Consider the following 56,139-nt stretch of genomic DNA (forward strand, 5'->3'; position numbering starts at 1 on the left):
GCATACCGTTCCAGCCACTTGTCGATGGTTGGACGACTGACGCCATACCGCCGGCTTAATTGGCTTTTGGTGTAGCTGCCGCTGAGCCAATCGCTAATTAACTTCACTCGTTGATCCATTGGGGACTTTTGTTTCCAGGGCATGGTCAGCACCTCCTGACCATGATTGATACCTGTAAACCATGTCCCCGGTCTCAAACGTAAAGGATGTACCCGGTCTTTACCCACCCCAGCCCTCTCCCCCAAGGGGGCGAGGGGGAAAGGGAGCCGATCGGGGGCTTTTCAGAATCTGAGTTCGACTGGATATTTCAAGTCGGTGCAACTTGAGAGAACAACTCGGTCAGTCCCCTCTCCCTCCGGGAGAGGGTTAGGGTGAGGGGCTTTTCAGACCGGCAAATAAATCCCGAAGGTATTCATCCCCCGATCACTGCGCACAAACACATCGCCGCCATGCATCAGCGCAATCGCCTTGACGATCGCCAGCCCCAAGCCATGGTTATTGCCACTGTTACTGCGCGACGCATCGACCCGATAAAAGCGCTCGAACAGCCGTGGCAAATGCTCACTGGCAATCGGCGAACCGGGGTTGGCCACGCCGATACTCACCTGATGCTCTTTAACCTCGATGTGCACCTCGATCACCTGACCCGCGCCGGTGTGCTGCACCGCGTTGCTGAGCAAATTGATCAACGCCCGGCGCAAATGCGCGACCTCGATCTGCACCAGTGCATCACCGCTGACCTGCACTTCAACCTGCGCATCTTCAAGGATGAAATCCAGATACTCCAGCGTCGTCGCCACCTCATCGGCCAGCGACGTCGAGGTCAGTTTGGTCGCCTTGTTGCCCTGATCGGCACTGGCCAGAAACAGCATGTCATTGATGATCGAACGCAGCCGCTCCAACTCTTCCAGATTGGATTGCAGCACTTCGAAATAATGTTCGGCAGAACGCCCACGGGTCAGCGCCACCTGAGTCTGACCAATCAGATTGGTCAGCGGCGAACGCAGCTCATGAGCGACGTCGGCGTTGAACGATTCCAGCCGCGAGTAGGCCTGTTCAACCCGTTCCAGCGTCGAGTTGAAGGAGTCGACAAACTGCTCAAGTTCCGGTGGCAGCGGCGACAGACGCAAGCGCCCGGCCCGTAGCGGAGGCGCCAGTCGTTGAGCTTCATGGGACAGTTTGATCAGCGGTTTGAGACCAATCCGCGCGACCCAATAGCCCAGCGCCGAAGCCATCAGCACACCGACAATCGCCAGCCCGATCAAGGCAATCAGCAGGTTGTGCTGCGTCTCATGAAAGGTCTCGGTATCGATGCCGATCATGAACCGTAGCGGCGGACGCTGATCCTTGGCCGGCAACTCGGTCAGCAGCACTTTCAGTGGATAAGGCTGGCCGGGCAACTGCAAGTCATGCATGCCCAACGGGCCTTTGGCAAAAGTACGGATCGCCGCATCGGGCTGACCGTATTCGTAACCCGGATCACCGCTCACCACCCAGAAACGAATGCGTTTGTCCTCTTCACCCAGCAGCTTCAACTTGGCGTTGATCTTCACCCAATGCTCGGGTGTGCCGAAGCGATTGAGCGCTGATTCGAGCACGCTGTAACGCGCATCCAGCTCGGCTTCCGGCAGTAATCCCAAGCCTTTGTCGACCTGTTGATACAGCGCGCCGCCGATCAACAGAAACACCAGCAGCGCCACCAGCGTGAACATGCCGCTCAGGCGCAGGGCAATCGAGTTACTGGACACCACGGCTCTCCAGCACATAACCCATGCCACGAATGGTGTGCAGCAGTTTCTCGTCGAACGGCCCGTCGAGCTTGGCGCGCAGGCGTTTGATCGCGACTTCGACAACGTTGGCATCGCTGTCGAAATTGATGTCCCAGACCATCTCGGCGATGGCGGTTTTCGAAAGGATTTCACCTTGCCGGCGGGCGAGGACGCTCAACAGGGAGAACTCTTTGGCGGTCAGATCCAGTCGCGTGCCGGCGCGGGTAGCCTTGCGGCTGATCAAATCTATCCACAGGTCGGCGATGCTCACCTGCACCGGTTCATGCCCGCCGCTGCGCCGGGTCAGCGCTTGCAGGCGCGCGACCAGCTCAAGGAAGGAAAACGGTTTGCCGAGGTAATCGTCGGCACCGTCGCGCAGGCCTTTGATGCGGTCTTCGACGCGCTCGCGGGCGGTGAGCATGATCACCGGGGTTTGCTTGCGCGCACGCAACGCGCGCAGCACGCCGAAGCCATCGAGGCCCGGCAACATGACGTCGAGGACGATCACCGCGTAGTCGCTTTCCAGCGCCAGATGCAGCCCCTCGACGCCGTCGCGGGCCAGATCCACGGTGTAACCCTGTTCCGTCAGACCGCGGTGCAGATAGTCCGCGGTTTTTTCCTCGTCTTCGATAATCAGAACGCGCATGACCCGCCTCAGTCTGTGGTCGCCAGCGCCGCTACGGGCGCAGGTTTGGGCCTGTGGAACAGCCGCTCAAGCCACAAGTATATGACCGGAGTGGTAAACAACGTCAGCATCTGGCTGACCAGCAAACCGCCGACCACCGCGATCCCCAGCGGCTGACGCAGTTCGGCGCCGGTGCCGTAACCGAGCATCAGCGGCAGGGCGCCGAGCAGGGCGGCGAGTGTGGTCATGATGATCGGCCGGAACCGCGTGATGCATGCTTCGAAAATCGCATCCTGCGGCGACAGGCCTCGGTGGCGCTGCGCTTCGAGCGCGAAGTCGATCATCAGAATGCCGTTCTTCTTGACGATACCGATCAGCAACACCAGGCCGATCAGCGCCATGATCGAAAAGTCCTGGCCGCAGATCCACAGCATGATCACCGCGCCCAAACCTGCCGCCGGCAACGTCGAAATGATTGTTAGCGGGTGCACGAAACTCTCATAGAGCACACCGAGAATGATGTACACCGCCACCAGCGCCGCGAGAATCAGCCATGGCTGACTGGCCAGCGAACTCTGGAACGCCTGCGCCGCGCCCTGGAAATTGCCGCTGATCGCGGTCGGCATGCCGATCTCGGCCTTGGCCTGATTGAGCAGAATCACTGCGTCACCCAACGCCACGCCGGGCGCGAGGTTGAACGACAGGTTGGCCGCCGGGAACATCCCGTCGTGGGCAATCGACAACGGGCCAATGGTTGGCGCATCGAATTTTGCCAGCGCCGACAGCGGCACCATCTCGCCACTCAGCGGTGAGCGCAGGTAGAAATAGTTGAGGCTTTCGGCCTTGCCGCGTTGTTTGGTGTCCAGTTCCAGAATCACGTTGTACTGGTTGACCTGGGTCTGGAATTCGTTGATCTGCCGTTGGCCGAAGGCGTCGTACAGCGCCTCGTCGACATCGCTGGCAGTGAGGCCGAAACGTGCGGCGGCGCTGCGGTCGATGCTGATGTGGGTGATGCTGCCGCCCAATTGCAGGTCGTTGGAAATGTCGCGGAATGCCGGGTTGCTGCGCAGTTTTTCCGTGAGGCGTTGCGTCCATGTCGCGAGGGTCGCGCCGTCGTTACTCTTCAGCACGTATTGATACTGCGCGCGGCTCGGACCGGAGCTGAGGTTGATGTCTTGGCCGGCGCGCAGATAGAGGACGATGCCAGGGACTTTCATCAGTTGCGGACGGATACGGTCGATGAACTGGCTGGCGCTGACGTCACGGTCGCCGCGTTTCTTCAACGCGATCCAGAAGCGGCCGTTGGCGATGGTCTGGTTGCTGCCGGAGACACCCACCGAGTGGGAGAACGCTTGTACGGCCGGATCGGCAGCGACGATTTCGGCCATGGCCAAGTGTTTTTTCACCATGTCGCCGTAGGAAATATCCGCAGCGGCTTCGGTGGTGCCAAGGACGAAACCGGTGTCCTGCACCGGGAAGAAACCTTTCGGGATAAAGATGTAACCGCCGATGGCCAGCGCCAGCGACAGGCCGAACACGCCGATCATCAATTTCTGATGGGCGAGGGCGCGACGCAGGCCTTTCTCGTACCCGCCGAGCAAGCGTTCGCTGAAGCCCGGTTTTTCGTGGGCGTGGTGCACCGGTTTACGCATGAACAACGCCGCCAGCGTCGGCGCCAAAGTCAGCGATACCACCACGGAAATCATGATGGTCGAGGTCGCGGTCAGGGCGAATTCCTTGAACAGGCGTCCGACCACACCGCCCATGAACAGCAGCGGAATAAACGCCGCCACCAGCGAGAAACTGATCGAGACCACGGTGAAGCCGATCTCGCCCGCGCCTTTGATCGCGGCTTCGCGCATATCATCGCCGGCCTCTAGGTGTCGGTGGATGTTTTCCACCACCACGATGGCATCGTCGACGACGAAGCCCACCGCGACGACGATTGCTACCAATGTCAGGTTGTTCAGGCTGAAACCGAGTAGGTACATCAAAGCGAAACTGGCGATCAGCGACACGCCGAGCACCGCCGAAACAATCAGGGTCGCCGACAACTGACGCAGGAACAGCGCCATCACCGCGACCACCAGCAGGATCGCGATCAACAGGGTGATTTCGACTTCATGCAGGGAGGCGCGAATGGTCTGGGTGCGGTCGATCAGGGTTTTTACTTGCACCGAGGCCGGCAGCATGGCTTCGAGGCCGGGCAGGGCGGCTTGAATGCGGTCAACGGTTTCAACGATGTTCGCGCCGGGTTGGCGCGAGATCACCAGGTTCACGCCAGGTTGATCTCCGGCCCAGGCTTGCACGTAGGCATCTTCCGAACCGTTGACGACTTTGGCGACATCACGCAGGTGAACTGGGGCGCCATCCTTGTAGGAAACGATGAGTTGGCTGTAGTCCTCGGGGTGGAACAACTGGTCGTTGGTCGACAGCGTCGAGATGCTTGATTCGCCGTACAGCGCCCCTTTGGCCAGGTTGAGGCTGGTCTGCTGGATTGCCAGTCGGATGTCGGCAAGGGTCAGGCCGATCGCCGCCAGTTTGTCTGCCGAGGCTTGTACGCGAATCGCCGGACGTTGCTGACCGGTGATGTTGATTTGTCCCACGCCGTCGATCTGACTGATCTGACGCGAGAGCAGGGTTTCCACCAGGTCGCTGAGTTCGGTGCCGGGCATTTGTGTCGAGCTGACGCTGAGGATCAGCACTGGGCTGTCGGCCGGGTTGACCTTCTTCCAGGTCGGTAGCGTCGGCATGTCCTTGGGCAGTTTACCGGCGGCGGTGTTGATCGCGGCTTGGACTTCCTGGGCGGCGGTATCGATGCTTTTATCGAGGGTGAATTGCAGGGTCAGCAGACTCGAGCCCAGCGCACTGCTCGACGTCATCTGGGTCATGCCGGGGATGGCGCTGAATTGCACCTCCAGCGGCGTGGCCACGGACGAGGCCATGGTGTCGGGGCTGGCGCCGGGCAACTGCGCGGACACCTGGATCGTAGGAAATTCCGCTTCCGGCAGTGGGGCAATCGGCAAGCGCGGGAAGGCAATCAACCCAACCAGCACCAGCGCGATGGTCAGCAGGATTGTCGCGACCGGGTGATCGATGCACCACGTAGAGACGCCTTTGTGCGCCTTCATGGTTTTGGCTCCGCTTGCACCACCTGCGGCGGCTCGCTCATGACTTGCACGGTCGAACCGGGTTTGAGCCGCGACTGGCCGTCGGTCACCAGTACATCACCGGCCTTCACGCCTTTGATGATGTCCTGGCCGCTGCCTTGATAAACCATCTGCACTTGCACGGCTTCGACCTTGTCACCGTTGACCCGATAAACGAAGTGTTGGTCGAGGCCGCGTTGTACGACGGTGGGCGGGACGACCAGCGCATCTTTGTCGAGGGCTGTCTGAATTTTTACCGTGACCAGCAGGCCGGGCCAGAGCTTCTGGCTGGCGTTGTCGAATTCGGCCTTGGCGCGAATGGTGCCGGTGTTGGCGTTGATCTGGTTGTCGATCAGGGTCAGGTGACCTTCGCCGAGCAGGTTGCCGGTTTCGCCATCGGTGTCGGCGCCTATGTAGGCCTTGACCTGCGCGCGTTGCGGGTCGTTGATCAAGCCTTGCAGGGTCGGCAGCATTTGCTGGGGCAGGGAGAATTCGACGGCGATCGGGTCGATCTGGGTGACGGTGAACAGGCCGGCGGTGTCGGTCATGCGCAGGAAGTTGCCTTCGTCGACGGTGCGAATACCGACGCGGCCGGTGACCGGGGAGCGGATCTGTGTGTAGGAAAGTTGTACTTGTGCGGAATCGATGGAGGCCTGGTTGCCTTGGGCGGTGGCCTTCAGTTGGTTGACCAGGGCTTGTTGCTGGTCGTAGGTCTGCTTGGAGATGCCGTCGTCGACGGTGAGCAGTTTGTAGCGTTTGAGGTTGACCAGCGCGACTTGCAGTTGCGCCTGGCTTTCGCCCAGTTGCGCGCGGGCCTGGTCGAGGCTGGCGCGAATGGAGCGGTCGTCGATGGTGGCCAGCAGGTCGCCTGCTTTGACGAGTTGGCCTTCCTTGACGAGGATTTTGGTGAGGATGCCGTCGATCTGGGGGCGTACGACGACGCTGTGCAGGGAGAGGACGGAGCCGATGCCGCTGGTGTAGCGGGGGACGTCTTTTTCGCTGACCGCTATGACTCGCACGGGGATGGCGGTGGGGGTGGCGAGTTTGGTCGGGGCGGGTTTCAGGGCGTACCACAGACCTGCGCCTGCGAAGACGATCAATAGGGTGGCGAGCAGGGCTTTGTTCTTTTGGATTCGCATGCGGGGTGGGCGCCGGAGGTTTGGAGTTTGGGCAGGTTGGGTAGTTATAAACTTGTTTGGGGGTCAGGAGGGTGACGGCTAGCTGTCGGCGCTGTCAGTTTCACTGGGTACATATCCGTTGTTGCGGGTGTTGCTGATTACGGTTCCGCCCTTACGGCGGGTCACCTTTTCCAAACGCCGAAAAGGTAACCCAAAAGGCTTGCTCCTGCGTGCGGCCCGCTCGCTGGGGCTCGGGGTTCCTTCGCTGCGGGATCGATCCGGGCGCAGCGTCTCCGGTTTGCTTCGCTGCACCTACTCCCGCTGTGTTTGGCTGCGCCAAACGGTCGCTGCGCTCCCACGCCCGGATCAATCCCTCCACTCAGCCTTCCGACGTCGCCCGTGGATCAAGATCAAAAGCAGGCGAGCTGACACTCGGCCTATTGAGTGGTGAGGAGCGGGTGTTCGGCTTTGGATTTGTGGTGGATTTGCCCCTCATCGGAACGCCGCCCGCCCAGCCCTCTCCCGAGGGAGAGGGAACCGATTTCGAGCGTTTCAAAACCTGAGTTCAACGCGGTATTGCACGTCGGTGTACCTCTCCCAAACACCTCGGTCAGTCCCCTCTCCCTCTGGGAGAGGGCTAGGGTGAGGGGCTTTTGATCTGTTTCAAAACCTGAGTTCAACACGGTATCGCACGTCGGTGTAGCTCTCCCAAACACCACGGTCAGTCCCCTCTCCCTCCGGGAGAGGGCTAGGGTGAGGGTTGGCTTTTGGCTGTTTAAATTTGTGTCAAATAACCAGAACCTTCCCACAAGGTTTTCAGGTTGTCCGTCGGACGTGCGCTCTCTAGTCTTGGGTTGTCGCCGAAAACTCGGCGATCGGGTGTGAGAGCCCGTAGGAACTGTTAATCCAACACCAGTACCACCATAATTGCCTCCGGCTATTTGCTGCCCTGCAATTTTTATGGCGGCTGTGTGCGGGCGAACTTCGGTTCGGCCGGGCTTGTTCCTACCGGTTTCTCACTCCGCACATAGCTGCCACCACTCCGCCGCGTGAGAAACGGCACGTGTTGGCTTTTGACTAGGAACATTTCCATGACTAAGCCCGTACCCGATCCCCCCATCGAAACAACCCCACTCGAAGACGCCATCCGCGCCGACGACCAGCTCAAAACCCGCGAAGCCATCAAACGCGCGCTCGATTTCTACCTTTGCCCCGAACCGGTCAAACCGCGTCAGCCCAGTACGATGTTCCTCATCCACCCGAACATCGACACCGAAAGCCTGCTCGCCCACGCCTGCGAATCGCTGGCTTCAGCCAATGTCATGGCCGGTGATCTGGCCGATCAGCTCAGTCGCCCGCAGCGCAGTACGGCGCTGGCGATCCAGCAGATCGTCATGCTTGCCGAGCTTGCGGTAAACCGGGCGCTGGATCGGGTTGATCCGCAGGGTTGAGCACCGCGTCATCGTTCATCGCCAGCAGGCTGGCTCCCACAGTTAAAACCCATTCCAATTGTAGGAGTGAGCCTGCTCGCGATGGCGGTATAACGGTCCCAAAAAGGGACCGATCAGTCCCTATTCGGAACCCATTTGCCAACTATGCTTCTCAAGATTCGTCCCAGCACGCGGATAACATTGTGTAGCCCGGGTTCTCTGGGCCGCTCACCCCCGGGAGTGTCTTGAAATGAAGCTGAAAACCGCTCTGCCGTATGTGCTTCTCTTGCTTCCACTCACAGCATCCGCCGCGCCGGCCAGTCAATCCGGTGAGATCCGCTTCACCGGGCAAATCGTTGATTCGGGCTGTCAGATCGGACCGGCCGGGGCGTTTGCTGCTCGTGAGTCTCGCCAGATTGAAATCAAGCCCGGCGTGAAAGTCGATGTCGACACTGAGCGCAACGCCTGTAGCCATCAGTCGATGCCGATTTCCATGCGCTATGAAGCGCTGAAGACCTCGACCGACAAAGGCATCGTCACCATCACCTACCTGTAAACCGTTCGGCGTGCGCTGCAAATCTTCAGGTGCCGAGCCATGGCGCACAGGTATACTGCGCGCCTTCGCGGCTCACTGATCGGGCCCGACTTTTTGCTTTCCGGAGCTTTTATGACTTCCCCGACCCTGCCGCCGGTTGACGACGCTGTGAGCGATGTCTCGGCTGAACTGGCCGATACCAGCGAAACCAAAGCCGATATCCCGGCGTTCAAATTTCCGTTCAAGCCGGGCGAGCTGGCTTCTGCCAAAGGCTCGAACCAGCCGTGGTACAAGAACGGCGCCAAGAACGGCCACACCAAGACCCCGGGCATGGCGCCGCCGGGCACCCGTCGTTCGATGGGCAAGCGCTGAGTTTTAATCCCGCCTGCGGCCATCGCTGTGATTTTCAGTCACAGTGATGGCTAAGTGCTCAGTTCCTGAGCCAGATCAACGTTTAACCATTTGGTGCGCTTAGAGTCAGCAGCCCTGCCGACTCTTTCCAATAAAACGAGCGCGCTATCCCATGAAGATCAATCTCCCGGTGACCGGTCGCAATGTCGATGTGGCGCTGGACGCGAACATTCTCTCGACCACCGATCTGACCAGCGCGATCACCTACGCCAACGACGACTTCATCAAGATCAGCGGTTATAGCCGCGACGAGTTGCTCGGTACGCCGCACCACCTGCTGCGTCATCCGGACATGCCGACACAGGCGTTTGCCCATATGTGGCAGACGCTCAAGCGCGGGCGATCGTGGATGGGGCTGGTGAAGAATCGTTGCAAAAACGGTGATCATTACTGGGTCAGTGCCTATGTCACACCGGTGACGCAGAACGGCGTGGCGGTGGAGTATCAGTCGGTGCGCACGCGGCCGGATGCGCGGTTGGTCACGGCGGCGGAGCGGGCTTATGCACAGTTGCGTGGTGAGCGACGGGCGCGGTGGCCGGGGCCAAACATCAGTGTGCGAGCGAAGATCACAGCATTGGCCAGTGCGTTGCTGGGGATCGTATTGGGCGCCGAGGCCTGGGTGCGTCCGGAATCGGCTTGGCTGGACGGTGTGGCATTTGTCGTCGGCACTGGGTTCTGTGCATTGGGCGTGCGCTGGATCCTTCAACCGCTGGAACAACTGGCCGAGCGTGCTCGTCAGATCGCGGACAACCCTTTGAGCCAAGCCATCTATACCGGACGGCGCGACGAGTTCGGGCAGATCGAGTTTGCCTTGCAGATGCTTGAAGCGCAGGTCGGCGCGGTCGTCGGGCGCATCGGCGATGCCTCGCAACAATTGGCCGGGCATGCCGCGCAACTGGTTGATCATCTGCACAGCAGTCACACCAGTTCACTGGCGCAGCAGGCGGAAACCGATCAGGTCGCGGCGGCGATTCATCAGATGGCGGCCAGTGTTGCGCAGGTTGCCAGCCATGCCCAGCAGGCTTCGGTGGCGGCGGACATGGCCGGCACGGAAACCCGCGAAGGGCATTTGCTGGTCGGCGAAAGTCGCAGTGCGGTGTTGCGTCTGGCTGAGGAGTTGCACCGGGCGACTGAAGTAATCCATCAGCTTGAAGGCCACAGCAGCGAAATTTCCGGCGTGCTCGAGGTGATCCGCAGCATCGCCGAGCAGACCAATCTGCTGGCGCTCAATGCGGCGATTGAAGCCGCAAGAGCTGGCGATGCCGGGCGCGGTTTTGCGGTGGTAGCGGATGAAGTGCGCGGACTGGCACAGCGCACTCAGCAATCGACCAACGAGATTCAGCGCATGATCAGCACCCTGCAAAACGGTGCACGCGATGCGGTGATGGTGATGCAGCAAAGCAGCGAGCATGTGGATAACAGCGTCGAGCAGGCGCAACGCGCGGCGCGGGCGCTGAGCGGAATCAGTGAGCGGGTCGAGCAGATCACCGAGATGAGCCTGCAGATTGCCGCAGCGGTGGAGCAACAGAGTGCGGTCAGCGAGGACATCAATCGCAACATCGTCAGCATCCGCACAGCCTGCGAGGTGACGGTGGATGAAGGGCGGCAGAGTCAGCGCAATTCCGAGGATGTGGCGGGGCTGGCGGGGGATTTGCGCTTGTTGGCACGGGAGTTCTGGGGGCGGCGGCAGGTTCGGGATTGAGGGTGTGCTCACTTGCGCTATCGCGAGCAGGCTCACTCCTACAAGGGAATGCATTTCAAATGTAGGAGTGAGCCTGCTCGCGATGAGGTCCGGGCGGACGCAAAAGAATCTGGATCACGCCGCCCGCAGCGAGATAAACGCATACGTCTGCGCCGGTTCAGTCACCACCTGCGCCCCGGCCGCCAACACTTGCCCGGCCACATCATCCCCGGACAAATGAAACACCCACTCACTCGGCGCAGTCGTCAGCGGTTGCGCGGTCACCTGATCAATCACCGAAGCAAACGCCTCCATATTCGGCAGATACGCAGTAAACCCGTCACCCTTCAGCGCTGTGGTGCGAATCCCGAGCATCGCGCAAATCGCGTCCTTGATGCCGATGTCATCCCGATCGGCCTGGCGCGAGCGCTGAATCAACTCCACCAGTTCCTGATCCACCAACTCACCACCGGCAATCAACACCGGCCCCTGTTGCCACGACTCCGGCGGACAATCCTTGGCGGCAGGGTTGAGCGGGATATGCGGATTGATTTCTGCCGGATAAATGCGGCACACCAACGGCCGTCGCTCGTAGATCCGGCACAATTTGTCTTCGTCAAGATTCCGGCAAGGGCCGACGTTGTACGCGGCGAAAGTGATCGCCACATGGGCGTCTGCCGCGCCGCTGCGAACGAGCGCTGAGCGCCGTTCGGCATGTTCCCGCTGGTGCGCCGGCAAACCCAGGCCATTACCGAGAAATGCCTCCACCAGCACGATCACCTGACCGCCATCCGCCGCCCACATGCGGGCTTCGGTCAGGGTCAGCGGGACATGGTGATCGGTGCAGCATTTGCCGCAGCCTATGCAGGAAAACGTCGTATTCATTGAGCGATCTGTCTTCAATCAGGGTGTGAAACGGTGGCGGAAAACCACCGCACAGAACTGGATCGAAGCAAGTTATGCGCCATTCACTTGGTTTTAACGGGCGGGCGGATCGAATCCCACTCGCTGACGAAGGCGGTTTTCGACTGTTTGTTGTACAGACACAGTTCGGTGCCTTGCTGACCTTTCATGTGTTTTTGCGGGTATTGGCCTTGCAGCAGAACGGCGGTGTAGCCGACGCGGTCATCGAATTGTGCGGGGGTGCCGACGGGTTTGGCGTTTTTCAGGCCGCTGGCCTTGGTGCAACTGGCGAGTACGGTTTTGTCGTAGGCGGCCCAGGCGTCGGGGCTGGAGGCGTGCGCCTGGGAGGCGAGGGCTGTGAGGCAGAGCAGGCTTGCAGTGAGGGTTTTCATGGTGGGCGTCCTTGGTCGTGGGTGGCCAAGGTTGGAGTGTGCCTAAAGAGTTTTGTTGCCTGGGACACCGCTAAAAGATCGCAGCCTTCGGCAGCTCCTACATGGATATGCGGTTCCCTGTAGGAGCTGCCGAAGGCTGCGATCTTTTGACTTTAATCAGTCCGGCACCAGCTCGCGGCGGACCACATACATCCCGGCACTTTCATACAAGCGCTGCGCCCGCTGGTTGTCCTCCAGCACTTTCAGATCAACAAACCCTTCACGGCGCTGCTGAAACACCTTGAATGCATTGAACAGCAACGCCCGGCCTAATCCTTGGCCCTGCATGCGCGGATGCACCACCAGATTCTTGATATACGAACTGGTCCAGCATTGCGCCACGCCGACCACGCCTTCGCCATCACGGGCAATCAAACATAGGCTCGGATCGTATTCAGGATCGGTTTCGAACTGCTGCTGCCAAACGTCCAGCGCCGGCACTCGGCCGCCGCCTTCGCGGTAGCCGAGTTGCATCAAGTCATGCACGTCCGCCGCCAGTTCGACGGAGTACGTACACAATTCAATGCCTTGAGGCCAAAGCGCATCCGGCGCGTCCTTGCCCAGATCGCGCCGCATCAAAAAACAATACCTCTGGGCCAAGACTCAGTGCCCGTGGGCGGCGACGTGTTTGGCCGCTTCGATCAGGCAGTGGGTCAGTTCCGGTGAGGAGAACTTGGTCAGCACACCGTTCGCCCCGGCCAGCCGCGCTTTTTCGCTGTTCATCGCGCTGTCGAGCGAGGTGTGCAGCAGCACGTACAAATGGGCGAAGTCCGGGGTCTCGCGCAGGGTACGGGTGAAGGCGTAGCCGTCCATCTCGGACATTTCGATGTCGGAGACGATCAGGTTGATCTGCTGCGCCGTGCCTTGCAGGTCGAGCAGGCAGTCGATGGCTTCCTTGGCGCTGCGTGCGGTGTGGCATTGCAGGCCGAGGTTGCGCAGGGTGTGCACCGATTGCTGCAGCGCCACCTGGCTGTCGTCGACCACCAGGATGCGTGCGTTGCCGAGCACCTCGGCGTCTTCCATGGTCAGGTCGGTCGGAGCCATTTCGATCTGCGCCGGGGCGATGCTGTGGATAACCTTTTCGATATCCAGCACCTGCACCAGCGTGCCGTCCACCGAGGTCACGCCGGTGATGTAGGCACGCGAGCCGCCGGAACCGAACGGCGGCGGCTTGATGTCGGTGGTCAGACAGTGGACGATTTTGCTCACCGCTTGCACATGCAGGCCCTGCTTGGAGCGGCTCACGTCGGTGACGATCAGGCAGCCGCCGTTCGGGTCTTCCAGCGGGCGTTCGCCGATGGCGCGGCTGAGGTCGATCACCGACAGCGAAGCACCGCGCAGGGTGGCGATGCCTTTCACGTGCGGGTGCGACTCCGGCAGCTTGGTCAGCGGCGGGCAGGGGATGATTTCACTGACTTTCAGCAGGTTGATCGCCATCAGCTTGCCGCTGCGCAAAGTAAACAGCAGAAGCGAAAGTGAGTCTGCGCGGGCTTTGGTGGAGGACATATGAACCTTCTGTGGAAAGGTGGTGGGCGAGGGTGCAAATCGCCAGAAACTATTGATGCCGGGTTATCGGCGTTAAAGGGGTGGGCTTTAGGTTAGTTGTCGGATGGCATTTCGATCAAAAGCCAAAGCCCCTCACCCCAGCCCTCTCCCGGAGGTAGAGGGGGCCGATCGGGGAATATTGTAGTAATTCACCGACCTGAACCTGCTCTGCCGAATCCATAATCGACTCGATATTTCAGGTCGGCGTATGGCGAAAGACACCTCGGTCGGTCCCCTCTCCCTCTGGGAGAGGGCTAGGGTGAGGGTGTGCTTTTAGCTCTTCATGCCCAACCGCTTGGCCATCCGCCCAAGATTCGCCCGATCCAGCCCCAACTCCCGCGCCGCACTCGCCCAGTTATCCTGATTACGCTCCAGCGCCGCACTGATCAACCGTCGCTGATATTGCTCGGTGGCACTGCGCAGATCCCCGCTGACCAGCGGCATCTCGGCCACAACTCCGGCAACCGCTTCAACCGAGTTATCCACAACCTCGCGCGGTAAATCCAGATCGGCCGCGCTCAAACTGAGAATCTTCGGTCGGACCTTGCAATTACCCAGCGCCTTCAATGCACTGCGCCCGATCAGGTGTTCCAATTCACGCACATTGCCCGGCCACGTGTAGGTGAGCAACGCCTCCTGGGCATCGCTGCTCAGGCGCAGGCTGTTGAGGCCCATGCGTGAACGGTTCTGCTCAAGAAAGAAGCCGCTGAGCAACAACACATCGCGACCGCGATCGCGCAGCGCCGGTACGCGCAGCGGGTACACACTCAGGCGATGGTAGAAGTCGGCGCGATAGCGACCGCTGCGCACCTCTTCGGCGAGATCGCGGTTGGTCGCGGCAATCAGGCGCACATCGACCTGATGCTCCTTGTCTGAACCCAAACGCTGTAACTGGCCGCTCTGCAAGACGCGGAGCAATTTCGCCTGCACGGTCAGCGACAACTCACCCACCTCATCAAGAAACAGCGTGCCGCCATTGGCCAGTTCAAACTTGCCGCGACGGTCACTGGTGGCGCCGGTGAAGGCGCCGCGCACGTGGCCGAACAGTTCGCTTTCTACCAGCGTGTCGGGCAGGGCGGCGCAGTTGAGGCTGATGATTGGTTTTTCGGCGCGGGGAGAGGCGGCGTGAATCGCCTGGGCGACCAGTTCTTTGCCGACGCCAGTTTCGCCGGTGATCAATACGGTCAGATCGCTGCCGCCGACCAGATTGATTTCCTCCACCAGTTTTTTCAGCACCTTGCTCTGGCCGATCATTTCGCGGTTCTGCTGACCGCTGGCCTGGCGATAGACCTCGGCGCGCTGGTGCTCGTCTTCAGCGCGATTGGCCAGGCGTTGGATACGTTCGGCGGCGTTGACCGTGGCCGAGGCGAGGCTGGCGAAGGCTTGCAGGGCGTCGAGTTCGATCGGTTCGAAACGCTCGGGGTCGAGAGCATCAAGGGTGATCAGGCCCCAGAGTTTTTCATCGACAAATAATGGGCAGCCGAGGCAATCGTGAACCTCCAGATGCTCGTCGAGTCCGTCGACGAGACCGTCATAAGGATCGGGCAAGTCGCTGTCGGCGGCGAAGCGCGTGGGGCCGGCTCCGCTGAGGAGAATTTCGAAGCGCGGGTGTTCGCTGACCTTGAAGCGCCGACCGAGGGTGTCGGTGCTCAAACCGTCCACCGCCAGCGGCACCAGCGATTCGCCGTCAAGGCGCAACAATGCGGCGGCATCACACGGCAGTAGCGCGCGCATGGCTTCGAGCAAGCGCCGATAACGCTCACCCTCAGGCAGTTCGCGGGACAGGTCGGACACTAGAGGCAGCAGCGCGGTGAGCAGGGATTTGGCGGTCATGGTCTTGTAGTCAAAGAGACAAGATGTAGTCGGGATGACTATAAGGTGCCTTGAGTCTTTATGACTACTTAAATCTCAAGCTATTGATTTATATGGATAAAAAAGTTGGCACGAATACTGATAACCCAAAGGTAACTTTTCCAAGAAGCTCAGGAGTCACCTTATGCTTAGCGTCCAGGATCGTGCCATCGTCAAATCCACCGTGCCTCTGCTGGAAAGCGGCGGTGAAGCGCTGATCACGCACTTCTACCGCATGATGCTCTCTGAATACCCTGAAGTCCGCCCGCTGTTCAACCAGGCGCACCAGGCCAGCGGTGACCAGCCGCGCGCTTTGGCCAACGGTGTGTTGATGTATGCGCGGCACATCGATCAGCTCGACCAGTTGGGCGATCTGGTGGCGAAGATCATCAACAAGCACGTCGCCCTGCAGATCCTTCCAGAGCACTACCCGATCGTCGGCGCGTGCCTGCTGCGCGCCATCTCCGAAGTGCTCGGCGAAGAGATCGCCACACCGGAAGTGATGAGCGCCTGGGGCGCGGCGTATGGGCAACTGGCGGACATTCTGATCGGCGCTGAAACCGCGATCTACGACCAGAAAGAACAAGCCGTTGGCGGCTGGCGCGGGGCACGTGAGTTCATCGTCGCGGCCAGGGTCGAGGAGAGTGCGGAAATCGTTTCGTTCTACTTTGAGCCGGCAGACAAAGGCCCGATTCTCGCCGCCGAACCGGGCCAGTACATTGGCATGAAGCTGATCCTCGATGGCGAAGAAATCCGCCGCAATTACTCGCTGTCAGCGTTGGCGAACAACGGTCAGTACCGCATCAGCGTCAAGCGCGAACCGGGCGGCCGTGCGTCCAATCACTTGCACGATCAACTGCAGGTCGGCGCGAGCATTCAGCTGTTCCCGCCATCGGGTGAGTTCACCTTGGCTGCGAGTGACAAGCCATTGGTGCTGATCAGTGGCGGCGTGGGCATTACGCCGACTCTGGCGATGCTTGAAGCGGCGCTGGAAACCGAGCGGCCGGTGCACTTTATCCACTGCGCGCGCAATGGCCGCGTGCACGCGTTCCGCGACTGGATTGATGAGCTGGCTGAGCGTCATCCGCAACTGAAACGTTTTTACTGCTATGCCGAAGATGACGGCGTGAGCCCGGCGGCGGACAAGGTCGGGATGCTGGATCAGGCGCTGCTGGGCGAGTGGTTGCCGCAGCAGCGTGATGTCGACGCTTACTTCCTTGGGCCGAAAGGATTCATGGGCGCGGTCAAGCGCCATCTGAAAGCCTTGGGTGTGCCTGAGAAGCAGAGCCGTTATGAGTTCTTCGGGCCGGCTGCGGCTTTGGAGTGATCTGAAACCGGATTGCCTTCATTCGCGAGCAAGCTCGCTCCAACAGGGGATTTGTGTTCGACGCAGATCCAATGTGGGAGCGAGCTTGCTCGCGAAGGCCGTTACGCGGTGCTGATTCTTAAAAAGTGTTTAAAGGTTAATCGTTTCTTAACCGGTTTATCGTTTATTCCCCGATGCTGATGATAGGCGCTCGTTCGTTTACATGATCAGGATCGCCCCCATGTCGCACTTCACCTTCGCCCGTCGTTTCAGTTTGGCTGCCATCGGTCTTTCGGCCGCGTTGCTGGCCAGCCCGTTTGTCTTTGCCGAATCTGCCCTGATAAAACCGCAGACCCTGATCGTCGATCAGAGCCTGCCCAAGGCGCAGGTTGAAGCCATGCAACTGGCTGCGCGGCGTTATGGCAGTTTCTGGAATTCCGGTGAAGAGGCGTTGGCCATAGCGGCGTTGTCGCCGCAGTTTGTCGACCAGACGCCGCCCGAAGGCCGGGTGCAGGGGCCGACCGGGCCGTTGCTGGCGTCGAAGTTCTTTCGCTTGGCTGTGCCGGACTTGAGTTGCGACATCGAGCAAATGATCATCGCCGGTGATCGCGTGGTGGTGCATCTGCACTTTCGCGGGCACTTCAGCGGTACGTTCAAGGCTCTCAAAGGGCAGGGCCAGCGTGTAGACTTCCGGGCAACCGATATCTATCAGATCGACAACGGTCGCATCGCGGCCAATTGGCATATCGAAGACAACATCAGCTTGATGGCGCAACTGCAGGCGCAGCCGCCGTCCAGCTGAACCATGGACTTACAAGGGAAACGCGATGAGCGAGGAAACGATTCGACTGGGACGTGAGCGGCGCTTTCTGGTGCTGCTGGGCATCATCTGCCTGGCACTGATCGGTGGTGCGCTGTATATGCAGATCGTGCTCGGCGAGGCGCCATGCCCACTGTGCATTTTGCAGCGCTATGCGTTGTTGCTGATCGCGCTGTTCGCGTTCATCGGCGCGGCCATGCGCACCCGTCGCAGCATCACCGTGTTCGAAGTGCTGGTGGTGATTTGTGCGATTGCCGGGGCCGGTGTGGCCGGGCATCACGTGTACACCCAGTTCTATCCGGCGGTGAGTTGCGGCATCGATGTACTGCAGCCGATTGTCGATGATCTGCCGCTGGCGAAGATCTTCCCGCTGGGCTTCCAGGTCGACGGTTTCTGCTCGACGCCGTACCCGCCGATCCTCGGTCTGTCGTTGGCACAATGGGCACTGGTGGCGTTCGTGCTGGTGGTGATTCTGGTGCCGCTGCTGACCTCGCGTAACCGAAAAGCACTGCGCTGAATCAACTAATCGGCTGTCTGGCCGATACAGAAAACGCCTCGATTTGCGGATCAGCATATCGAGGCGTTTTGCATTTCAGAGTGTGGGTGAAAACACCGTGACGGATGGCAAGGGAGGGTGTGGCAAGTGTGCGACATGTTGTCACACGCGCCGTGTCGCAGGGCTCTTGAGTGACGCGGATTCGGCCGTTGTTACAAAAAAGGATTGGTCAGTTTCGGGGTTTTTCGGCTTTAGCACGCGAGTGCCAGAGCAGGCAGTTTTAACAAGCGCGGGTATATGGCCAAAAGCCTTGGGTTATCGGGCTTTGCGCTGTTCCAGCGTTCGGAAATAGCCTTCGGAGCTGTCTGAACTGACGCGGGTACACCTACATTTTTTGGTGTTTTTGTTGAGAATCTATTTCGATAACATGTGGAACTTTTGCAAAAATGGCGATGCATTGTTGCTCGAATGGATAAAAATTATTTCGGGATAAGACATGGTGTATAGGGCGCTACCTATCTACAATCGCCCGCACTGAATTCCCGGCACTGTTCAGCCTTTATTAAGGAACGCTTTTTTATTAAGGCGCTGCGCAGAAAGTCGGGTGTCGAGTGAGTCGAAAGGCTTTCAAGACACCCAGGTGTCGGTGCCTTCCAACTTTCCGCACCAAATGGAATTGGTCTGTAACAAGGCCTTTGACCACGAATTCGAATAAGAACTGACCGCTGTCCCAGGTTTTGTCGAGCGTCTGACGCGCGACGGGCGGCCCTTATTCAATCCAAAGAAAATGCCAACCCTTGGCAGGGTGAAGTGTTGGCGATCAAAACCCAACTGCATTGCGCAAGCTGCTTTAGAGGTCGTGAGATGAGTAAAAACAGGTACCCCAGATTACTAGGCCTAGTGCCGCTGCTCGGCACGTTGTTGCTGGGAGGCTGCAACATGACCTTGCTCAATCCAACGGGCCAGGTTGGCCTGGAACAGCGAAACCTGATCATCACCGCGACCCTGCTGATGCTGTTGGTCGTTGTGCCGGTTATCGTCATGACCTTCCTGTTCGCCTGGAAGTACCGCGCGTCGAACAAGAACGCCGTCTACACCCCGAAATGGTCGCACTCGACCAAAATCGAAGTGGCAGTCTGGACCATCCCGGTCCTGATCATCATTGCCCTGGGTTACATCACCTACATTTCGACCCACGAACTGGACCCGTATCGTCCGATTCAATCCGACGTCAAGCCAGTGACCATCGAAGTCGTTGCGCTGGACTGGAAGTGGCTGTTCATCTACCCGGAACAAGGCATCGCCACGGTCAACAAGATCGTGTTCCCGGCGCACACGCCAATCAACTTCAAGATCACCTCTGACGCTGTGATGAACTCGTTCTTCATCCCGGGTCTGGGCGGCCAGATCTACGCGATGGCGGGCATGCAGACCAAGCTGCACCTGATCGCTGACCGTAACGCTGAAATGGACGGTATCTCCGCCAACTACAGCGGCGCGGGTTTCACCGGTATGAAATTCAAGGCTATCTCCACCACTCAGGAAGATTTCGACGCCTGGGTAAGTGAAGTCAAGAAGTCACCTAAACAGCTTGATCAAGCTGAATACGCGGCCCTTGCCAAACCGAGCCAGAACAACCCAGTCGAGCTCTACTCCTCGGTCACGCCGAACCAGTTCCAGATCATCGTCGACAAGTACGAAGGTATGAAGCCGGGCAAGCCGCTGAAGCACGAGAAGAAAGAGAAAGAAGTGGCGGCCACGGAAATTGACTCGAGTTCGCATTCAGCTGCCGGGGCAGAGGAGTAAACGATGTTTGGTAAATTAAGTTGGGAAGCAGTCCCATTCCACGAGCCGATCGTGATGGTGACCATCGCCATGATCGCCCTCGGTGGTCTGGCGCTGTTCGCTGCAATCACCTACTTCAAGAAGTGGACCTACTTGTGGACCGAGTGGTTGACCTCGGTCGACCACAAGAAAATCGGCGTGATGTACATCATCGTCGCCATGGTCATGCTGCTGCGCGGTTTTGCCGACGCCATCATGATGCGTACCCAGTTGGCCATGGCCACCGAGGGTTCGCCTGGCTACCTGCCACCTGAACACTATGACCAGATCTTCACCGCTCACGGTGTGATCATGATCATCTTCATGGCGATGCCATTCTTCACCGGCCTGATGAACCTTGCAGTGCCGCTGCAGATCGGCGCGCGTGACGTTGCGTTCCCGTTCCTGAACTCCCTGAGCTTCTGGCTGCTGGTATCCGGCGTAGTGCTGATCAACCTGTCCCTGGGCGTCGGCGAATTCGCCAAGACCGGTTGGGTTGCCTATCCACCACTGTCGGGTCTGCAATACAGCCCTGGCGTGGGCATGGACTACTACATCTGGGCGCTACAGCTATCCGGGTTAGGTACGACGCTAACGGGGGTTAACTTCCTCGCGACCGTACTGAAAATGCGTACCCCTGGCATGAAACTGATGGACATGCCGATCTTCACCTGGACCTGCACCTGGGCAAACGTTCTGATCGTGGCTTCGTTCCCGATCCTGACCGCTACCCTGGCACTGCTGACCCTTGACCGTTACATGGATTTCCACATTTTCACCAATGAACTTGGTGGCAATCCAATGATGTACGTCAACCTGTTCTGGGCCTGGGGCCACCCTGAGGTTTACATCCTGATCCTGCCGGCATTCGGCATCTTCTCGGAAGTGATCTCGGCGTTCACCGGCAAGAAACTGTTCGGCCACCACTCGATGATCTACGCCTCGGGCGCGATCTCGGTACTGGGCTTCATGGTTTGGCTGCACCACTTCTTCACCATGGGTTCGGGTGCCAGCGTCAACGCCTTCTTCGGTCTGGCGACGATGCTGATTTCCATCCCGACGGGTGTGAAGCTATTTAACTGGCTGTTCACCATCTACCAGGGCCGTCTGCGCTTCACCAGCCAGGTTCTGTGGACCCTGGGCTTCATGGTGACCTTCGCCATCGGCGGCATGACCGGCGTACTGCTGGCCATCCCGGGTGCTGACTTCGTTCTGCACAACAGCCTGTTCGTGATCGCGCACTTCCATAACGTGATCATCGGCGGTGCGGTATTCGGTTACATCGCTGGTTTCGCGTTCTACTTCCCGAAAGCGTTCGGCTTCAAGCTGCACGAAGGCTGGGGTAAAGCAGCGTTCTGGTTCTGGATCTCGGGCTTCTTCGTCGCGTTCATGCCGCTCTATGCACTGGGCTTCATGGGCATGACCCGTCGTCTGAACGCCACCACCAACCCTGAGTGGGTACCGTACCTGTACGTTGCCATGTTCGGTGCGGTGATGATCGCTGTCGGTATCGCCTGCCAACTGATCCAGCTGTACGTCAGTGTGCGCGACCGCAACAAGCCAGAGAACGTTTGCGATCACGGTGACCCGTGGAATGCACACACTCTGGAATGGTCGACCTCGTCGCCACCTCCGTTCTACAACTTTGCTGTGCTGCCTAAGGCTGACTGCATCGACCCGTTCACCGAAGCCAAGGAAAACGGTACTGCGTACCAGCGTCCGGCCAAGTACGAGCCGATCCACATGCCGAACAACACCGCCACTGGCGTGGTGATGGGCGCACTGTTGACCGTCTTCGGTTTCGCGATGATCTGGCACATCTGGTGGTTGGCAATCGCCAGCCTGGCCGGCACCGTCATCTACTTCGTGATCCACGCTGCACGTGACGACCAGGGCTATATGGTTCCGGTTGAAACGATCGAGCGTATCGAAGCCGAGCAGCACAAGCGTCTGGTTGCGGCAGGGAAAATCCCGGCCGGTGCCACCCGTGTTGAAACCTCGTTGGAACAGGCTTAAACCATGTCGAACTTAGTGACCAATGTTGGACACGCCCATGGTGACCATGGGCACGATGACCATCACCACGACTCGGGCGAGATGACCGTTTACGGTTTCTGGCTCTACCTGATGACCGACTGCATTCTGTTTGCGTCGATCTTCGCGGTGTACGCAGTACTGGTAAACAACGTAGCCGGTGGCCCGTCGGGCCACGACATCTTCGAACTGCCATACGTGCTGGGCGAAACCGCTCTGCTGTTGTTCAGTTCGATCACCTACGGCTTCGCCATGCTGGCGTTGTTCAAAGGCAAGAAGCAGCAGGTTCTGGGTTGGTTGTTCATGACCTTCCTGCTCGGTGCAGGCTTTATCGCCATGGAGATCAACGAGTTCCATCTGCTGATCTCCGAGGGCTTCGGTCCTAGCCGTTCGGGCTTCCTGTCGGCGTTCTTCACCCTGGTCGGTACCCACGGTCTGCACGTGTCGGCGGGTCTGATCTGGATGGGCATCATGATGTACCAGGTCAACAAGCACGGCCTGACGGCGACCAACAAGACCCGTCTGAGCTGCCTGAGCCTGTTCTGGCACTTCCTGGACGTGGTGTGGATCTGCGTATTCACCGTTGTTTACCTGATGGGGACTCTGTAATGGCTAATGCACACTCCCATGACAGCCATGATGCTGGCCACGGCAGCGTAAAGTCGTACGCCATTGGCTTCATCCTGTCGGTGATCCTGACCGTGATTCCATTCGGTCTGGTGATGTACCCGAGCCTGCCGAAGGCCACCACGCTGGCAATCGTTCTGTTGTTCGCAGTGATCCAGGTGATCGTTCACCTGTATTACTTCCTGCACCTGGACCGTTCCATTGCTCAGCGTAACAACGTGATCGCGTTTGTCTTTACGGCCATTGTGATCGTGCTGCTGGTTGGCCTGTCGTTGTGGATCATGTTCAGCATCCACACCTACATGATGGCGAAGTGAGGTAAGACCCGATGTCGCTCAAGCACTTTATCCAAATCACCAAACCGGGGATCATTTTCGGTAACGTGCTTTCTGTGGCAGGCGGGTTTTTCCTGGCCTCGAAAGGGCATGTGGATCTGGCGGTGTTTCTGGCTGCCATGATCGGTACATCCCTGGTTGTTGCCTCCGGTTGCGTGTTCAACAACTGCATCGACCGCGACATCGACCTGAAGATGGAACGCACTAAAAACCGGGTGCTGGTGCAGGGCTTGATCTCCCTGAAACTGGCCCTGGTCTACGCGACCATCCTTGGTGTTCTCGGCGTTGCGTTGTTGTACAAGGTGGCCAACCCGTTGGCCGCTTTGTTCGCGGTGATCGGCTTCATCATCTACGTCGGCTTCTACAGCCTGTACCTCAAGCGCAAGTCGGTTCACGGCACGCTGGTGGGCAGTCTGTCGGGCGCCATGCCGCCAGTGATCGGTTACGTTGCCGTAACCAACAGCTTCGACATGGCCGCGCTGACGTTGCTGGTGATGTTCAGCCTGTGGCAGATGCCGCATTCCTACGCCATCGCGATCTTCCGCTTCAACGATTACCTGGCCGCATCGATTCCGGTGCTGCCAGTGAAGCGCGGGATTCAAGTGGCCAAGAAGCACATCCTGCTCTACATCCTGGCGTTCCTCGTAGCGACCTTGATGCTGACCTTCAGCGGTTACGCTGGCATGAGCTATCTCGCGGTGGCTGCGGCCATGGGCATGTACTGGTTGTACATGGCCTGGACCGGCTACAAGGCAGTGGATGACACGGTCTGGGCACGCAAGCTGTTCGTGTTCTCGATCTTCACCATCACTGCGTTGAGCGTCATGATGTCCCTGGACTTCAAGGTGCCTGCAGAGTTGCTGCTGACGTACGCGCCGTAAGGCTCAAAGGCTTGAAGAAAAAACCCCGCACATTGCGGGGTTTTTTGTTTATCTGGAGCCGGATTTGTTGATAGTCTGTCTGTAGGCGATTTGCCTATAGTTTGCACATGCGAACCGTATTCTTTGAAACAACGATATTTACCACAAGCGTTGGTCAGTACCTGACAGACGATGAGTACCGAGAACTGCAGGCTTATATGCAGGGCAATCCGTTGGCAGGCGATGTGATGCCCCGAACGGGTGGATTCAGAAAACTACGCTGGGCTGATGCTCGACGTGGCAAGGGCCGACGAGGCGGCTTGCGGGTCATCTATTATTGGCTTATGAATGATGGTCAGTTCTGGATGTTTGCAATTTACGACAAAGATGAGCTTGAGAATCTGACTGCCGAGCAAGAAAAGGCGCTCAAAAAAGCCATAGATAAAGAGTTGAAAACACGAGGTACCCCATGAAAAAACGCGACCTGTTTGCAGAGTTGATACAGGGCGTTGATGAGATGGCGGCTCAACGCGAAGGAAAAATTACCCTGCGCAATACAGTGCTTGAGGACAAACCAGTCCCCGAAGTCGGAGCCCAAGAAATCGTGGCTTTGAGAGAAAAGTTACATATGTCTCAAGCCGTCTTTGCCAAGCGAATCAGGGCGAGTCCCAGCACTCTGAGAAACTGGGAGCAGGAAAAGTCAAAGCCAAATGCTCAAGCTGCTTTGTTGATCCGTTTGGTTGAAAAATTCCCTGACATGGTTGACCGCCTGAGCGCGGTTTAACGACAAAGTCATTTAATTTAAAGCCCCATTACTTCGAAAGAGGTCTGGGGCTTTTGTTTTCCGTGACTGCGGGTTGCGGCGCAGTAACAAACCCCCTAGATTTGGATCCAACCATGACAGTGATAGCTCCTTGCCATTTGCGGTTGCCCATCTGTCTTAACCTGCACTTCTTCATGCACTGATCAAAAGGCTGGGCGAAATGACTGAGAGGATGACCTGCGACGAGCGTTTTATTGCCCTGGCCCAAGAGCTGAACTACGACATCTATGGTGAGAACACCGCTGGCGGCAATTACGCGCCGTTGATCCGTCATCATGATGAGCTGTACATCAGCGGCATGGTGCCGCGCACCCACGGCAAGATTCAGTACCCTGGTCGGGTTGGGCTGGAACTGAATCTCAAGGATGCGCAAGCCGCCGCCAGCATCAGTGCGATGCGTTGTCTGGCGCTGATCGTCGATGCGGTGGGTTCGCTGGACAAGATCAAGGCGTTGTTGCGGGTCACTGTTTACGTGAAGTCGACGCCGGACTTCGTTGACCTGAGCGAAGTGGCCAACGGTGCGTCGGACGTGTTCAGTCATGTGCTCGGCGATGCCGGCCGGCATACGCGCACCACGGTCGGTGTGTATCAGTTGCCGAAGAATGCGGCGATTGAGGTGGACATGATTGTAGCGTTGCATCCTTCGGCTTGAGGGTTGTTTGACGGCTTGCCCTCACCCTAACCCTCTCCCTCGGGAGAGGGGACTGACCGAGGTGTCTTGCGCTATACATCGACCTGAGAGGTCGAGGCGATTGTGGATTCGGCACCGCACTTTCATTTCGGTGCATCTCTTGAATATCTCCCGATCGGCTCCCTCTCCCTCGGGAGAGGGCTGGGGTGAGGGGCGAGGATTTTCGCCTTCTCACAAATCCCCAGCCGAAAACCAAAAAGCCCCGCACTGAATCCCAGCGCGGGGCTTTTTCGTACAGCGGCTGCGCTATTACTGCGCGGCGATGGTATAGCCATCGAACGCAGTCTGCTGTTGCAGTGCCGTGATGATGTTCTTGCGATTTACCGCCTGCTCGGTGCCAGCATTGTCGACGAAGACTTCGCTTTCCAGTTCCGCTTCCTCACCTTCACCGACGAAGGTGAAACCGAGGAACTCCAGCGCTGCACGGTCAACGTTCAGGCGCGAGCGTGGCGTGCGCAGTGGCAAGGTCACGCTGATGCCGTCCTTGCTGATGGTGAAGATTTCGACTTCTTTCTTCTTCGCAGCCTTGCTCTTGCCGCCGCTCGGATTGCTGATCGCCTGATGGGTCTGGTTCAGCACTTTCAGGGCGAGGCCGTAAACGATTTCCTGGAACGCCGGGTCGTCCTTGAAGCTGGACAGAATGCGGCCGATCGAGAACTTGCTGCTGAGGTCTTCAAGGGCGGCGAGGTCGGCGGCTTCGGCGTCTTTCAGCGCCTTGAGTTCGCCCATCAGCTCGTAGGCCTTGTCGTCATCGAAGCTGTCGTGAGCCTGACGGATCGCCGCGCGCAGCTCGCGGATCTGGTCGCTTTCGCGGGTCGACTGGAACGCGTCCAGGACCATCTCGCTGATGATTTTGGCTTGGGGCAGGTGTTGTGAAAGATTGATGGAGTTTTCGTATTCCGCTTTGGACGATTCGGTGACTACGGATTCAGCGGTGTTGAAATCGGACATTGAAATTTCACTACTTTTTAACTTGAGTGGAGATGAGAAAACCCAAGGGCTTTTTCAGGCTGACTAATTTAGGGGAGCGGGGCGGCGTTGTCACGGAGCAACGGTCTGCCGGTCGAGTTTTTTCCCGGCGTGTGCTATTTCCGGCGCGGGCGTTCCATGGCAATCACCGAGGTCTCGAAACCCAGGCTGGCGAAAAAAGCCTCTGCGCCTTCGCGCCCGGCGCGCAGCACCCACGTGATATCCGCGTTGTCGCCCATGATGTGCTCAACCAGTGCGCGGCCAAGCCCTTCACGCCGATGCTGGTCATCGACCACCACCATTGACAGGTAACCATTGGACAAACCATCAGTGATCCCGCGAGCGAAACCGATGATGCGCTCACCCTGGACGGCGACGGCCTTGCGCTGGGAATGCTCTAGCAACTGGGCGAAGTGTTCAGCTGAGCCGGTGCGATGGCCCCAGCCATGCTGCCCGAGAAACTGCCTCACCGATTCCGTTTCGACCGGCAGCAAATCACGTACGACGAGTGTCTTGTTCATCTGCTGTTCGGGTCCTTGTCAGTGATTATTCCTGGGAGGCTGGTGCAGGTGACGTCAGGATTTGCCCCAGCGCTGCATGACAAACTCTACGAAACGACGCAGTTTCGGCAAGCGATAGCGATCCGGCGCGTAGAGTAGATGCATCGGTCGGCTGGGTGGCTGGTAATCGGCGATCACTTTCACCAGTCGGCCTTCGCGCAGGTCTTGTTCCACCAGCGCATCCGGCAACATCACGATGCCCATGCCGGTGCGGGCAGCCTGATGCAGCCCGGCGGAGCTGTTGATCAGCATAGGTCCGCTGACGTCGACCATGATTTCCCCGTCGGGGCTGCTCAGGCGCCAACGCTTTTCCACCGATTGCCAGTCGTCACCGGCGGGATAGGCAAATGACAGGCAATCGTGATGCTGCAAGTCTTCCGGCGTTTTCGGCATGCCGCGCCGGGCGACGTATTGCGGCGACGCGCACGCGGTCAGGGTGTAGTCGATCAAGGGCCGGGCGATCAGGTTGGACTGCTCGAAGTTGCCCAGCCGAAACGCGACATCGAGGCCGCTTTCCAATAGATCGGGACGGGTGTTGGTCAACACCACATCGAGTTTGACCTGTGGATAAAGCAACGAAAACTCACTCAGCGCCGGCGCCAGTCGTTCAACGCCGAACGTCAGCGGCGCGGTGAGGCGCAGCATGCCTCGGGGTTGATCGAGGGTCTGCTCGGCGAGGCGTTCGGAATCGGCGACCAATCCCAACACTTCCAGGCAACGCTGGTAATAAACGCTACCAAATTCGGTGAGCCGCTGACGGCGGGTCGTACGTTGCAGCAGTTGCACACCCAGCCGCTGCTCCAGCGCGCGCAGGTGATTGCCAACCATGGTCGTCGACATATCACACTGCAACGCCGCCGCCGTCATGCTCCCGGCTTCGACGACTTTGACGTACACGCTCATTGATTGGAACAGATCCATTATCAAGCTCTGCTTTTAAATGAATGAAGTTTTTCCGAGTTTATCCAGTTTAGGTGGCTAACCATACTGCCAGCACACCGACCTTCACTGGAGTTTGAAGTCATGACCGCCGCCCTGATGAACACCTACCAACCGCTGGCCCTGAGTTTCACCAAAGGCCTCGGCACTCGCCTGTGGGATCGGGCGGGTCGCGAGTATCTGGATGCGGTTGCCGGTGTCGCGGTGACCAATGTCGGCCACTCACACCCGCGGATCGTTTCGGCGATCAGCGAGCAGGCGGGATTGCTGCTGCACACGTCGAATCTGTACAGCATCGACTGGCAGCAACAACTGGCCAAACGGCTGACGGAGCTGTCGGGGATGGAGCGGGCGTTCTTCAATAACTCCGGTGCCGAGGCCAATGAAACGGCGCTGAAACTCGCGCGTTTGTACGGCTGGCGCAAAGGCATCGAACAGCCGCTGGTGGTGGTCATGGCCAACGCGTTCCATGGCCGCACACTTGGCACCTTGTCGGCCAGCGATGGCCCGGCTGTGCGCTTGGGTTTCAACGATTTGCCGGGGGATTTCGTCAAGGTGCCATTTGGTGATCTCGCTGCGCTGGAGCAACTGCAGCTAAAACACGGTGAGCGCATCGTGGCGATTCTGGTTGAGCCAATCCAAGGCGAAAGCGGTGTGCAGCTCGCGCCGCCGGGTTACCTGAAAGCCCTGCGTGAACTGTGCAATCGCCATGCGTGGTTATTGATGCTCGATGAAATCCAGACCGGCATCGGCCGCACCGGCCGCTGGTTTGCGTTTCAACATGAAGGCATTGTCCCGGATGTCATGACCCTGGCAAAAGGGCTGGGCAACGGCGTGCCGATCGGCGCTTGTCTCGCACGGGGCAGGGCGGCGGACCTGTTCACCCCCGGCAGTCATGGCAGCACCTTCGGCGGCAATCCACTCGCGTGTCGGGTCGGTTGCACGGTGCTGGATATCATCGAAGAGCAGGGCCTGCTGGAAAACGCCCGTATTCAGGGTGAGCGTCTGTTGACTCGGCTGCGTGCAGAACTGGCAGACAATCCCAACGTCCTGGCAATTCGCGGGCAGGGCTTGATGATCGGTATCGAGCTGAAACAACCGGTGCGAGATCTGACCCTGATCGCGGCGCGGGATCATGGGCTGTTGATCAACGTCACGCGGGGCAAGACGATACGGCTGCTGCCACCGTTGACGATTGATGAGCGGGAGGTGGAAATGATTGTCAGAGGAATTGGACGGATTGTTTCCGCGAGTTAATGGATATCCGATAACCCTGTGGGAGCGAGCTTGCTCGCGAAGGCGTCGTCACAGTCGACATTAATGTTGAATGCTCGACCGCATTCGCGAGCAAGCTCGCTCCCACACGGGAAGCCTCTAGTCCGGATAATCCGCCAGATCCGGCGCCAGCATCCGTGTCTTCGCCTTGCCATTCGAATTGTGCTGAATGATCTCGCGCGGCTGCCCCTGTTCATTGAAAAACACCTGACCGATCCCCGCCGAATTCCATAGGCGTTCACCAGCCTCAGCATGTTCAGGCGTGTACGGCACGATGAGCATGCGGCGGCGTTTGGTAAACCAGTTCAGCGGGGAGCGTGGCGAATAGAGCCAGCGGTTGAGGCGGTCGAACCATTCCAGCAGGGTTTTCGGAAACTCGTTCTTGATCCCGCTGCTGGTGATCTGCCAGATTCGCGGCCCGGCCTTGCGGTGTCGAATAAGCACTTCGTAGACGAAGGAATAATGCACATCGCCCGACAGCACCACGTAGTTGCCCGGTGTGCGCGAGTGGCGGAAAATGTTCAGTATTACCTGCGCGGCACCGCGATGGGCCATCCAGTTTTCCGCGTCGACCAGCAGCGGATAACCGCACCAACTGAAAACCTTCTGCACGGTTTCAATCAGCTTCACGCCGAAGATCGGCGCCGGGGACACGATGATCGCTGACGGGTGATCGAGCAGTTCCTGCTGCAGTTCACTCAGTGCCTCCCAATCGAGCAGTCCCGAGGGCTGCTTGAGCGCCATCTCACTGCGCCAGCGGCGGGTACGGGTGTCGATGACCACCAGCGCCGGACTGCTCGGCAGGACGAAATGCCATTGCTGAAAGCGCAACAAATCATCGATCAGAGCATCCTGCACCGGGCTGTCGAGATACTGGTCATTGCCACTGGCGCTCAGCCCCAGTGTTTTCTCCAACACATCCTTGAACGCATCGGGATTGTTGCCCCAGCCCTGACACAACATATAGGCGATCAACGCATTGCCGATGATGCGTTTGGAGAACGGATGGCCGTAGGCCGTTTCCTCCCATTGCGCGGACAGGTTCCAGTCGTCGGTGATGTCGTGATCATCGAAAATCATCAGGCTCGGCAGATGCGCGAGCGCGCGGGCGACCTTGTCCAATCCAGCCTTGAACGCGTCGATGCGAGTCTGTTCGAGGGTGTAGCGCTTGAGGCGTTCCGGCGTCAGCTCGGGCGCTTGCGGATCGATCAGCGACCAGGCCGTTGGCGACCACACCAGCAAGTACATCGCCATGACTTCGGCGAACGTCACCAAGTGATTGTCAGCGCTGCTGCTGGTGAAAATCGGCTTACGCGCGCCGCCGAAAAATCGCTCGCGTAATGTCTCGTTGCTCTCAAGTGCCGGTAACAAATCCGCACGATGGTAGTAACTGGCCGGATGTTCATAGAGCTTGGCGCTGTCGCTGACCACGGCGCCTTCGAGGTGTTCGTCGAACAACCCGAGGCGTTCGATCAAGGCATGAATCGCCCGCAGCATCGGGCCGGCGACATCGTCGGCGTAGACCTGGTCGCCGCTCATCATCAACAGGGCCGGACGTTGTTGCGGATCGGTTTCCGTCGCCAGCAATTGGTCGACGCAAAGCAAACCATCCGTCGCCGGGTGATGCGGTTTGCGGCAAGAGCCGTGCAGCAGTTGATCGATCCGCGAGCGCAGGACGAAGTTCGGACTGGTTGCATCGCCGTACAGCAGATGCGCCGCCCAGTCGGCGATGCCCTCTGCATTGTCGATCAGCAGGTCATAGTCGATACGTGTATCGCACGGCAGGGCGTTGTCGAGAGAAACATCGATGAGATGGACAAAGGCGTGGCGGCCTACGGGAATGACCGTGCATTTCCCGGCATCGAGAGGAATGTCTCCTACACCCTGCAGGCGCAAGGTCAGCGCCAGTGGCCGCGTGCCGACCAGCCACATGACCACGCGCGTAGGCTCCAGCCGTCGCAGCAGCGGGCCGGCCAGGACAGGAGGCAGCGGGATCAGGTTAGCGGGTGTCGAAGACATCGAGGGCAAAGCTCAAGGCGCACAGGCCGGCGATGATAGCGCAGCCGGCGCCTTGAACCCTTAAATCAGCCTTAAGAGTCGGCTTTTTGCAGTTTCAGCGCCAACAAACGCCATTGCGCAGGCAGCGCGTCAACTCGCGGCTGCTCTTGCACTGAGCAATCGAAACGGTAGGTGACATCGTCGCCGTTCATGTTGCGTGCGGTGACGGTGTTGTTGAAGGTGTAGACCTGATCCTTGAAGCGGTGGCTGACCAGTGCCTTGCTGTCTGCAAAGCGCGCCGAAGCGGGGAAGCGCAACGTGCTGGTCACAAACGGGCTGCACATGACATACGCAATCATCGACTTGTCGGCCTGTGCGTCGCCGCGCAATTTCTTGTTCAGTGCTGCCAGGGCCATGCGACCGTCATAGTCGCTTTGATCCAGCACGGTCTGTAACCCGATCGATTTCGGCGCCCGGCTGGCGTAGTTCGGCAACAGTGCGGAGTCGGCGGGAGAGGGTTTGTCGTCCGGCTCGATGGCAGCAAATGCCGGTGCATCCTTTAGATCGGCAGCGGGTGTGACTGCCTCGGCCTCAGGCAATAGAGAGGTCGGCTCGGTGACTGGCGTGTTTTCAGCCTGCGGCGCTTCGTAGTCATGCGACGACGGAAACAACGACAACGTGATCGACAGCACCACCATCGCCACAATGAAGCCGCCCGCAGCACCCACGATGTTGCCGTAGAAAATATTCCAGCTGCCACGGTTCTGCACCACCCAGCGCCACATGAACCCCCAAACCGCAACAATCGCCAGAAAACGCAGAAACTCCATTTGATCCTTTCCTTAAACCTTCCAAACCTGAAATCAACGCACGCCCAAGGTGAACGCCGACGATGGGCGGCAAGATAACAAAACAAACGGGTAATGCCAGTGACGAGAGTGCTGCTCAGTGAAAATTGAGCGCAAAAAACGCCAGCGTCGTCACACCAGCAGCCAGCCCACAGATACCGGCGAAAAGTTGCCGGGCCAACGGATGCTCTGGCTGAGGACGCCTGACCAGCCACATCCAGACACCCGCCAGCACACCGAGCGTGGTGATCACTTGCAGCACGCTACTCGCCAGGTTTTCGGGTGAGGGAGGCACGTGCGCCGGGAAAAGTCCTGCACAGACCACCGAAAAAATCATTGCGACGATGAAGCCGCTGGCGGCACCCGCCAGGTTGGCAAGGATCAGGTTCCAGGCACCACGGGTCTGCACAACCCAAGCCCAAACGGCTGCCCAGACGAAAAAGTACAACACGGCCATCAAGGCGTTTCTCCCTCTGAAAATCGATTCCATCGAGGCGCTGGCGACCTCGTTACTGGCAGTGGACGGCACGATAGCAAAATAGTAGCGTCGCGCCACTGCCCATCTCCGTAACGGACTACCCATGCCAATCAGTACCCATTGTTTGCGCCTGCTCTGCGCAATCACTCTCGCCGCTGCAATGGCCCCAGCATTCGCCGCCGTGCAAGAGCATCCGGAAAACAGCTGGAAGTATTACGCCGGCAACTGCCAGCGCGTGCTGGAGAAAATGGCCGACGTGCAGAGCGGTCGGGCCACGGCCTACGACGTGATGTTTGCCCTGGAAAGCAACCTGCGAACCATGAATGAACACCGCTCGAACCTGACACCCAACCACCTAGGCTCCCGAGAATTTGCACAATGCGAAAACGTAGCGGGCCAGGCTGAAGCGATGATCGCCCAAGGCAAAGCCGAGTTCGCCGCAAAAATGCAAGGTGCTGCTGAGGAAGGCCGCATCGCCCACCAGAACTCCCCCGCCTACCAACGCGCCCGCGCCCTCGGCTACAGCGACGTCGGCGACATCTCCTTCCTGAAACTGCACGAAGACACCGACGGCGAAGCACGCCTGAAAACCATGTTGATCACTGTCGACGAAATCTGCGGCCAATACTTCCGCGCCACGCAATATGTGAAGCCGTATGTGATCTACACCGTCAGGCCTTCTGACGGCGGTTGTGGCGAAGTGAAACGCGTGGCGGTGGTTGGCGGCCGATCAGTGGAGAAGGGCGATTACATTGATGAGAAGGGCGAGTTTCAGTATCTGGGTTGGAAAAAGCTTGTTGGCGCCGATGGCTTCCCGACGGATATCCGCGTGCTGAAAGCCCGTCGTTGAAGCAAAGAAATACCGGGATGTTTTCTTGAAGATGAGGATGGACAGATGATCGACTTCAACAACAAAGGCTTCTTCAAACTCAAGCAGAACGATGAGTACGCCGAACGCGTAAGCGCGCTGTTGCTCGACGGCGAGGAAGTGATCGACTCTTACAAGGCCATGCGTGACGGCGTGGTGTTTACCAACAAGCGCATCATCGCAGTCAACGTTCAGGGCATTACCGGCAGCAAGAAGGATTTCACGTCCTTGCCGTACAAGAACATCGTCGCCTACTCCGTGGAAACCTCGGGCACGTTCGATCTGGATTCGGAGTTGGAGATTTACTTCTCGTCACTGGGGAAGGTGAAGTTCGAATTCACCGGGAAGACGTCGATGGTGGAGATTTCGAAATATATTTCAAGTCATCTCCTGAAGTAGTTCGGGCGCGCGAGTCCGATAATTTAAATTTAATAAGGGGTCAAGAATGAGTGGTTGGTCGTCGGATACATGGCAGAAAATTGGTATCGTCTTCGCTATTGCTTTTGGGTTGTGGGGCGCTGGATTGAGTACCTTTCAGGAGTACCGAAATTACAAGAAAGGCGTTCCCAAGATCTATACCCAACTAACCGTCTCGCGACCCGATTTCAAGGAGGGGGCTAAATCACGTCCTGCTACATTTGTCGTAACAGCAAACAATGCTGGTCAAAGCTCTTTGACATTTATGCCCACTGTTTCTGTACTGGTGGTCAATCCCGGTTCAGGCCTTAGCCAGACGGTTAGTGGGCAGTTAGCGACGAGCGAAGTCTATGGTTTGCCGCAAACGTTGAAATCTGGGGAGCGAATCACCGCTACTTTTACGTCTGATGATTCTGATGCTGTATTTGGTCCGAACATGCAATACATCGTCATTCTGCAAACGGAGGAAGGGCTTTTATACATTACAGAAAATAGAGCAGGCCCTATAAAGGATGCAGATGCATACAAGTCGCTTTTGGAAATGGTGAAATATCAGGCGAAAGTTAACTTTCAAAGCCGCCCTGCGGCCATGATGGAGTCAGGACAGTAATTACTACTTGAAGAACAGTGGAAATAGAATGTCTCAGGTGTTACTGAATGGCTTTCAAATAGTCCCTGAGTATCAGGAGCGGCTCACTGAGCTGCTCCATCGACTGAGCTTTTCTGACCTCAGTTGAAAGTTTGTAAAGTTCACGCCCTAACGGTTTTTCAACACCGCCCAAGGCATCCATTGCCAGACGCAGGCATTCATTCACTTTGAATTGAATGGTCTGGACATCCCCACGCCGCAGCAGCAATTCGAACACGTCTTTCTGGTAATCACCCATGACCATGTCGTCCCGCAAAATCGGGCTCAGGCCTTCTTCCTCGTAAGCGAGCTTGAGGGAGAAAAGGGCGACTGTTTCCAGTGACGTTTCCATGGGGTGCCTTTAGCGACGTCCGTCAGTGTGAGAGTTAATGTCTGGAGGCAAGCACCGTTAGGTGCAAGATGCGCTGGGCTGCTTTCAGAGGGGCTTGATTATACGGAGCGAGATCAACAAGTGCAGCCCAAAGGCGAGGCCGGGCCCGCTGAAGCCGATCAATAACCTTCACGGGATTGAGCGGCATTTCCATCGGAGGCCGGTGAGTATTATGGTGAGCCTTCACACACTCGACGTTAACTGTTGAACACGAATGGAGTGACGACCATGGAATACGACGACAAACTGATGGAAGACGCTGTGCTTGCCCTGTTGGCGGCACTCAGTTCCGACGACGGCAATGCCTGGAAAGGGTTCGACTTCGAGATCATGAACAGATTGCATGAGCAGGGTTTCATCAGTAATCCGGTGAACAGGAACAAGTCGGTCTGGTTGACGGAGGAAGGGCTGGAGCGGGGGAGGGCGATAGCGGCGCGGTTGTTTGGGGGGAGTGCTCAGGCTGAGCCTAAAACCGACTCCGACACCTGAGTCCGCGCAATGTCACGTGCGACCCGCGCAGTGGTGAGCGTTCTGCATTGCGCGAGCACTTTCCGACAGACGAAAAAAAAGGCCTTGCTAAGCAAGACCTTCTGAATTTTGGTGCCCGAGGGAGACTGTAGTGTTCCTTATGGGCAGAGGTCTTCAGAGCTATTTTAATCATAGGGATACAGATAGGGATACAAGCATTGGCGTGCTAGGCAGCATTCTCCTGCGCATCACCTTGCATATACTGCTCGAATTGTTGCTTCAACAAATTAAATTTTTTTGCGACCACATTTTTCAGCAGTAGAGAGCGATTTCATGACCGGCGAGAAAAAAAACAAGCAGGAATCTATGGATGGGAAAACGGTTGATGTTTCCGACGACCTATATGTGTCGGCTCCGATCCATTTGGACGCCTCAAACCCTGCGCTTTATACTGCACCAGGTCAAAAGTTCTCCTACTCGCTCCCTGACCAATCGATCACGTCTTCACTCGATAAATATCTGCGCCAGTCCAGCACCGTCCAAAGGCTGATTGATGCTACAGACAGGCTGTTACGACCATCTGCAGCTATCCAAGCGGTAATCGATGCCACTCAACAGATGATGCGTCCTTCTCGCGAAATAGAGGCGTTTTTGCAAGCCACAGATCGAGCTCTCCAGCCATCACGTCAAATTTACGCGGCGATGGCAGCTACTGAGCGGATGCTTAAACCCTCACCTGAAGTCCAAGCTCTATTAAACTCGACGGGGAAGTGGCTTCAACCGTCAAGCGAAATGCAGGATTTAGCGAGTTGGACTGAAAAACTTGCTCGAGCCTACAGTCAGCACCATGCGGCCTCCTTTGAAGCTGTCGAGAAGGCATTGCACCTTTCAGATTCACTGAAATCAGTGATCGCGGCGATGGACACACACCGCTCTACTTCTTCGCTAAGATCGCTCTTGAGTAGCTTTGAGACCCTGCAGGCATCCCCCATTTTTGATTTGCTGGTCTCTACCGATCCTACGAGACTTCAATCTCTTATTGAGGATTATCAAGAGGACGAAGAACGTCAGAACCTCGTTGATGCCCCTCCGACTTCATATGATGTGGAGGCCGAGATTGTTCAGGCTTTAAATACTGGTTCCAATCCGCAGAAACTTACAGCTCCAGCATTAGTTTTCTTGATGTTCTTCATTACCGCGGTGCACACATTTTATGACGATCTGAGTAAGTGGAATGACTTTCGTGAGTCGGTGTGCGACATGCAAGAACGACTCGAAGCTTTCGAATCCCTAGCGCATGCACGAAAGCTTGTTCGGAGCGCATTGTGTGACGTTCCCAAAGCGTTAACCGAAAGGTTTCGATTGACCAAAAAGGAAGGGATCAATCTTCGTGAGGATCCAGGAATGAAAGCAGAGGTAATAATGGCGTTGCCTAAATATGCACCTTTGGAGGTTGTTGACGCCTCTAATCGGGATTGGCTCCTGGTTATCTACAAACACGAAGGACTCGAGATAGAAGGGTGGGTATCTCGTAAGCATGTCCGCCCGGCATCGCGATGACTGAAGCGAGCGCAGATCAGTAAAACCTCTGTTCCCCCCTAATGACTACATTATTTGGAGACGTGCGGAATTTAGGTGGTAGCTTACTCAATCTACTGACAATTCGACATTACAAACTGAATGAAGCCCGCAGAAACAGCTGGTCGTAGGCGACCGGTGAAGGGGAACAGGTCGTCAGAGAAGTACCGGGGGGGGGGGGTATATTTTTGCTGCAATGGAGTGTGCCCCAAACATAACTTATGGCAAAGTGATTACCTTTCTCCTCTTCTATGGATAGTGTATGAGCATCCCTAATCACCTCATTCAAGCCGTTCGGGAAAATGCTATCGAAGGTGCGACTGCTGTCTGTCGCTTCGCCCTTGCTGAAGTAGAAAATCAACCCGATTGGACTCAAGAAATTCATGAAACGTTGCTGGAAGCAACGGCTCTGATTCTCAGTCTACAGGAGCAGTCACTGATTCCTCATGCAAAGGATGCTCCAGACTTGGATGGCAGTATGGGTTATGTGTGTAACCGCATGCGTTCTTTCCTTAGCGACGTTCAAGATGAGTTGGTTGGTCAATCGTCTGCCCAGAAACTGGAAAGCATTAAGAGTAGGTTCTCTATTACGCTCGCTAACGGATTCGGTTACGAGTTCACCGATGGAGATTTGAAGCGTATCCGTACGCTGATTAATGAACTTCGAGAACTGATAATCGCGAATGGTGAACTCGACGACGATCACAAGCAGCGTCTTCTAAAGCGCTTAGAGAAAATGCAGGCGGAAATCCATAAAAAGATGTCCGACCTAAATAGTTTCTATGGACTGCTGGTAGAGGCAAGTGTCGTCTTTAAGAAGGTTGGTGAAAATGCCAAGCCTATCGTCGATCGAATCAAAGAACTGACTAGCATTTCGTGGGGCACCCAGGCGCGCGCAGAGAATTTGCCGTCAGGCACCGAGCCACCAGTGCTAGGAAACGATTCCGAGCCACCCGCGCTAAACTAATAATTAGGGGGGGAAATAACCCACGTGTCCCTAGAACTGGAGGGGAGGGTCTTTTTTATTTCATCATCCAGTTCTACCAAAAGCTGTAAAGAGATGTAGTAAGTTGTTATTCGAAATTAAAGTTGATTTTGTTAAGTGTGATTAGATATCAGGTTGTTAATGGTTTTTGTACGTTTTGACTAAGTGTTGCGGATTTATCGTTGTTTGGTTCATCAAGTATGGCGTGCTATTGCGTTGAAGCGTGGAGTGTATTGAATGAAAAAGCATGATGAAATAGAAAGTGATTTTTTTAGTTTAATTGACGTGGAGGATGAGTATCTACCTTTGGTGGTGAAGTGCCATTATGCAATCGATAAAATGCTTGATAGGGCGTTGACTGAGACTCTTCCGCAGGCAAGTGCTATTGAATTGAAGCGTATTTCATTTCTTTTGAAGGTGGATTTTTTAACTGCTCTTGGTGGGCTAAGGCCACATACTAGGAAGCTCTTTGAGTTGGCCAATACTGTAAGAAACAAATTTGCTCATGATCCATACGCAGAGTTTGCAGTTGGTGATGCTGCAAAAGCCAAATCATTACTCTGCTCGCATGTGCCAGTTCTCGTGCCCGAGAGATTCAAGGAGGAAGAAGATTTTCAAGATATACTTAAAACTCTTTTTTCTGTATGTTTTTTACAGGCTTCTGTTGCTTATGGAAACACGTGTCGGCAAAAAGTATCCAATATTGTAGCTCAACAGTTGGTTCAGGAGACCATCAGTCCATTGAAAATAAGAACAAGTTCTATACCGATTCACGATGATTTTGAGAATAGGTGTAAGTTTATGATGACTGAAATTTATCCAGGAGTTGAGCCAGCTTAGTTATAAAGCGCGTGACTATGGCTCATCGAAAGTTAAAGTGCTGATTTTGCCGATATTTTTTATGTGTCAAGCAAGCTAAAAAAGGAAGCGAATACATTTTTAATAAGATATTTACCTATCTATTATAAGTTTGGTGGGTTGTGAGTTGTTAGTAGTTGGTTGGCTGCATCTCCAGTTGGTATTTGTGATTAATGGTGTTCGCTTGAAGTATTTTTGCATGGGGGAAACGTTCTTTCACGATCATAGCTAAAGCTTCACGGTCAGCTTCAGGCATTCGACAGCCCAATATTACTGCAGTCAGTTCCTTATTTCCGAACCTAATGTCCTCATGTGGGGCGAACTTGTCGCGGCCATCTCCCGAATAGATACGCCATTCTCGTTCATGAGCCCAAGCTTCTGACTTTGTGTAAATTAGTGCGTCAATTTTTGCTTGCTGGTCAAATACTGTAAGACCTGCTAAAAAATCCGACAATTCATTTTCGGAAAATAGACTAGGAATTTCTGATCGATAAATTACCGGTTTTGCTGTGGAGTAAGGGCTATCTGCGCCTTGTTCTTGTTCAAACTGAAAAACAGCCCCTTTATTACTATCTGCATAGTACGCCCACATTAATTGATTTGTCGGCGAGTCAGTCAAACAGAGAATTTTTGAGGTTGAGAGCGCTGAGCGGACGAATATATTAAGGTCGCCGACACCTTTATCAAGTACCTTGAACGACTCTTCTATACCTGCTGACATTTTTTCGACGAAAAAGGCCTTCGGTATCCCTGGCAGTTGCTCACGAAATAATTGAATTACTGACCTCATTTTGTTGCCTTCAACGCAAATGTACTCACCTTTGTAAGCCTTCCAGATTTTTTCTATCGCATCTCTCTTTACTATGTCTCTATCAAAGTCAACTTTTAAATCGAATTGTATATCGTATGGGTCGTTAAGAGTGGCTGGCGTTGTCCACCGGAGGGTTTGATTATTAAGTACGATTTTCGCCGTGCTAAAGCTCATGTATTTATATAGAGTTGGCAAAGTGTTTGTCTCCAGTGGTGGATAATAAATTTATGAGCTTTAAAGTGGTGTTCGTATTGGTGGCGCAAATTTCGGTGTCAGTGCGCAATACAGAATTGGCAAGGTTGGGGCGTTAGCTGAATATGCTAGTTAGCTTTCGGCTTTCATGCATAAAGATATTGAATCCATATTTTGAATGTGCCCCAGGTACAAGCTGAAGAAGCTCTGACCCAGCAATATGAGCCATCTGCCTCGAAGTTTTTTTTCCTTTGCGTCGACTGCTATTTTTTCGATACTCCTCTGCTAGCTTAGAGAAGAAAATCATATCTATAGCGCTTCCATCGATCCAGTCTACCTCCTCCTTATAGCCAGCAACCCAATCTAAATGAGTGTCAGGGGCTTCCAGTAAAAATTTTGCTAAAGACTGATTTCCCATCAAGCATGTTCCTAAATAAAGTCCTTTTACCTGTTTAGTTTTGTTGTGAGTTGTGAGCATGTTTCTCAGTTCAGTGCGGGTAATTACTTGACCGCTTGCCCCACCAATAGTGCTATCGCTTCCGTGCGTAGCGAGGTATACCACTTGAGTTTGGCCGTCTCGGCAGCGCATTCTTAGACCTGATGACAAAGATTGCTTTTCACTGAACATGTCATAATAGAAAGCTGATGGGTTGTCGTAATGTATCCCTGCTAGAGCTTCAAACAATGGTCTGACACTGTGATTGCCATCACTCCACCACCGAGACTCAATGACTGAAAATACGCACTTTGACATAACTGCACCTTATGGAAATTGTTTATAAGCTGGTTTTGGCTTTGTTAGCTGTTGAAATTTCATTAAGAAATGTTCAGGTATGTGTGTATTATAAATGTGCCTAATTGTATGTTAGTTTAGGGCTGTTTTTATTCATGAGGAAAGTTTTCGATAGCAAGTATTTAGTTCGTCAAATAACTCCTCTCGAGCGGTTAACAGTTTAGTGCGCCAAGCTTGCTCTTGTTCTCCAGTTAATGGTGCTGAGTCTCGATTAACATCGCGGCGAAGAGTTGTCACCATTTCACCGTATATGCGCGCTTTATTTTGGGCTGTTTTGTAACCTAATAGAAGGAGTTTTGCTTCTGCGTTACTCATTTCTTTGAAAGATGAAAAAAGCTCGGTTATGCATTCTTCTAGCACGGATATACGAGTATCTGGCATAGTACGCTCTGTACGTTTATATCTTCCCCATTCAATTATCAAAGCCCAATACTTCAGAGCGACATGGGTGAAAATTTCGATCTGCTCAGCAGTTTGTTTAAGAACTTCAAATTCACGTTTTATGCGTTCCTTTTCCAACTCTCGAGTGTGCTGCTGACGCCCGAGAAAAAAAGCAGAGATTCCAGCGATCAGAGCGCCTAACCCAATCTTTACAGCTGAGTCCAATACCTCTATTAGTGTCATGTTCAGGCGGCCTTAGTCAAAAAGTATGACGTCGTGAAGTGAAGGTGGCTGGTGGCGCCCAACCTGATGCTGTCACGCTACTACCTTGCCACTATCAACGTCTACAGGAAGATCTTTGTCGGACGCTAACCAGTGCGCAAAAAGGTTGGGTTTTTCGGCTGTAGATTAACTCCCCCTAGTCTCCGCTTTATGACCCAATCACGATTGCCATTTTTCTGTGAAAACGGACCTCTATTGAGAGCCGCTTTGTTAAATACGAGTGTCGTTCAAGCTTGCTGAAGGATCCCTTGACATACTGCTAAGGGGCCATTTCGTAGAGGAAACACACGAGTTTTTAAAAAGACGGACATCTATTAAGAGTTTTCAGCTAGAGGAAATCTGCGAGTCTGATAACCCGTGTAGGGGGCCCCCCTTCAGGAGGACCCGTAAAATCTGCCGCTACGGCTCCTCGCCTGGGACTAGTCGCACACAGCAATCGGCAGATCCGGAGCTATCCGTCGCGTCCATTCGCGCTGAAGGTTCACGCCGTGAAAAGGGGCGAGGGGAAAGCTAACCCGTAGGTAGCGAAAAGGCAGTGTTCCACGTGTTCCATGTGTTCCAGAAACGTCGGAGGCCACGGAGTACGCGGCTTTCAGAGGCGGAACACTAAATGCGAATAACCGGAACACCAGTTACGCGGAACACGTTTGGTGTTCCGCGATTTGGTGATCCGGTTAAGGGTGGAAAGCCACACCGTAGGTATCGGCGATGCGGTGAGTCATGCGGCTAGCAACTGCTCCATGGACAGTGCATAAGTGGCTGGGCGGGAGTGAGCAGACGTGAAACTGCACAAGATACTTTCCATCAACGGCACCCCGATCGCTCTCATCAAGGAGGACGTCCGACTGGACGCTACCAGTCCCGGCCGGGCGAACTTCACAGTTCAATCCCCTGTGCCGCTGAAAGGTCTGGTGACGCTGGATATCGGCTACAACGAGGGCACGCTGCAACGGCACTTCATCGGTTACATCGAGCGCTGCACCGCCGCCAACGCGGTCGAGCAGGTGTTGTTCTGCCGGGAGCTGGCCGCCGTGCTGGCCAATCCGCTGCCGTTGAACCTGCGTCATGTGGATCTGCGGGCCGTGCTGACCGAGGTCAGCGAACAGACCGGGCTGCGCTTTCGCGTTCCCGATCGGCCTTATGCCAGCGTGAAGGCGCCGTATTTCTACAGCCTCGCCGCCGGATACCAGGCGATGGGCAGTCTGGCGCGAGTGTTCAGCATTCCCGACTTCACCTGGCACCAGTTGGGCAACGGTGAAGTGTTCGCCGGCAGCTGGGCCGATAGTTTTTTCGGCGCACGTGCGCCGCTGCAAATTCCCACGGAGCTGTTCGACGGCTACCAGGGCAACCAGAGCGCGATGGTCGCGGCCCTTCCCGGGTTGCGCCCAGGTGCAACAATCAATAACGGCGAGCGCATCACCACGGTGTCGCTTGCCAACGACCAGATGGCTATCCGATGGAAGACGCAATCCGCCGCGCTGTAGAGCGCCAATTCCCCGAACTCACCGGGGGTTACCACCTGCCGCGTTTTGCCCGGGTTACCGCCGTGGCTGATGCGCCGGCGGATGCCGGACTGTGTGACGACTTCCGTCCGCGCTACGCCGTCGACATTGTCGTACTCGGTCCCGATGACGAGCCAGATCCGGCCATGCCGCCGCTCACTGGCGTTCCTTTACCGCTGCCCACCGGTGGCGAGGAAATGGGCATTTATGCCTTTCCGGAAGAGGGCACGCGGGTCGTGGTGTGCTTCGCCTACGGCCTGCCGAACAAGCCCTACATCCAATCGATCTTGCCGCACGGGTTGAGCATGCCCAAGGTGCCGAAGGGCGATCAGGTGTGGCAGCACAGCGATGCCTCCCAGCAACGCGTCGACGCCGACGGCAACTGGTTACGCCAGACCGATGGCAAGATCCGAGACCAGGCGATCGAGCGCGAGGTTGAAGCCCTGGACAACCGCGAGCAGTTCCAGAGCCACATACGGGCGGTGGACGACCATTCGACCGAGACGGTGGGTGGTGTGAAAAAGATCGAGGCGCTGGGCGCGCTCAAGCTGATGTCGGGTGGTTCGGCTAGTCTGGCGGCGGTGGACGATCTGCACCAAGCGACCGGCCGGGATCTGAACGTGGTTGTGGGTCAGAAGCACAACGCCACGGTGGGCGGTGATATGCAGGAGCGGATCGAGGGCTTGCGTCGAAGCGTGGCCGGCAAGGCACAACGTCTGCAAGCGCCGAAGAACTGGATCGGTTCGGAAAGTGTGAATCTTTTCCAGGTGGTTTGCGATGTGTTGGATCTGATGCAGCAAATGAATACTCAGTTTGCGGGACACACCCACCTTCCCGGACCGACTCCAAGTCCTGCTGACATCGCAGAATTCCAGAAAATGGCCGTTGAAGCCACTTTGCTTTCTACGGAGCTTAAGCATATAACTCTCTGAAGATGGTACTGGGTGCCATGATCAATAAAAGTTAAGGATGATTACATGAAGTTCAATAATGCTGACATTGAGCGTCTAGTTGGCAGAACTCTAATAATAGAATGCTTTGAAGTGGAGTTAACTGAGAATCACGATGATTTACCCATATCATTCAATGGTCCAGGTAGCATCACGGTAGAGTCTGATGGCAAGCTTTTGTTGAAGATGTATGACTCAACAAAAAAGAGTTCAATGAGTCAGATGATGCGCATCGCCTTTCACCAAGGCACTGGTGTAGTTCCCGAGTCAGAATATTTCTCTTTAAGGGCGAAAGACTCGAACGGAAATCTATGGCTGGCTCCGCGAAACTATATCAATAACGGTTTGCAACTCACGCCTCACGGGGCAATCATCGAGTTCTATATTACCGAATTACGGTCGGAGCGCGAGTGGCTACGTACCGATCTTAAGGGAGTTAGTATAGCGAACATTGTCATTGCAGGGCGCTATCGTCTTCCTTTTAATAAGTTTGAAGACCAAGCAGACGGTTCTTCCTCTGTGACGGGTTTAGAGTTTAGAATTGAAAACGCAGAAATAACGCTGTCTCAGAAGGCTAAACATCTGACCTTGGATGTCGTCAGCACCTCAGTACAAATAGATCATGATTATATAATAAGAATATCTGAAGCTTTAAGCATAGCCATAGGTAGAGAAGCATGGCCATCTTACTATCAGGTGTATAGAGAAGGGGTGCTTTCTTCTTTTGTAAATGGTAAGTCAGATGTTAGTGGGCAGGGAATGGTTAGGCCTCTTGTTGATGTCTTTCCGTATAAGACTGCAAAGCTTATAACCTTTTTAAATTGCTATATGAAGAACCGAAAAAAAGAGCATGACCACACGGTTTATTACTGGAGGCGGCTTTATTACATATCTAACAAGGTTACAGATGTCGCGGCTCTCATTCTCACTGTAAATATTGAAGGGCTGATAAATAACTATTTCCGAGACGGCAGAACACCTTCGGATACTTTGCTGGGGGAAATTAACCTTAGTAAAAAACGCATTGACTCGTTGAGGCTTCCAGGGAGTACAAAGTCAAGGCTGAAAAATACCTTGGGCGGAATGAAGAAAATTACGGCTCCCAATATTCTTAGAGCGCTGGCGGACGAAGGGGAAATAATAGAGTCCCATGTAAAGAGCTGGAATAACCTAAGACATTCTCTTGCGCACGCTGGTAACATGGAATCCGATGCGGTAACGTTGAGCCGATTTGTTGACGACATAAATAACTGCCTTGATCTGTTCTATCATCTTATAGGATTAAGTGTTGGATATGATGGTCGCCTCATAAAGGATGGTGACCTATTATCTCCTGCTGAATCAAAGTGTGCGGCAGAGCAACAGCTTGAGCTATTTTAAGTAATTGCCATAGGGGTTAAGAGATGGCTGAAATAAAAACTTTCATTGACGCAATACCCGCGCCATTGTGGGGGATAATCGGGACCGCCTTTGGTGCGATTCTAACCCTCACAGCTGCGCTGGTCTTGAACTCTGGCAACAACAAAAGATTAAAGATACAGCTGCGCCACGATGAAAGAGAAAAGAATACCGATCGAATGAACGCTATGCGTCGCGAAGTCTACATGGATGCGATAGCTGAGATGGTCAAGGTTGGTCGTTACTTGGGAGATCTTCCAAGGATTGACATCGCTAATAAAAATATCTCTTCAGACTTGCAAGATTTTTACGTCGCTGCGGCTAAGCTCTCATTGGTTTCATCTGATGAAACGCAGAAAGCCGTAGATGCTTTAGGTATAGAATATTCCAAGCTGATATTTGTACTGATGCAGCGGGCGACGCCTCTGCACGCCGCTTCATCTGAAATGAAATTGCATGCGAAATACTTTGATGAGTTTATGAGTAGCGTCACTAGGGTGACTGCTGGTATTACGAACTTTAATGAAGCTGCTCGAACAGAGCAAAACATCTTCGCTGCTTTGGAGCGATCATTTAACTTTTTCATGTCGCAGGCGAGAATTCAAGAGGAGCAGAGGGCGGAGGCACATACTCGCTTCAACGATCTATATGCGGAGTATAATCGGCTACTTATGTCAGATATGCGTCAAATATCAAAATTGCAAGTAGAGGTTCTCATCGCAATACGCAGGGATTTAGGCGTAGCCACGGATGAACAACACTTAAGGAATCGGGCCTTGAATCATTATTCTGAAATTTCCAAATCAGTGGATGATGCTATAGATGAGATTCAATCTCACTGACCCCGATTACTCTAACCGGCACCACCAAGATTGTGCGTAGGCGCAACCATCGATGTACTCAATGCCGCTCAAAACGAACCCCGTAACCGCCATCCCTGCCAAGGTTGCATCAAGCAAACGTGGTAACGGATCCGGGTCGAGTGGCATTCCCACCTCAACACGGGCAACGTTTGCTGCCCGACCTAACTCATGACAGTCAGTCGAGTTGACCATTACATTGCCCCGAATCGCCGGGTAGCGACGCCGCTCCTTCGGATCCAGCGCAACACCACGTAGACGCATAGGCGTGACCAATACGTGCATGGCTTTTCCTACTCGTCAGCGTCGAGGTCAAGTAACGACTCAACCGCGTAGGCTAGCGCCGCATCCGCTAACTCAAGCAAGTCGCCAAGTTCGTCAGCATCAATCACCAGGCCTTGGTGCAACGCATGCGCTTGCCTGAGCAGCGCTTTGTGATGGGCACCAGGCATTGCAAGCAACGATACCTCATCACGCAACATGATCAGCCACTGCGCCATCGCGGGAGCTTCAGTGGTTAGGGTTTTCGCAGATTCTATATTCATCGGCCATGACTACCTTGCTCAAGCACTGTATATGCAAACAGTATATCGGTATACGGACTCCTCAACATCAGCGGAGCGACTGACGGCAATTGGCGACCCCTGAAGTTGTTTGCGCCTGTTTTTATGCCTGGAACTGATCGTCCCTTGGAAAACCCTACAGCTAAGAAAAAATCTGCTGAAAAAGCACTTATCCCCCTCCCGCCGACGGGCCTTGCGTCCTTTTTTTGTGCAAATCGCGATGTAGTGCAAATGATCCTGCAGCCCAGGCGGTCCGTGGGGCGTCGTAGCAAGGCGGGCGTTTCACAATGTGCAAAGTTTTGAAGAGAAATGCAGCGCGCTTGCACAGGGGGGCAGGGCGCGGCAGCGGGGGGCGGGTCGCTGAGGTGCCCGGTTTGATTGGTCGAAGACTTTGAAAACTCGGGTTTCAGCAGGTTTTAACGGCGGGCGTATTCGTCTACGTCTGAAACCTGGCTGACTTCTCAGGCTGCAGAATTTCGCTGTAGCCCGCACAGATCAAGGGTTGCGGGCTATTTGATGCGTTTCAAAGTCTCACACGCAGCGCGGGAGTTCAGGAGCGGGCCACTGTCAGGCCTGGTCGATCACCAAAAACTCTTTCTTGGGTAGTCCCTTCCATACGTGTAAGTGGTGTTGGGCGTGTCAGAAAACGGCTCAACACCCCGGATTCATTGGGGATCGCTGCTTACAGTGTGAGTGTAGGAAACTGTATGTGGAATTTTTACTGCGCTGAAAGCCTTGTAAATCAAGGGCTTGGGAGAATTCAAGCTTACAGGTGCCGACTGTTAGGTAAAAACAGCCTTCCGACAGTTCACTTACAGTAATAGAGAGACCTCTATCCCTCTAACTATAAGGGATACAGAGAATCTACATCTCTCACTTACACTTCTTACGTGCTTTTGAGCACAGGGCAGGGAAAAAATTTTCCGTCGCGAAGGGTGTGTGGTCAACACATTGCGCACTTTGGGAACCGGGCACTCTGCATCGTCTCCCATCCTCAATCTGAAGGAGGTCAATGTGTGTCCCTATGAGGCCTTCCCGTCAGCGCAATTCTAAGCGTGCATCGGTGGCGGTTTTAACAACCATTGAAGCGGGGAAGGGGGGCAGTGCAATCGTAATCAGCTTTTGCAGCTGATTACGATCTCTTTAAGCAGATACAACACGCGACAATTTCCGAGGCGTGGAGAGTGCGTCATTTGTGGCTTTTCTTCGCTTTTGCTACAAGACGTTCAAGTTCATCGACTTCTTCTTTGCTCAGATCGCTATCGTCAGGTGCATCTGAGTCGATATCGGCCTCAGGCTCTTTCCGGCCTGGATCGATAGGCGCGGCTAGAAGCTTCGGTTCTGGACGCATAAGAGCGCGTGGAGAGGCGCCCGGTTGGGCTTCCATTTCAGAGCTTATCGCCCCTACCTCAAGTAGCTTCGACGTGCCGTTAACCATTTGCCTTTTCAGCAATTCTGCTTGCTCAGGTGATATCGCGCCGGCCTCTTTCATATCGTGGATCTGCTGGATGACCGGTAGCGACTCAGCGATAGTTTGTATGCACAACGAGACGTGCACATGACGATGGAAAACGCGCCGATCCCAGATCGCTAGCAAGGTCTCCTTAAAGATTTCCATCACCTTAGCGAGTCCCAGGAAGTCAAAGGACTTATCGCTGCCGGAGTCTATAGCTACTACCGCCAAATCGTTGTGGCTTTCGCCCTCCATCGTGGCAATAGCTTGGTAAATCTCGGTCACACCCTGGAGCGTAAGGATAAGTCGATCAGGAGTAGATCGTTGATCGTGATCTTCTACCAACAAAATGCTCAACGTATCCATGCCGCTAGCTAACAGCGCCTTGCTTTCAGCCTCAGTCTGGTCGACATAATCCCGCTCCAGCATGCCTACTAGACGAGGCAGGTACTCCAATGCGAAGTGGAGGTTTCGCGAATAGGTCCACAGGTCGGGACTTTCAAGAGCCGACGCACTTTGCCACCAGTCTGGATCTTGGAGGTCATCAAGCCCCATCACCTCAAGAACCTGTTTTTCGGCGCTCGTGTAGTGGGAAACGCGGAGGGCGTAATCAAGAAACGTGCGGAAGTGGAATGCGGACTCTCGAGTTTCAACATCTTTCTTGCGACTGATGCTCAACAGTTCATTGAACATGTTGTGCAATGAAGTCTCTTCGATGTCATCGACTACGGTGTTGACCGCTTTTATAAGGGCTTGACGTCTCATTTCAGCTCCATCTTTAAATCGACTGTTTATCGAAGCCAGGCAGATGCTGGGTCGATTGATCGGTAGGCACGTTCACGAACTGGCAGCTCACGACCGAACGCTTACGCCACTTTTACGCCACGCAAAAAAAAAGGCCTTGATAATCAAGGCCTTTCTTCATTGTGCTGGTGCCCCGAGGGAGACTCGAACTCCCACTCCTTTCGAAAACGGATTTTGAATCCGCCGCGTCTACCAATTCCGCCATCAGGGCTCAATGGCGGCGAAGTATAGAGATGAGATTACCGTCGGTCAATCAGGTACATAGAGAATTTTCGATATTTCCGCTAGACTTTCCGGCCCTGCTAGACGAACCCCATCATGCGCGTTGCTGACTTTACTTTCGAGCTCCCTGATTCGCTGATCGCCCGCCACCCTTTGGCCGAGCGTCGCGGTAGTCGCCTGCTGACCCTTGACGGGCCGAGCGGCGCCCTCGCACACCGTCAATTCACTGATTTGCTTGAGCATTTGCGCCCGGGCGATTTGATGGTGTTCAACAATACCCGGGTGATTCCGGCGCGGCTGTTCGGGCAGAAAGCGTCCGGCGGCAAGCTGGAAATCCTCGTTGAGCGGGTGCTCGATACGCACCGCGTGCTGGCCCATGTGCGTTCCAGCAAGTCGCCGAAGCCGGGTTCGAAGATCCTTATCGACGGTGGTGGCGAGGCAGAAATGCTTGCGCGTCACGATGCGTTGTTCGAACTGGGCTTCGCGGAAGAAGTGTTGCCGCTGCTCGATCGCGTCGGGCACATGCCGTTGCCTCCTTATATAGACCGCCCGGACGAAGGCTCGGATCGCGAGCGTTATCAGACCGTGTACGCCGAGAAACTCGGTGCGGTGGCGGCGCCGACCGCTGGGCTGCATTTCGATCAGTCGCTGATGGAAGCGATTGCGGCCAAGGGCGTCGAAACCACGTTCGTCACGCTGCACGTGGGCGCGGGGACGTTCCAGCCGGTGCGCGTCGAGAAGCTTGAAGATCACCACATGCACACCGAGTGGCTGGAAGTCGGTCAGGACGTGGTCGACGCGGTCGCAGCGTGCCGCGCGCGCGGTGGTCGCGTGATTGCCGTCGGCACCACCAGCGTGCGTTCGCTGGAAAGTGCCGCGCGCGATGGCGTGCTCAAGCCGTTCAGTGGCGACACCGATATCTTTATCTTCCCGGGCCGGCCGTTCCATGTGGTCGATGCCCTGGTGACCAATTTCCATTTGCCGGAATCGACGCTGTTGATGCTGGTTTCGGCATTTGCCGGTTATCCGGAAACCATGGCCGCCTACAAGGCCGCCGTGGACAACGGTTACCGCTTTTTCAGCTACGGTGATGCGATGTTCATCACCCGTAATCCCGCACCTACTGCCCCTAAAGAAACCGGCCCAGAGGAAACAGAATGAGTCGCGAATGTCGCATGTCCTTTGAACTTCTGGCCACCGATGGCAAGGCCCGGCGTGGTCGCCTGACTTTCCCGCGTGGCACCGTCGAGACCCCGGCGTTCATGCCGGTGGGCACTTACGGCACGGTCAAGGGCATGTTGCCGCGTGACATCGTTGCCACTGGCGCAGAAATCATTCTGGGCAACACCTTCCACCTGTGGCTGCGCCCTGGCACCCAAGTGATCAAGGAACACGGCGACCTGCACGATTTCATGCAGTGGAAAGGCCCGATCCTCACCGACTCCGGTGGCTTCCAGGTGTTCAGCCTCGGCGCGATGCGCAAGATCAAGGAGGAGGGCGTGACCTTCGCCTCCCCGGTCGACGGCGCCAAAGTGTTCATGGGCCCGGAAGAATCGATGCAGGTGCAGCGTGATCTCGGCTCCGACATCGTGATGATCTTCGATGAATGCACGCCATATCCGGCTGACGAAGACGTCGCTCGCGTATCGATGGAATTGTCGCTGCGTTGGGCCCAGCGTTCGAAAAATGCCCACGGTGAAAACACCGCGGCGCTGTTCGGTATCGTGCAGGGCGGCATGCACCAGGATCTGCGCATGCGCTCGCTGGAAGGTCTCGACAAGATCGGCTTCGATGGTCTGGCCATCGGCGGTCTGTCGGTCGGTGAGCCGAAGCACGAGATGATCAAAGTCCTGGATTATCTGCCGGGCATGATGCCGGCTGACAAACCTCGTTACCTTATGGGCGTTGGCAAACCGGAAGATCTGGTTGAGGGTGTGCGCCGCGGTGTGGACATGTTCGATTGCGTGATGCCAACCCGTAATGCCCGCAATGGGCATCTGTTCATTGATACAGGCGTGCTGAAGATCCGTAACGCGTTCCATCGCCATGATGAATCGCCGCTGGATCCGACCTGCGATTGCTATACCTGCCAGAACTTCTCCCGCGCTTATCTGCATCACCTGGACAAGTGCGGCGAAATGCTGGGAAGCATGCTCAATACCATCCATAACTTGCGTCATTATCAGGTGCTGATGGCTGGTTTGCGCGAGGCTATTCAACAGGGTACATTGGCCGCCTTTGTCGATGCCTTCTACGCCAAACGCGGGCTCCCCGTTCCGCCTTTGGACTGAGTTTTCTGACCCCAAGATTCAACATTTGCAACTGGAGTGCTAAATGAGCTTTTTTATCTCTAACGCCATGGCTGACGCGGCTGCACCGGCTGCTGCCGGCCCAATGGGCGGCGGTTTCGAGTGGATTTTCCTGGTCGGCTTCCTGGTCATCTTCTACCTGATGATCTGGCGTCCACAGGCCAAGCGCGCCAAAGAGCAGAAGAACCTGCTGAGCAGCCTGCAGAAGGGCGACGAAGTGGTTACCACCGGCGGTATCGCTGGCAAGATCACCAAAGTGGCCGATGACTTCGTGGTTCTGGAAGTTTCCGACACCGTGGAAATGAAGTTCCAGAAAGGCGCCATCGCCGCCACGCTGCCAAAAGGCACGCTGAAAGCGATCTGAAGCAACAACTTCTACTCAATCGACGGGGCGCGCAAGGCGCCCCGCGTTCATAACGGGCGGCGTGATGCTGAACAAATATCCTCTGTGGAAATACATTCTGATCCTGGCGGTGCTGGCGGTCGGTCTGATTTATTCCGCTCCCAATCTTTATCCTGATGACCCGGCCATTCAGGTCAGCGGTGCAAGCACTGCGCTGCAAGTCAATCAGGCTGATCTGGACCGTGTGAGCACTGCGCTCAAGGAATCCGGGATCAACGTCAAGGCAGCCACGCTGGCGGCAAACGGCAAGGGCGGTCTGATCCGTCTGACCAAGGCTGAAGATCAGCTGCCGGCCAAAGACGTTGTGCGCAAGGCATTGGGTGATGACTACGTCGTCGCGCTGAACCTGGCACAGACCACCCCGCAATGGCTGCGCAACCTGGGCGCGCACCCGATGAAACTGGGTCTGGACTTGTCCGGTGGTGTGCACTTCCTGCTGGAAGTGGACATGGATAAAGCCCTCGATGCACGCCTGAAAGTTTACGAAGGCGACGTCAAGAGCCTGCTGCGCAAAGAGAAGCTGCGCTATCGCAGCCTGCCGCAACTGGGCGGTGCCATTCAGTTGGGCTTCAGCGATGAAGACTCCCGCGAACAGGCCCGTGCACTGATCCGCAAGAACTTCAACGATTTCGACATTGTTCCGGCCGACCTCAATGGTCAACCGGTGCTGCGTCTGGCGATGACCCCGGCCAAGCTGGCGGAAATCCGTGAATACTCCATCAAGCAGAACTTGACCACGGTACGTAACCGCGTCAACGAGCTGGGTGTTGCCGAACCAATCGTTCAGCGCCAGGGCGCCAACCGCATCGTGGTTGAGCTGCCGGGCGTGCAGGACACTGCCGAAGCCAAGCGTATTCTCGGCAAGACGGCCAACCTTGAGTTCCGTCTGGCTGCAGAGCCGGGTGCTTCGAAAGCCACTTCGGAAACCTTCGAGTTCCGCGAAGGCAAGCGTCCGCCAGCACAGATCGAACGTGGTCTGATCATCACCGGTGACCAGGTTACCGATGCCAAGGCCGGTTTCGGCGAGCACGGCACTCCTGAAGTGAACATCCGTCTGGATGGTCACGGCGGTGAGCTGATGAGCCGCGCCACCCGTTCGAACGTTGGTCGCAGCATGGCGGTGATCTTCATCGAGCAGCGTCCGGTCACCACTTACACCAAGCAAGTGGTTGATGGCGTCGAGAAAGACGTTGCCGTTCAAACGTTCAAAGAAGAGAAGAAGATCATCAGCCTGGCGACCATTCAGTCACCGCTGGGTGCTCAGTTCCGCATCACTGGTCTGAACGGTCAGGGCGAATCGTCCGAACTGGCGCTGCTGCTGCGTGCCGGTGGTCTGGCTGCACCGATGTACTTCGCTGAAGAGCGCACCATCGGCCCGAGCCTGGGTGCTGACAACATCACCAAAGGTATCGATGCGTCGCTGTGGGGCATGCTGTTCGTGTCGCTGTTCATCATCGCCATCTACCGCTTCTTCGGCATCATCGCCACCGTCGCACTGGCGGTGAACATGGTGCTGCTGCTGGCCTTGATGTCGCTGCTGGGTGCAACGCTGACCCTGCCGGGTATCGCCGGTATCGTGCTGACCATGGGTATGGCGGTCGACGCCAACGTGCTGATCTTCTCGCGGATCCGTGAAGAGATCGCCGCCGGCATGACCGTGCAGCGTGCAATCAACGAAGGCTTCGGCCGGGCATTCACCGCGATTCTCGACGCCAACCTGACCACGTTGCTGGTCGGCGGGATTCTCTTTGCCATGGGCACCGGCCCGGTCAAAGGTTTCGCAGTGACCATGTCCCTCGGGATCTTTACCTCGATGTTCACGGCCATCATGGTGACCCGCGCAATGGTCAACCTGATCTTCGGCGGACGTGACTTCAAGAAGTTGTGGATTTAAGGGGCTGCCATGTTACGTACAATCAACTTCATGGGCGTTCGCAACTTCGCGTTCGGCGTCACAGTGTTTCTCACGTTGCTGGCTATATTCAGTGTTGTCCACAAGGGCATGAACTGGGGCCTGGACTTCACCGGCGGTACGCTCATCGAGCTGACCTACGAGCGTCCGGCTGACGTCACCAAGGTGCGTGAAGAGCTGGTAACTTCCGGTTACCACGAAGCCATCGTGCAGAGCTTTGGTGCGACCACCGATTTGCTGGTACGCATGCCGGGTGAAGACCCGCAGCTGGGCCATCAGGTCGCGGAAGCACTGCAGAAACTTGGCGGTGACAACCCGGCGACGGTCAAGCGTGTCGAGTTCGTCGGCCCGCAGGTCGGTGAAGAACTGCGCGACCAGGGCGGCCTCGGCATGCTGCTGGCGCTCGGCGGTATCCTGATCTACCTGGCTTTCCGCTTTCAGTGGAAGTTCGCAGTTGGCGCCATCGTTTCGCTGATTCACGACGTGATCGTGACCATCGGTATCCTGTCGTTCTTCCAGATCACCTTCGACCTGACGGTGCTGGCGGCGGTACTGGCGATCATCGGTTACTCGCTGAACGACACTATCGTGGTATTCGACCGGGTTCGTGAGAACTTCCGTGTCCTGCGCAAGGCTTCGCTGATCGAGAACATCAACATCTCGACCACCCAGACCCTGCTGCGGACCATGGCGACGTCGATCTCCACTTTGCTGGCGATCGCCGCACTGCTTTTCTTCGGTGGTGACAATCTATTCGGTTTCTCGATTGCCCTGTTCATCGGTGTACTGGCGGGTACTTACTCGTCGATCTACATCGCGAACGTAGTACTGATCTGGCTGAACCTGAGCACTGAGGATCTGATTCCTCCGGCCAACACCGAGAAGGAAGTCGACGATCGTCCATAACGGTCATCGTTTTTCCGGCTGTCAGCCCAAGAAAGGCGCGAGTTGAACTCGCGCCTTTTTTTATGCTCCAAGGCTGGGAGAAGCGCGGGCGCGTCCCGCATGTGATGGTCAGGAGGTTCATGTGAACAAGTCGTTGCTGGTTGGTGCGGTATTGGGTGCTGTCGGTGTGACTGCCGGGGGTGCTGTTGCCACCTACAGCCTGGTTAAAAGCGGCCCTGAGTATGCGCAAGTATTGGCCGTCGAACCGGTTAAAACACAGATCAAGACTCCACGTGAAGTGTGCAAGGACGTGACAGTGACTCGTCAGGCACCGGTAAAAGATCAACACCAGATTGCCGGTACCGTCGTCGGTGCGCTGGCAGGTGGTTTGCTGGGTAATCAGATTGGCGGCGGCACCGGCAAGAAGATTGCCACGGTGGCCGGTGCGGTCGGTGGCGGTTATGCGGGCAACAAGGTGCAGGAAGGCATGCAAGAGCGTGACACCTACACCACCACGCAAACCCGCTGCAACACGGTCAATGACATCAGCGACAAGGTCGTCGGTTACGACGTGCGTTACTCGCTCGATGGCAAGGAAGGCAAAGTGCGGATGGATCGCGATCCGGGCAACCAGATTCCGGTCGACAAGGAAGGCAAGCTGATTCTGTCGCAGAATGAGCCGGCTCAGTAAGGACCGACTGTTTTAAAAAGAAGCACCCTGCGGGGTGCTTTTTTTGTGCCCGCCATTTAAGCCGCGCAACAAATCCCCTGTAGGAGTGAGCCTGCTCGCGATAGCGATTTATCATTCGATGCAGGTGGTGGCTGATACACCGCTATCGCGAGCAGGCTCACTCCCACATTGGTTTCGTGGTGTGGCGGGTGACGAATTCCAGGCATAAAAAAAGCACCCCGGAGGGTGCTTTTTTCGTTTCGCGTGAAGCTTAGCGCTTCAGCGAAGCCGGCAGGTGCGGCTGGATCGCCGTCAGAACTGCCTTGAAGCATTTGGTGTTGCCGGCAACGATGTGGCCTTTTTCAAGGAAGTCGTGACCGCCGGTGAAGTCGCTCACCAGGCCGCCGGCTTCTTGAATCAGCAAGGCGCCTGCAGCCATGTCCCACTCGGACAGGCCCGACTCCCAGAACGCGTCGAAACGACCGGCAGCGACATAAGCCAGGTCCAGGCTGGCGGAACCGGCACGGCGGATGCCGGCAGTCTGGCCAACCAGGGCGCGGAACATGCCCAGGTAGTTGTCGAGGTTGTCCATCTGGTCATCACGGAACGGGAAGCCGGTACCCAGCAGGGCGCCGTCAAGGCTGGTGCGACCGCTGACGCGCAGGCGACGACCGTTCAGTTGGGCGCCGCGACCACGGCTGGCGGTGAATTCTTCCTGGCGAACCGGGTCCAGAACCACTGCGTGTTCCAGGCGACCACGGTACTTACAGGCAATGCTGACAGCGAAGTGAGGAATGCCGCGCAGGAAGTTAGTGGTGCCGTCCAGTGGATCGATGATCCACAGGTACTCTTCGCCTTCGATACCGGTGCCGGCGTGCAGGCCGGTTTCTTCACCCTGGATCGAGTGATTCGGGTAAGCCTTGCGCAGCGCATCGATGATTTTCTGTTCAGCGGCGCGATCGACCTCGGATACATAATCCTTGGCGTCTTTTTCGTCGACCTTGATGGTATCCAGGCGCTCGATGGAGCGGAAGATCAGTTCACTGGCGCTGCGGGCGGCGCGCAGCGCGATATTCAGCATGGGCTGCATGGATGTGTCACCTAAGGTTGTTAAAGAAAGCCGCGCATTCTATCAGAACTTTTCTTCAGGTGAAGGACGCTGTTCGCTTTCATAGCTTAACGGTAGGCTGTTCTGTAAGATTTGCACCCCTTTCCTGTGTCCGAG

56 protein-coding genes, 1 tRNA gene and 2 pseudogenes are annotated in these 56,139 nt (G+C 56.0%); 34 read left to right on the top strand and 25 right to left on the bottom strand.

Annotated elements, in window-relative coordinates:
* The 5 genes from H8F23_RS26325 to H8F23_RS26345 all read right to left on the bottom strand — a co-directional run.
* A partial coding sequence (locus H8F23_RS26325; RefSeq protein ID WP_194936328.1) for a helix-turn-helix domain-containing protein occupies positions 1 to 143 on the bottom strand: 143 nt, incomplete at its 3' end.
* Positions 144 to 383: 240 nt separating this feature from the next.
* Entirely contained in the window at positions 384 to 1,748 is a 1,365-nt protein-coding gene (locus tag H8F23_RS26330; protein WP_194936329.1) for a heavy metal sensor histidine kinase, read from the bottom strand.
* Positions 1,738 to 2,415: a heavy metal response regulator transcription factor gene (locus tag H8F23_RS26335; protein WP_007916978.1), complete on the bottom strand. Its 678-nt coding sequence runs from the start codon at positions 2,413 to 2,415 to the stop codon at positions 1,738 to 1,740. Before H8F23_RS26335 ends, H8F23_RS26330 begins: the two co-directional genes overlap by 11 nt.
* 8 nt (positions 2,416 to 2,423) lie before the next feature.
* The gene (locus tag H8F23_RS26340; RefSeq protein ID WP_194936330.1) at positions 2,424 to 5,525 is read right to left on the bottom strand and encodes a multidrug efflux RND transporter permease subunit; all 3,102 of its coding nucleotides are present in this window, start codon (positions 5,523 to 5,525) and stop codon (positions 2,424 to 2,426) included.
* Positions 5,522 to 6,682 carry an efflux RND transporter periplasmic adaptor subunit gene (locus H8F23_RS26345; protein WP_194936331.1) on the bottom strand — a complete coding sequence of 387 codons (1,161 nt, stop codon included), beginning with the start codon at positions 6,680 to 6,682 and terminating at the stop codon, positions 5,522 to 5,524. Before H8F23_RS26345 ends, H8F23_RS26340 begins: the two co-directional genes overlap by 4 nt.
* 1,070 nt (positions 6,683 to 7,752) lie before the next feature.
* On the opposite strand from H8F23_RS26345, the gene H8F23_RS26350 reads away from it, so the two are divergent.
* The 5 genes and pseudogenes from H8F23_RS26350 to H8F23_RS29415 all read left to right on the top strand — a co-directional run.
* Positions 7,753 to 8,112: a DUF6124 family protein gene (locus tag H8F23_RS26350; protein WP_194936332.1), complete on the top strand. Its 360-nt coding sequence runs from the start codon at positions 7,753 to 7,755 to the stop codon at positions 8,110 to 8,112.
* Positions 8,113 to 8,341: 229 nt separating this feature from the next.
* Positions 8,342 to 8,647, top strand: a complete 306-nt coding sequence (locus tag H8F23_RS26355; RefSeq protein ID WP_194936333.1) for a type 1 fimbrial protein — start codon at positions 8,342 to 8,344, stop codon at positions 8,645 to 8,647.
* Between the two features lie 111 nt (positions 8,648 to 8,758).
* Positions 8,759 to 8,998 carry a hypothetical protein gene (locus H8F23_RS26360; protein WP_038362870.1) on the top strand — a complete coding sequence of 80 codons (240 nt, stop codon included), beginning with the start codon at positions 8,759 to 8,761 and terminating at the stop codon, positions 8,996 to 8,998.
* Positions 8,999 to 9,149: 151 nt separating this feature from the next.
* Positions 9,150 to 9,431, top strand: a pseudogene (locus tag H8F23_RS29410) (PAS domain-containing protein); the annotation flags it as partial.
* 285 nt (positions 9,432 to 9,716) lie between these two features.
* Positions 9,717 to 10,739 (top strand): annotated as a pseudogene (locus H8F23_RS29415) (methyl-accepting chemotaxis protein); the annotation flags it as partial.
* Between the two features lie 114 nt (positions 10,740 to 10,853).
* On the opposite strand, the gene H8F23_RS26370 reads toward H8F23_RS29415, so the two are convergent.
* The 5 genes from H8F23_RS26370 to norR form a co-directional block, all read right to left on the bottom strand.
* Positions 10,854 to 11,603, bottom strand: coding sequence for a YkgJ family cysteine cluster protein (locus H8F23_RS26370; RefSeq protein WP_194936335.1), 750 nt, complete (start codon positions 11,601 to 11,603; stop codon positions 10,854 to 10,856).
* Between the two features lie 83 nt (positions 11,604 to 11,686).
* Positions 11,687 to 12,013, bottom strand: coding sequence for a hypothetical protein (locus H8F23_RS26375; protein ID WP_194936336.1), 327 nt, complete (start codon positions 12,011 to 12,013; stop codon positions 11,687 to 11,689).
* Positions 12,014 to 12,169: 156 nt separating this feature from the next.
* Positions 12,170 to 12,628, bottom strand: a complete 459-nt coding sequence (locus tag H8F23_RS26380; protein WP_194936337.1) for a GNAT family N-acetyltransferase — start codon at positions 12,626 to 12,628, stop codon at positions 12,170 to 12,172.
* Between the two features lie 27 nt (positions 12,629 to 12,655).
* Positions 12,656 to 13,558 carry a chemotaxis protein CheV gene (locus H8F23_RS26385; protein WP_008084803.1) on the bottom strand — a complete coding sequence of 301 codons (903 nt, stop codon included), beginning with the start codon at positions 13,556 to 13,558 and terminating at the stop codon, positions 12,656 to 12,658.
* 312 nt (positions 13,559 to 13,870) lie between these two features.
* Positions 13,871 to 15,430 carry a nitric oxide reductase transcriptional regulator NorR gene (norR, locus tag H8F23_RS26390; protein WP_194936338.1) on the bottom strand — a complete coding sequence of 520 codons (1,560 nt, stop codon included), beginning with the start codon at positions 15,428 to 15,430 and terminating at the stop codon, positions 13,871 to 13,873.
* A 163-nt stretch (positions 15,431 to 15,593) separates the two neighbouring features.
* On the opposite strand from norR, the gene hmpA reads away from it, so the two are divergent.
* The 11 genes from hmpA to H8F23_RS26445 all read left to right on the top strand — a co-directional run bounded on the left by hmpA (position 15,594) and on the right by H8F23_RS26445 (position 25,225).
* A complete protein-coding gene (hmpA, locus tag H8F23_RS26395) occupies positions 15,594 to 16,775 on the top strand; it encodes an NO-inducible flavohemoprotein (protein ID WP_194936339.1) in 1,182 nt (393 codons plus the stop codon).
* A 220-nt stretch (positions 16,776 to 16,995) separates the two neighbouring features.
* Positions 16,996 to 17,556, top strand: coding sequence for an ester cyclase (locus H8F23_RS26400; protein WP_194936340.1), 561 nt, complete (start codon positions 16,996 to 16,998; stop codon positions 17,554 to 17,556).
* 25 nt (positions 17,557 to 17,581) lie between these two features.
* A complete protein-coding gene (locus tag H8F23_RS26405; RefSeq protein WP_025109264.1) occupies positions 17,582 to 18,091 on the top strand; it encodes a disulfide bond formation protein B in 510 nt (169 codons plus the stop codon).
* An 843-nt stretch (positions 18,092 to 18,934) separates the two neighbouring features.
* Positions 18,935 to 19,876 (top strand): ubiquinol oxidase subunit II, encoded by a 942-nt coding sequence (gene cyoA, locus H8F23_RS26410; RefSeq protein WP_007916947.1) that lies wholly within the window; start codon positions 18,935 to 18,937, stop codon positions 19,874 to 19,876.
* Positions 19,877 to 19,879: 3 nt separating this feature from the next.
* Positions 19,880 to 21,910 (top strand): cytochrome o ubiquinol oxidase subunit I, encoded by a 2,031-nt coding sequence (cyoB, locus tag H8F23_RS26415; protein ID WP_007916945.1) that lies wholly within the window; start codon positions 19,880 to 19,882, stop codon positions 21,908 to 21,910.
* Between the two features lie 3 nt (positions 21,911 to 21,913).
* Positions 21,914 to 22,537, top strand: coding sequence for a cytochrome o ubiquinol oxidase subunit III (gene cyoC, locus H8F23_RS26420; protein ID WP_034156084.1), 624 nt, complete (start codon positions 21,914 to 21,916; stop codon positions 22,535 to 22,537).
* Positions 22,537 to 22,872, top strand: a complete 336-nt coding sequence (cyoD, locus tag H8F23_RS26425; RefSeq protein ID WP_007916940.1) for a cytochrome o ubiquinol oxidase subunit IV — start codon at positions 22,537 to 22,539, stop codon at positions 22,870 to 22,872. Before cyoC ends, cyoD begins: the two co-directional genes overlap by 1 nt.
* A gap of 11 nt (positions 22,873 to 22,883) precedes the next feature.
* Complete coding sequence (cyoE, locus tag H8F23_RS26430; protein WP_007916939.1) at positions 22,884 to 23,771, top strand: heme o synthase; 888 nt, start codon at positions 22,884 to 22,886, stop codon at positions 23,769 to 23,771.
* 107 nt (positions 23,772 to 23,878) lie between these two features.
* A complete protein-coding gene (locus H8F23_RS26435) occupies positions 23,879 to 24,223 on the top strand; it encodes a toxin (protein ID WP_127929688.1) in 345 nt (114 codons plus the stop codon).
* Positions 24,220 to 24,534 (top strand): helix-turn-helix domain-containing protein, encoded by a 315-nt coding sequence (locus H8F23_RS26440; protein WP_194936341.1) that lies wholly within the window; start codon positions 24,220 to 24,222, stop codon positions 24,532 to 24,534. Before H8F23_RS26435 ends, H8F23_RS26440 begins: the two co-directional genes overlap by 4 nt.
* Positions 24,535 to 24,733: 199 nt before the next feature.
* Positions 24,734 to 25,225 (top strand): RidA family protein, encoded by a 492-nt coding sequence (locus H8F23_RS26445; RefSeq protein WP_016985615.1) that lies wholly within the window; start codon positions 24,734 to 24,736, stop codon positions 25,223 to 25,225.
* A 288-nt stretch (positions 25,226 to 25,513) separates the two neighbouring features.
* Here the strand turns inward: H8F23_RS26445 and H8F23_RS26450 are convergent, their stop codons facing one another.
* From H8F23_RS26450 to H8F23_RS26460, 3 genes are all read right to left on the bottom strand, one after another.
* On the bottom strand, positions 25,514 to 26,215 hold the full coding sequence (locus H8F23_RS26450; protein WP_194936342.1) for a hypothetical protein: 702 nt from the start codon (positions 26,213 to 26,215) through the stop codon (positions 25,514 to 25,516).
* Between the two features lie 134 nt (positions 26,216 to 26,349).
* Positions 26,350 to 26,754, bottom strand: a complete 405-nt coding sequence (locus tag H8F23_RS26455) for a GNAT family N-acetyltransferase (protein WP_194936343.1) — start codon at positions 26,752 to 26,754, stop codon at positions 26,350 to 26,352.
* Between the two features lie 54 nt (positions 26,755 to 26,808).
* Positions 26,809 to 27,714: a LysR family transcriptional regulator gene (locus H8F23_RS26460; protein WP_194936344.1), complete on the bottom strand. Its 906-nt coding sequence runs from the start codon at positions 27,712 to 27,714 to the stop codon at positions 26,809 to 26,811.
* A 102-nt stretch (positions 27,715 to 27,816) separates the two neighbouring features.
* Here H8F23_RS26460 and H8F23_RS26465 point away from each other — a divergent pair, with 102 nt between their 5' ends.
* Entirely contained in the window at positions 27,817 to 28,989 is a 1,173-nt protein-coding gene (locus H8F23_RS26465; RefSeq protein ID WP_194936345.1) for an aspartate aminotransferase family protein, read from the top strand.
* A 117-nt stretch (positions 28,990 to 29,106) separates the two neighbouring features.
* Here the strand turns inward: H8F23_RS26465 and H8F23_RS26470 are convergent, their stop codons facing one another.
* The 3 genes from H8F23_RS26470 to H8F23_RS26480 all read right to left on the bottom strand — a co-directional run bounded on the left by H8F23_RS26470 (position 29,107) and on the right by H8F23_RS26480 (position 32,409).
* On the bottom strand, positions 29,107 to 31,026 hold the full coding sequence (locus H8F23_RS26470) for an alkaline phosphatase D family protein (RefSeq protein ID WP_194936346.1): 1,920 nt from the start codon (positions 31,024 to 31,026) through the stop codon (positions 29,107 to 29,109).
* Positions 31,027 to 31,097: 71 nt separating this feature from the next.
* A complete protein-coding gene (locus H8F23_RS26475; RefSeq protein WP_194936347.1) occupies positions 31,098 to 31,835 on the bottom strand; it encodes a hypothetical protein in 738 nt (245 codons plus the stop codon).
* 115 nt (positions 31,836 to 31,950) lie between these two features.
* Positions 31,951 to 32,409: a hypothetical protein gene (locus H8F23_RS26480; protein WP_324187901.1), complete on the bottom strand. Its 459-nt coding sequence runs from the start codon at positions 32,407 to 32,409 to the stop codon at positions 31,951 to 31,953.
* 25 nt (positions 32,410 to 32,434) lie between these two features.
* Between H8F23_RS26480 and H8F23_RS26485 the strand changes: the two genes are divergently transcribed.
* From H8F23_RS26485 to H8F23_RS26495, 3 genes are read left to right on the top strand one after another with little or no spacing between them, the layout of a single operon-like run.
* The gene (locus tag H8F23_RS26485) at positions 32,435 to 33,181 is read left to right on the top strand and encodes a hypothetical protein (RefSeq protein ID WP_194936348.1); all 747 of its coding nucleotides are present in this window, start codon (positions 32,435 to 32,437) and stop codon (positions 33,179 to 33,181) included.
* A 45-nt stretch (positions 33,182 to 33,226) separates the two neighbouring features.
* Positions 33,227 to 33,598 (top strand): PH domain-containing protein, encoded by a 372-nt coding sequence (locus tag H8F23_RS26490; RefSeq protein ID WP_122604864.1) that lies wholly within the window; start codon positions 33,227 to 33,229, stop codon positions 33,596 to 33,598.
* Between the two features lie 46 nt (positions 33,599 to 33,644).
* A complete protein-coding gene (locus tag H8F23_RS26495) occupies positions 33,645 to 34,226 on the top strand; it encodes a hypothetical protein (protein ID WP_122604865.1) in 582 nt (193 codons plus the stop codon).
* Between the two features lie 40 nt (positions 34,227 to 34,266).
* On the opposite strand, the gene H8F23_RS26500 is transcribed toward H8F23_RS26495, so the two are convergent.
* Positions 34,267 to 34,596, bottom strand: a complete 330-nt coding sequence (locus tag H8F23_RS26500; protein ID WP_194936349.1) for a hypothetical protein — start codon at positions 34,594 to 34,596, stop codon at positions 34,267 to 34,269.
* A gap of 267 nt (positions 34,597 to 34,863) precedes the next feature.
* Here H8F23_RS26500 and H8F23_RS26505 point away from each other — a divergent pair, with 267 nt between their 5' ends.
* From H8F23_RS26505 to H8F23_RS26520, 4 genes are all read left to right on the top strand, one after another.
* On the top strand, positions 34,864 to 35,124 hold the full coding sequence (locus tag H8F23_RS26505; RefSeq protein WP_095125924.1) for a DUF6429 family protein: 261 nt from the start codon (positions 34,864 to 34,866) through the stop codon (positions 35,122 to 35,124).
* A gap of 312 nt (positions 35,125 to 35,436) precedes the next feature.
* The gene (locus tag H8F23_RS26510; RefSeq protein WP_194936350.1) at positions 35,437 to 36,663 is read left to right on the top strand and encodes an SH3 domain-containing protein; all 1,227 of its coding nucleotides are present in this window, start codon (positions 35,437 to 35,439) and stop codon (positions 36,661 to 36,663) included.
* A gap of 280 nt (positions 36,664 to 36,943) precedes the next feature.
* Positions 36,944 to 37,648, top strand: a complete 705-nt coding sequence (locus H8F23_RS26515) for a hypothetical protein (RefSeq protein WP_096795512.1) — start codon at positions 36,944 to 36,946, stop codon at positions 37,646 to 37,648.
* A gap of 255 nt (positions 37,649 to 37,903) precedes the next feature.
* Positions 37,904 to 38,506, top strand: a complete 603-nt coding sequence (locus H8F23_RS26520) for a hypothetical protein (protein ID WP_194936351.1) — start codon at positions 37,904 to 37,906, stop codon at positions 38,504 to 38,506.
* A 148-nt stretch (positions 38,507 to 38,654) separates the two neighbouring features.
* Here the strand turns inward: H8F23_RS26520 and H8F23_RS26525 are convergent, their stop codons facing one another.
* The 3 genes from H8F23_RS26525 to H8F23_RS26535 form a co-directional block, all read right to left on the bottom strand.
* Positions 38,655 to 39,530 (bottom strand): DUF2971 domain-containing protein, encoded by an 876-nt coding sequence (locus tag H8F23_RS26525; protein ID WP_194936352.1) that lies wholly within the window; start codon positions 39,528 to 39,530, stop codon positions 38,655 to 38,657.
* 112 nt (positions 39,531 to 39,642) lie between these two features.
* Positions 39,643 to 40,281 carry a hypothetical protein gene (locus tag H8F23_RS26530; protein ID WP_143520545.1) on the bottom strand — a complete coding sequence of 213 codons (639 nt, stop codon included), beginning with the start codon at positions 40,279 to 40,281 and terminating at the stop codon, positions 39,643 to 39,645.
* Positions 40,282 to 40,413: 132 nt separating this feature from the next.
* Positions 40,414 to 40,944, bottom strand: coding sequence for a hypothetical protein (locus H8F23_RS26535; RefSeq protein WP_194936353.1), 531 nt, complete (start codon positions 40,942 to 40,944; stop codon positions 40,414 to 40,416).
* Positions 40,945 to 41,762: 818 nt separating this feature from the next.
* Here H8F23_RS26535 and H8F23_RS26540 point away from each other — a divergent pair.
* The 4 genes from H8F23_RS26540 to H8F23_RS26555 are packed head-to-tail and all read left to right on the top strand — an operon-like array spanning position 41,763 to position 45,675.
* Positions 41,763 to 42,467, top strand: coding sequence for a hypothetical protein (locus H8F23_RS26540; RefSeq protein ID WP_194936354.1), 705 nt, complete (start codon positions 41,763 to 41,765; stop codon positions 42,465 to 42,467).
* Complete coding sequence (locus H8F23_RS26545) at positions 42,440 to 43,417, top strand: hypothetical protein (RefSeq protein WP_194936355.1); 978 nt, start codon at positions 42,440 to 42,442, stop codon at positions 43,415 to 43,417. Before H8F23_RS26540 ends, H8F23_RS26545 begins: the two co-directional genes overlap by 28 nt.
* 45 nt (positions 43,418 to 43,462) lie before the next feature.
* A complete protein-coding gene (locus H8F23_RS26550) occupies positions 43,463 to 44,815 on the top strand; it encodes a hypothetical protein (protein ID WP_194936356.1) in 1,353 nt (450 codons plus the stop codon).
* A gap of 23 nt (positions 44,816 to 44,838) precedes the next feature.
* Positions 44,839 to 45,675, top strand: a complete 837-nt coding sequence (locus H8F23_RS26555; RefSeq protein ID WP_194936357.1) for a hypothetical protein — start codon at positions 44,839 to 44,841, stop codon at positions 45,673 to 45,675.
* 6 nt (positions 45,676 to 45,681) lie between these two features.
* Here H8F23_RS26555 and H8F23_RS29010 read toward each other — a convergent pair whose 3' ends face one another.
* The 4 genes from H8F23_RS29010 to H8F23_RS26570 all read right to left on the bottom strand — a co-directional run bounded on the left by H8F23_RS29010 (position 45,682) and on the right by H8F23_RS26570 (position 48,724).
* On the bottom strand, positions 45,682 to 45,978 hold the full coding sequence (locus H8F23_RS29010) for a hypothetical protein (RefSeq protein ID WP_228759391.1): 297 nt from the start codon (positions 45,976 to 45,978) through the stop codon (positions 45,682 to 45,684).
* An 8-nt stretch (positions 45,979 to 45,986) separates the two neighbouring features.
* A complete protein-coding gene (locus H8F23_RS26560; RefSeq protein WP_228759392.1) occupies positions 45,987 to 46,238 on the bottom strand; it encodes a hypothetical protein in 252 nt (83 codons plus the stop codon).
* Between the two features lie 1,207 nt (positions 46,239 to 47,445).
* Positions 47,446 to 48,474 (bottom strand): hypothetical protein, encoded by a 1,029-nt coding sequence (locus H8F23_RS26565; RefSeq protein ID WP_194936358.1) that lies wholly within the window; start codon positions 48,472 to 48,474, stop codon positions 47,446 to 47,448.
* Positions 48,475 to 48,639: 165 nt separating this feature from the next.
* Positions 48,640 to 48,724 (bottom strand) — tRNA-Leu (locus H8F23_RS26570).
* 107 nt (positions 48,725 to 48,831) lie between these two features.
* Here H8F23_RS26570 and queA point away from each other — a divergent pair.
* The 6 genes from queA to H8F23_RS26600 all read left to right on the top strand — a co-directional run bounded on the left by queA (position 48,832) and on the right by H8F23_RS26600 (position 54,935).
* Positions 48,832 to 49,896: a tRNA preQ1(34) S-adenosylmethionine ribosyltransferase-isomerase QueA gene (queA, locus tag H8F23_RS26575; protein WP_007916915.1), complete on the top strand. Its 1,065-nt coding sequence runs from the start codon at positions 48,832 to 48,834 to the stop codon at positions 49,894 to 49,896.
* A 14-nt stretch (positions 49,897 to 49,910) separates the two neighbouring features.
* The gene (tgt, locus tag H8F23_RS26580; protein ID WP_163004798.1) at positions 49,911 to 51,026 is read left to right on the top strand and encodes a tRNA guanosine(34) transglycosylase Tgt; all 1,116 of its coding nucleotides are present in this window, start codon (positions 49,911 to 49,913) and stop codon (positions 51,024 to 51,026) included.
* Positions 51,027 to 51,069: 43 nt separating this feature from the next.
* Positions 51,070 to 51,408, top strand: a complete 339-nt coding sequence (yajC, locus tag H8F23_RS26585) for a preprotein translocase subunit YajC (RefSeq protein ID WP_007916913.1) — start codon at positions 51,070 to 51,072, stop codon at positions 51,406 to 51,408.
* A gap of 64 nt (positions 51,409 to 51,472) precedes the next feature.
* Positions 51,473 to 53,341 (top strand): protein translocase subunit SecD, encoded by a 1,869-nt coding sequence (secD, locus tag H8F23_RS26590; protein ID WP_194936359.1) that lies wholly within the window; start codon positions 51,473 to 51,475, stop codon positions 53,339 to 53,341.
* Between the two features lie 9 nt (positions 53,342 to 53,350).
* Positions 53,351 to 54,265, top strand: coding sequence for a protein translocase subunit SecF (gene secF, locus H8F23_RS26595; RefSeq protein ID WP_034156104.1), 915 nt, complete (start codon positions 53,351 to 53,353; stop codon positions 54,263 to 54,265).
* Between the two features lie 121 nt (positions 54,266 to 54,386).
* A complete protein-coding gene (locus H8F23_RS26600) occupies positions 54,387 to 54,935 on the top strand; it encodes a glycine zipper 2TM domain-containing protein (protein WP_007916907.1) in 549 nt (182 codons plus the stop codon).
* 250 nt (positions 54,936 to 55,185) lie between these two features.
* Here H8F23_RS26600 and suhB read toward each other — a convergent pair whose 3' ends face one another.
* A complete protein-coding gene (gene suhB, locus H8F23_RS26605) occupies positions 55,186 to 56,004 on the bottom strand; it encodes a type III secretion system regulator SuhB (protein WP_016773320.1) in 819 nt (272 codons plus the stop codon).
* Positions 56,005 to 56,139 lie beyond the last annotated feature (135 nt).

This window comes from Pseudomonas neuropathica, from assembly GCF_015461835.1.
Lineage (GTDB): Bacteria > Pseudomonadota > Gammaproteobacteria > Pseudomonadales > Pseudomonadaceae > Aquipseudomonas > Aquipseudomonas neuropathica.

Coding starts and splice junctions, on each gene's coding strand:
- H8F23_RS26335 (WP_007916978.1), bottom strand. CDS start 2,415: ATGCGCGTTCTGATTATCGAAGACGAGGAAAAAACCGCGGACTATCTG.
- H8F23_RS26340 (WP_194936330.1), bottom strand. CDS start 5,525: ATGAAGGCGCACAAAGGCGTCTCTACGTGGTGCATCGATCACCCGGTC.
- H8F23_RS26345 (WP_194936331.1), bottom strand. CDS start 6,682: ATGCGAATCCAAAAGAACAAAGCCCTGCTCGCCACCCTATTGATCGTC.
- H8F23_RS26350 (WP_194936332.1), top strand. CDS start 7,753: ATGACTAAGCCCGTACCCGATCCCCCCATCGAAACAACCCCACTCGAA.
- H8F23_RS26355 (WP_194936333.1), top strand. CDS start 8,342: ATGAAGCTGAAAACCGCTCTGCCGTATGTGCTTCTCTTGCTTCCACTC.
- H8F23_RS26360 (WP_038362870.1), top strand. CDS start 8,759: ATGACTTCCCCGACCCTGCCGCCGGTTGACGACGCTGTGAGCGATGTC.
- H8F23_RS26370 (WP_194936335.1), bottom strand. CDS start 11,603: ATGAATACGACGTTTTCCTGCATAGGCTGCGGCAAATGCTGCACCGAT.
- H8F23_RS26375 (WP_194936336.1), bottom strand. CDS start 12,013: ATGAAAACCCTCACTGCAAGCCTGCTCTGCCTCACAGCCCTCGCCTCC.
- H8F23_RS26380 (WP_194936337.1), bottom strand. CDS start 12,628: ATGCGGCGCGATCTGGGCAAGGACGCGCCGGATGCGCTTTGGCCTCAA.
- H8F23_RS26385 (WP_008084803.1), bottom strand. CDS start 13,558: ATGTCCTCCACCAAAGCCCGCGCAGACTCACTTTCGCTTCTGCTGTTT.
- norR (WP_194936338.1), bottom strand. CDS start 15,430: ATGACCGCCAAATCCCTGCTCACCGCGCTGCTGCCTCTAGTGTCCGAC.
- hmpA (WP_194936339.1), top strand. CDS start 15,594: ATGCTTAGCGTCCAGGATCGTGCCATCGTCAAATCCACCGTGCCTCTG.
- H8F23_RS26400 (WP_194936340.1), top strand. CDS start 16,996: ATGTCGCACTTCACCTTCGCCCGTCGTTTCAGTTTGGCTGCCATCGGT.
- H8F23_RS26405 (WP_025109264.1), top strand. CDS start 17,582: ATGAGCGAGGAAACGATTCGACTGGGACGTGAGCGGCGCTTTCTGGTG.
- cyoA (WP_007916947.1), top strand. CDS start 18,935: ATGAGTAAAAACAGGTACCCCAGATTACTAGGCCTAGTGCCGCTGCTC.
- cyoB (WP_007916945.1), top strand. CDS start 19,880: ATGTTTGGTAAATTAAGTTGGGAAGCAGTCCCATTCCACGAGCCGATC.
- cyoC (WP_034156084.1), top strand. CDS start 21,914: ATGTCGAACTTAGTGACCAATGTTGGACACGCCCATGGTGACCATGGG.
- cyoD (WP_007916940.1), top strand. CDS start 22,537: ATGGCTAATGCACACTCCCATGACAGCCATGATGCTGGCCACGGCAGC.
- cyoE (WP_007916939.1), top strand. CDS start 22,884: ATGTCGCTCAAGCACTTTATCCAAATCACCAAACCGGGGATCATTTTC.
- H8F23_RS26435 (WP_127929688.1), top strand. CDS start 23,879: ATGCGAACCGTATTCTTTGAAACAACGATATTTACCACAAGCGTTGGT.
- H8F23_RS26440 (WP_194936341.1), top strand. CDS start 24,220: ATGAAAAAACGCGACCTGTTTGCAGAGTTGATACAGGGCGTTGATGAG.
- H8F23_RS26445 (WP_016985615.1), top strand. CDS start 24,734: ATGACTGAGAGGATGACCTGCGACGAGCGTTTTATTGCCCTGGCCCAA.
- H8F23_RS26450 (WP_194936342.1), bottom strand. CDS start 26,215: ATGTCCGATTTCAACACCGCTGAATCCGTAGTCACCGAATCGTCCAAA.
- H8F23_RS26455 (WP_194936343.1), bottom strand. CDS start 26,754: ATGAACAAGACACTCGTCGTACGTGATTTGCTGCCGGTCGAAACGGAA.
- H8F23_RS26460 (WP_194936344.1), bottom strand. CDS start 27,714: ATGGATCTGTTCCAATCAATGAGCGTGTACGTCAAAGTCGTCGAAGCC.
- H8F23_RS26465 (WP_194936345.1), top strand. CDS start 27,817: ATGACCGCCGCCCTGATGAACACCTACCAACCGCTGGCCCTGAGTTTC.
- H8F23_RS26470 (WP_194936346.1), bottom strand. CDS start 31,026: ATGTCTTCGACACCCGCTAACCTGATCCCGCTGCCTCCTGTCCTGGCC.
- H8F23_RS26475 (WP_194936347.1), bottom strand. CDS start 31,835: ATGGAGTTTCTGCGTTTTCTGGCGATTGTTGCGGTTTGGGGGTTCATG.
- H8F23_RS26485 (WP_194936348.1), top strand. CDS start 32,435: ATGCCAATCAGTACCCATTGTTTGCGCCTGCTCTGCGCAATCACTCTC.
- H8F23_RS26490 (WP_122604864.1), top strand. CDS start 33,227: ATGATCGACTTCAACAACAAAGGCTTCTTCAAACTCAAGCAGAACGAT.
- H8F23_RS26495 (WP_122604865.1), top strand. CDS start 33,645: ATGAGTGGTTGGTCGTCGGATACATGGCAGAAAATTGGTATCGTCTTC.
- H8F23_RS26500 (WP_194936349.1), bottom strand. CDS start 34,596: ATGGAAACGTCACTGGAAACAGTCGCCCTTTTCTCCCTCAAGCTCGCT.
- H8F23_RS26505 (WP_095125924.1), top strand. CDS start 34,864: ATGGAATACGACGACAAACTGATGGAAGACGCTGTGCTTGCCCTGTTG.
- H8F23_RS26510 (WP_194936350.1), top strand. CDS start 35,437: ATGACCGGCGAGAAAAAAAACAAGCAGGAATCTATGGATGGGAAAACG.
- H8F23_RS26515 (WP_096795512.1), top strand. CDS start 36,944: ATGAGCATCCCTAATCACCTCATTCAAGCCGTTCGGGAAAATGCTATC.
- H8F23_RS26520 (WP_194936351.1), top strand. CDS start 37,904: ATGAAAAAGCATGATGAAATAGAAAGTGATTTTTTTAGTTTAATTGAC.
- H8F23_RS26530 (WP_143520545.1), bottom strand. CDS start 40,281: ATGTCAAAGTGCGTATTTTCAGTCATTGAGTCTCGGTGGTGGAGTGAT.
- H8F23_RS26535 (WP_194936353.1), bottom strand. CDS start 40,944: ATGACACTAATAGAGGTATTGGACTCAGCTGTAAAGATTGGGTTAGGC.
- H8F23_RS26545 (WP_194936355.1), top strand. CDS start 42,440: ATGGAAGACGCAATCCGCCGCGCTGTAGAGCGCCAATTCCCCGAACTC.
- H8F23_RS26550 (WP_194936356.1), top strand. CDS start 43,463: ATGAAGTTCAATAATGCTGACATTGAGCGTCTAGTTGGCAGAACTCTA.
- H8F23_RS26555 (WP_194936357.1), top strand. CDS start 44,839: ATGGCTGAAATAAAAACTTTCATTGACGCAATACCCGCGCCATTGTGG.
- H8F23_RS29010 (WP_228759391.1), bottom strand. CDS start 45,978: ATGCACGTATTGGTCACGCCTATGCGTCTACGTGGTGTTGCGCTGGAT.
- H8F23_RS26560 (WP_228759392.1), bottom strand. CDS start 46,238: ATGAATATAGAATCTGCGAAAACCCTAACCACTGAAGCTCCCGCGATG.
- H8F23_RS26565 (WP_194936358.1), bottom strand. CDS start 48,474: ATGAGACGTCAAGCCCTTATAAAAGCGGTCAACACCGTAGTCGATGAC.
- queA (WP_007916915.1), top strand. CDS start 48,832: ATGCGCGTTGCTGACTTTACTTTCGAGCTCCCTGATTCGCTGATCGCC.
- tgt (WP_163004798.1), top strand. CDS start 49,911: ATGTCCTTTGAACTTCTGGCCACCGATGGCAAGGCCCGGCGTGGTCGC.
- yajC (WP_007916913.1), top strand. CDS start 51,070: ATGAGCTTTTTTATCTCTAACGCCATGGCTGACGCGGCTGCACCGGCT.
- secD (WP_194936359.1), top strand. CDS start 51,473: ATGCTGAACAAATATCCTCTGTGGAAATACATTCTGATCCTGGCGGTG.
- secF (WP_034156104.1), top strand. CDS start 53,351: ATGTTACGTACAATCAACTTCATGGGCGTTCGCAACTTCGCGTTCGGC.
- suhB (WP_016773320.1), bottom strand. CDS start 56,004: ATGCAGCCCATGCTGAATATCGCGCTGCGCGCCGCCCGCAGCGCCAGT.